This window comes from Microbacterium sp. ACRRU (assembly GCF_022346945.1).
Classification (GTDB): Bacteria; Actinomycetota; Actinomycetes; order Actinomycetales; family Microbacteriaceae; genus Microbacterium; species Microbacterium mcarthurae.
This window is the reverse complement of record NZ_JAKRNI010000007.1, coordinates 1-57,671: the sequence shown is the minus strand read 5'-3', so window position 1 is coordinate 57,671 and position 57,671 is coordinate 1. Positions and strand designations below refer to the sequence as shown.

The window sequence follows — 57,671 nt, the reverse complement described above, 5'->3', positions numbered from 1 at the left end:
CGAGCAGACGCGCGACGCCGAGGCGCGCCGACGTGTGACCGAGGAGCGCCTGCGCATCGCGCGGGATCTCCACGACGCGGTGGCGCACCAGATCTCGGTCATCAGCCTGAACGCCGGGGTCGCCTCTTCGGCGCTCGACACGCGCCCCGAGCGCGCCCGCGAGGCTCTCGCGACCATCCGCACCGCGTCCCGCGAGGTGCTCGGCGAGATCGGCTCGATGCTCACTCTCCTGCGCACACCCGACGAGGCCGACAGCCGCACGCAACCGGGCCTCGCCCGGCTGGCCGACATGGTCGAATCGGTGCGCGTCGCCGGGTGGGAGGCGGTCGTGCGGGACGAGCTCGGCCTCCCGTCCGCGGCGGAGGACCTGCCTCTGAGCGTGGACATCGTGGCCTACCGCGTCGTGCAGGAGGGGATGACCAACGCCCTCAAACACGGAACGGCTCGTCGGGTGCACGTGCTCTTGCGGCGCGACGGCGACGAGCTCGAGGTGGTCGTGACCAACCCGGTCGATCGGGTGGCGCCGGCGTCGGAGCTGCCGCCGTCCGGATTCGGTCTCGTCGGCCTGCGCGAGCGCGTCGATTCGGTCGGCGGTGTCCTGGAGGCCGGCCCCGGGCCGGGCGGGTTCCGTCTCGCCGCGCGACTTCCTCTCGCGCCGGCGGCGGGCGCTATGCGTGTGACTCCGGGAGGTGCCGCGTGACCACGGTGCTCATCGCCGACGATCAGGCGCTCATCCGTGTCGCCGTCCGTGACCTGCTGGACTCCGCCCCGGGGTTGGAAGTCGTGGGCGAGGCCGCCGACGGCGAGGAAGCCGTCGACCTCGCGCGTCGTCTCCACCCGGACGTGGTCGTGTGCGACATCCGGATGCCGCGAATGGACGGGATCGAGGCCACCGAGCGCATCTGCGGCGACCCCGGTCTCGCCGAGACGCGCGTGCTCATCCTCACGACGTTCGAAGAGGACGACTACGTCGTGGCGGCCCTTCGCGCCGGGGCGAGCGGTTTCATCGGCAAGGGCGCCGAACCGGACGACATCGTGCAGGCCGTGCGGACGGTGCACGACGGGGGCGCACTGCTGTCGCCGGTGGCCACCCGGGCGCTGATCGAGCGGTACGTGCACGGCACGGCATCCGAGTCCGCCCGTCCGGCGCCCGCTCTCGACGCCCTGACCGAGCGCGAGCGCGAGGTGCTGCACCTCGTGGGCCGGGGCCGCTCCAATGACGAGATCGCCGCGGCGCTGTTCATCTCGCCGCACACCGCCAAGACCCACGTGAAGAACACGATGCTCAAGCTCGGCGCTCACGACCGCGCGCAGCTGGTGATCGCCGCATACGAGAGCGGAGTCGTGCAGCCGGGTCGCTGAACTGATCGCTCTCAGGGGCGAGGCGGTCAGTCGGCGCTCTTCTCGATCCCGCGGGCGCGGATCTCTTCGATGTCGAGGTCACCGAGGATCCGCCGGGCGACGAGATCGTCGATCGTGCCCTCGCGGCGCAGGCGGAGGAGGACCTCGCGCTCGCGGTCGAGGATGGCCAGCCGCAGGCGCGTGGCCTCGCGGTGGCGGAGCAGCGGCGACCGCTGGGACAGGTCGATGTCGTCGCTCACGGCCAGCATCTCCAGTTGGCCCGCCGCACGCTGCCCGTCGGTGTCGCCGTCCGCGCCCGGGGGGATCGGGCCCATGCGCGAGGCCGCGTCGTCGTCACCGGCAGCGGTGTCGTCGTCGCGTTCCTGTTCTTCGGCGCGCAGCCGCGCGACGACGCGCGCGTTCGCCAGTTCGAGCCGCTCATAGCCCTCCCGCCGCGCGCGGTCCCGCACCACGTCGCTGATGCCGTGCTCGGCGGCGAGGTCGTCGAGCGCGGCGAGGGCGGCACCGGAGATCGCCCGCTGCGCCAGCTCGAACTCCTCGACGGCGGCGTCATCGGTCGGCAGCTTCGCCCATCGTATGACGGCGGGCAGCAGCGGCCCCTGCACGAGCAGGGTCAGGACGATCACCCCGGCCGTGATGAAGACGACGGCGTCGCGGCCGGGCACGGGCGAGCCGTCGGCCAGGGTGAGGGGAACGGAGAGCGCGATGGCGAGGGAGACGGCGCCGCGGAATCCCGCGACGGTACTCACCACGCGTGATCGGTGGCGCACCGACCGGGTCGAACCCCCGGCCGGGCGTGACAGCGGCGAGAACAGCCATTGGAACAGATAACGCACCACCGCCAGCACGATCCACGCGGCCCCGGTGATCAGTAGCAGCGTGCCGATCTCGGACGGCGAGATCTCGTGCAGCACCAGTTGGATCTCCAGCCCGATGAGCACGAAGAGCGCGCCGTTGAGCAGGTAGACGCCGGAGGGCCACGTGGCATCCGCCGACCGCCGCGATAGGGCGGTGGTGATCCGGGGGGGAGATCCACGCGACGATCAGACCCGCGAACACGACCGCCAGCACTCCCGAAGCGTGGGCGATCTCGGCGAGGAGGAAGGACACGAACGGCACCAGCGCGAGCGTGAGGTTGATCGTGAGCGTCGATTCCATGCGACGCAGGGCGAGGTACGCCAGGGCGGCGACGGCGACACCGGCGACAGCGCCGCCGAGATACGACACGAGCACCATGCCGGTGATCTGCCACGCCGTGATCTGGTCGCCGACGAGAAGCGACACCGCGATCGAGTACAGGACCAGGGCGGTTCCGTCGTTGGTGAGGCTCTCGGCTTTCAGCTTCATGAACGTGCGTTCGGGGAGCAGACGTCTGAGGGCCGCAACAGCGGTGGCGTCCGGGGGAGCGACAGCGGCCCCCAGCACGAGCGCCGCCTCCCACGGCACGCCCATCCAGGTCGCAACGCCGGCGACGGCGAACGCGGATGCCACGACCAGCAGGGTGCTCATCGGCACGATGTACCGGAGCGATCGGCGCACCGAGCGCAGCGACGTCGTCCACGCCTCGCGGAAGAGCAGCACGGGAAGGAACAGCAGCAGCACGGTCTCGGGGGGAAGCTCGATCTGCCGGAGCTCGGGCACGAAGCCGAGGGCCAGGCCGATCACGAGGAGAACGAGGGGAGTGGCGATCCGCAGCCGAGGGGCCAGCACCGTCCCCAGAAGGATCGCCAGTCCGAGCAGGACCGTGACTTCGAGTCCTTCCATTCCCCACCGCCTTCCACCGCGCCCTCAGCACACAGCGTAGGCAGGCCGCGCAGAATTCCCGAGGGCGCGTTCGCTCTCCGCGCCGTGCGAACTCCGGGACGGGGTCACCGGCGCGTGGTCGGCCGCATGGCGCGCTCGGCGATGGCGAGGACCGCGCGCTCGGGAAGGCGCGCGGCGAGGCGCGACGAGAGAGCGTTCGCGGTGCCGTCGATGACCGTCGGACGCCCCCGGCGGAGTCCGCGCAGGGCACTGTCGACGACACCCTCGGGTGTGCGGCGCGGCCCCACCGACGCGTCGTCTCCGGCGGTGGTGAAGAACGGCGTCGCGGTCGCGCCGGGGCAGATGGCCAGCACATCGACGCCCGTGCCGCGCGTCTCGCGCCACAGCGCCCGCGAGAACGAGAGCACGTACGCCTTCGTGGCTCCGTACACAGACATGTGAGGCAGGGGCTGGAAGGCGGCGGTGCTGGCGACGTTGATGATCGCGCCGCGTCGGCGCTCGAGCATCCCGGGAAGGAGGAGTGCCGTGAGCTCGGTCAGGCTGGTGACGTTGACCGTGATCTGGGTCGTGAGCGAAGGGAGCGGCTGTGTCGTCAGATCGCCGTGGATGCCGAGACCCGCATTGTTGATCAGCGCGTCGATCTGCAGTCCCTCGGCCCGCAGCCGGTCGGCGAGGGCGGCCGCCGCGCCGGGCGCGTCGAGATCGTGCGCGAGAGGGACGGCGCGGATGCCATGCCGTCCGTGTAGCTCGGTCGCGAGGGCGGCGAGCGCATCCGCGTTCCGTGCGACGAGGACGAGATCGCCCCGGTCGGCGGCGATGCGCTCCGCGAAGGCGCGCCCGATGCCGGTCGATGCCCCGGTGATGAGGGTGGTGGTGCCGCGTCCAAGGATGCGCATGAGATCTCCTTATTAAACAAACCAGTCGGTCTATATATTATGCACCTATAATCGACGTATGTCTCCTGACGCTTCGGCTCCCGCGCGACGGGTCGGGCGGCCCCGGGGCCGCACGTCGCAGGGAGAGGCGTCGCGTGACGGCATCATCGACGCCGCCGCCTCGGTGTTCGCGCGCCTGGGCTACGACCGGGCGCGAATGGCCGACATCGTCGAGGCGAGCGGGCTGTCGAAAGGCTCGGTCTACTTCCACTTCGACAGCAAGGAAGCTCTCGCCGTCGCCGTGCTGGCGGCCCGGCACGAGCGATGGGTCGCCGACGTCCAGCGTGCCCTCGACGCGGTGGAACCGGGAGAGGCGCGGCTGCGCGCGCTGCTGCCGGCGGTGCTCGCTCTCCACGACGGAGATCCCGATGCCTGGGTGATCTCGCGGTTGACCTGGGCGCTGGCCGAGCAGGAGGAGACGCGTGCGTTCGCGGCTTCCCTCACCCGCCGATGGATCGACGTCGTCGCCGAGATCGTCGCCGACGCGGCGCGCGAGCGGAACGTCGACGTCGACGCGGTGACGGTGGCGACCGTCGTGGTCGGGGGATTCGACGGGCTCAAGACCACGGCCGCGGTGCTGCACTCCGACGATTCCGCCGCCGCGCACCGCGCGCTCGTGACGGCAGGGCGCGTGTGGGAGCGCATGGTCTTCGACCTCGTCCGCGGACCCGACCGCGACTGATCGGCCCCTTCCCTCGGCGACGCCTCAGTCTCCCGTCGGCAGCGCCACCTTGGCCTTGGCCCACGAGCGGCCGCGGGTGTCCTTGAGGATGTCGTACTCGACGTCGACGTGCGGCTCGATCGCGCTGTACTTGTCGTTGGGGGCGCCGATGACGAGCTGGAACCCGAGTCCGCGCCACGCGCCGATCGCGCGCTTGGTGAAGTGCGCGTCGGCCTTGATCAGCGCCTCGTCGAGGAACACCGGCGCGTAGCGCGGACGCTCCGCGCCGGCATCCCCGAGCTGATAGCGCAGAGCCGCGCCGACGATGAAGGCGATGAGCTCCTGCGACTCGCCGCCGGACTTCTCGCCGATGTGGTCATACAGCGCGACGTGCCCTCCGGTGTCGGCGCGGAAGCGCTCGGCGCTCACGCGCACGTGGTTGCGCACGTCGATGAGGTCGCCGAAGTCCGGTGCCCCCGGGCGGATACGTCCGATCAGTCGCGCCATCCGGCCGTACACGGCCTCGCGCTCGTCATCGGTGGACGCTGCGTCGATCGCCGCGCGCACGTCGCGCAACTCGCGGCGGAAGCGACGACGCACCTCGGACTGACTCTCGCGCGGCACGATCTGCAGGCGGTGCTCGTCGTCGTAGAACGGCAGGTCGCGCATGATGTCGTTGATCGGGGCGATGCGCTCGCGGATCTCGCGCAGCGCCCGCGTGAGCGACGAGTCGAGGTTGGTCAGATCGTTGCCCGACAGTCGCAGGAGGCTGTCGCGCCATTCCGCTTCCAGCTCGTGCAGCCCGCTGGCCTCGAGGTCGGCGAGGATGCGTTCGAAGTCCCCCACGGACTCGTCGGGGTCGGCGAGCAGGTTCGGGCTCGGCCAGCGGTCGATGAACGCCGTCAGGGTGCGCCGTAGGTTCTCGCGCTGGTCGGCCCACACCTCCTGCGCCTGCCGCTGCTCCTCGAGCAGCCGCTTCGAGGCCGACTCCAACGCCGCGTCGAAGCGCGCCAGACGCTGCGACGGTGACACCTCCCCGCCCTCCGGGGCGACGAACAGCGCGTCGAGGTAGGCGGCCTCGTCGTCGGTCAGGGTGAGGCCCGCGTCTTCGGCATCCTCGAGACGTCCGTGGGCGGCGTCGACCTCGTCGGTCACCTCGGCCCAGCGTGCGGCCAGGCGCTGCTGCTCGGTCTTGGCGCTTCCGATCTCCTCGCGCAGGCGGGCCGCGCGGGACCGTGTGCCCGCGATCTGCTCCTGCAGTTCCGCGATGCGCGGGTTACCCGCGGTGACCTCGGCGACGGTTTCGTTCCAGCGCTCGATCTCGCGATCCACGGATGCCGTGTCGATCTGCTCCCACGTGAGGTCGGCGATCTTCTCGAGGGCACTGCGACGGTCGTCGAACGCGTCCAGGGCGGCCGCGGCCTCGTCGACGGCGCTCTTCGCTTCGGACAGTTCGCGGCGGAGGGCCGCGATCTCGTCGCCCAGCTCGGTGAGTCGCACGCGGCTGGAGAACCCCAGGATGCTGTGTCGCGCCGACCCGCCGTGGGCTCCCCGCGTGCCCTGGCTGCTCTGCCCCGAAATGGTGAGCGCCATGCGGTGCTGCGACAGGTCGTCGGCGGCATCCACGCACACGAAGCCGAACTGCTGCTCGAGCCGGTCCTGCAGCCATCCGGTGAAAGGGGAGGAGCGGTAGTCGAGGCGTCCGGGCAGCGTCGCGGGGTCCAGCCCCGTGCGCTCGGGTGCGCCCGTGGGCACACCCTCGAAACGCAGCCGCTCCGACAGGCGAACGCCGTCGATCGCGGCCCGGAAGGATGCCAGGTGCGCGGCGTCGACGAGGAGGGTCGTCGCAAAACCCCCGAGCGCCAGGGTGAAGGCCCCGCGCCACGGTTCGAACTCGGTCCGCACGTCGACGAGCTCGGCGACGAACGGCAGTTCGGCGGTCGTGAGCCCCGCCGCCTCGGCGAGCGCCTCCCGTGCCTCGTGCAAGCGCGGAGGGATGTTGTCGTCGCGCGTCTGCGTCCGCCGGTGTTCGGCCTCGAGGGTCGCCAGCTGCTGGCGCAGCGCCGTGTGTCGGCTGCTGGCTGCCACGAAGGCGTCGCGCACCGCGGTCTTGGCATCCGCGTCGGCGAGGGTGCGGCGGGCCTCGTCGGCCAGCGTCGCGAATCGCTTGGCGCTGTCGACCTCGGTGCCGAGCGCGGCGAGGGCGCCGTCGAACCGATCGCGGTCCCGTTGCATGCCGACGCGGCGGCGCTCGAGGGCGCGCAGTTCGCGCTGGGCGGTCTCGAGCCGGTCGCCGCCGGCGGCGCGGAGCACGTCGCTCAGCGCGTCGCGATCGGCCTCGGCGCCGTCGGCGAGGGCCTGGCGCTCGCGCACGAGCGCATCGGTGGCGTGGGTGCGCTCACGCAACTCGTCTTCGACGGCGCCCAGGAGGTCGATCCGGCGTTGCGCGCGCCACAACGATGCCCGCGAGGTCGGGTCGGTGAACCGGCCGAGCGCGTCGATGATGCGGACACGGTCGGCGGCCTCGTCGATGCGGGACTTCAGCGTGCGGATCGGTTGCAGCGCCCGGACCTGCTGGCGGGCCTCGACCATGCGCGTGCGGGTGCTCTCGAGGCCGTCGAAGTGCGCGACCACGGCTTCCGCGGTGGCGAGGGTCTCGGGCTCCTCCAACACCATCCGCTTGTACAGATCGTCGACGGTGGTGATCTGCTGACCCGCCTGGATGCGGGCGAGCAGGCTCATCGCCTTCGCTCCCGCCCCGGCGGCTCCGATCCCGAGGACGGCATGCAGCCGTGCCGAGAACTCCCGATCGGTGGCCAGGGTGTCCAGCCCGGTCGTGCGGACCGCGACATCCGACAGGTGCTGCTGCGCGGCCGGCTCAAGTCGCCGCAGATCGAAAGCGCCGTGGACGGTGCCGCGCACCTTCACCGCGTCGTCGAGCACGCGCGCGGCGGCGGGGATGTACCACGCGCGCACGGCCGTGAAGCGGGCGCCGTCGTGGTCGACCCAGGTCATCGCGATCGCGGTCCACGTGTCGGTGCCGTCGCCGCGCAGGACGCGGACCTTCGTGCCCTCGTCGGTGCGCGACTCGTCGAGCTTGCCGCGGCCGTACGACAGGATGTTGCGCTGCTCCTGTCCGCGCGGACGGCCCACGACGGCGCCGTTGGAGGCACCGTTGAACGGCGTCGTGTGCGGCATCATGAGCGCCACGTACGCGTCCATGAGCGTCGACTTGCCCGACCCCGAACCACCGCACAGCAGGGTCGCGGTCGGAGCGAAGCGGACGCGGTGCTCTCCGTCGTACCCGCCCCAGTTGATCAGCTGCAGCTCCTCGGCGACCCACTGCTGACCGCGGGAGGCGGCGGGGATGAGTCCGAACAGCGTCTCGAGCATGGTCATGCGGGCTCTCCCTCATCCGGCGTGTGCGCGTCGAGCCAGTGCTGCAGCTCGCGCAGGACCTCGGCGCTCAGGACGATCTCGATCAGCGGTCCGATGCGGTACCGGCCCTCAGACTCCTCCTCGATGATCCCCTCGCGGTCGAGGCGCGCGATCGCGGTGCGCACCGCGCGTTGCTGGCTCGCGCGAGTGCCGTCGGTTTCGGCGAAGTAGGTCAGCACGGTCTGCTCGACCTCTTCGACGTCGACCCGGGCCGACGGTGAACCCGCGGTCGTCTCGCGCTGGTACACGGTGCGCAGGTACACCAGTACGAGGGTCTCGGCGCGCGAGTACGCCTCGTCCTTGAGCAGGATCGGAACGTCGACTTCGTCGCTGCGCACCTGCTCCTTGTAGGCGACGCCGCGGTCGTGGTCGACGACGAGCCGCACGAACAGGTCGTTCAGGCGCGACTCGATCATCTGCTGGTGCTCGAGGAGGAGTTTCCATTCGGCCGGGGAGCTGTCCGCGAGAAGGAAGCGGCGCTGCAGGATCCGCACCAGCACGCGCCGGACGTCGGCATCCAGGATGCCGCGATCCCCGGCGAACAGCGCGTCGGGGTCGTTCTCCATCGCGACGGGGGCGATGAAGGCCGGGGTGTCGTCGGCGGACGCGGCGGGGGCGGGCGTGTCGACGTCAGTCATCGGCATCCGTTTCTGTCGGGCGCACGGCGGTGACCGCCGTGAAGGCGAAGCGTCGGGTGGTGCCGTCGGGCCGGACTGCCTCGACCACGGACACGTCGTCGCCGTCGACGAGCCCGCCGCGGTGGGCGATCTCGAGCAGCCCCACGAGGTCGACGGGGCGGCGGGTGGCGTCGTCGGCAGCGGCGAAGGCTTCGGCGAGGTCGAAACGGTCGCCCAGGGTCTGGACGTACCGCTCGAGCTCGGCGTAGTGGGGCCCGCCCCAGGCGCGCGTGTCGGCGTCGACGAACTCGACGTCCGTCTCGTCGACGGAGAGCGGGGCGGGGGCACCCGGCGGGCGGACGTCGCTGAGCGAGCGCCGCAAGTGGCCGACGTCGGCGAGGGGCAGCGTCCGTACCGGGTCGACGCGGCCGGGCGACTTCGTCTGGCTCCATCGGTGCAGCCCCGCCATCACCGAGCGCAAGAGGTCGTCGATCTGGCGGTCGCGGATCGGGTCGTGCGTCTTCACCTGCACGGTGATGACGTGCGACGCGCGGCGCTGTGCGGTGAGCACCTCGAGGACGCCCGCCTCGACGCGACGCGCGATGGCGTCGAGGTCTGCGCGTTGCTCACGGGTCATCAGACGGGCGAACGGCTGGGTCAGCACGGCGTTCACCCGCTCGGTGAGGTCGTCGATGTGTTCGGGGTCGCCGATGAGCCGCAGCGCTCCTTGGAACGCGCGGCCCTCGGGGGTGGCCTGCATCACGTGCCGACCACGCTCCAGGTACTCCCGCAGAACATCGCCGGTGGGACGAGCGTCGCGCCGCAGCTCGGCGACGACGTCACGCTGCATCGCCGCGATCGACTCGGCGACCCGTGAGAAGTCGGCGGGGAGCTCGCGGGCGAGGTGGATGACATTCTCCGCCTCTTCGAGCAGATGCTCGTCGTCGAGTGGTTCCATGACGCCGTCGTCGAGCGCCGCGATCTCGGCATCCAGTGCCGCCCGCTCGGCCAGCAGAGCGTCACGGCGTCGCGCGGGGTCGGTCTCGGCGTCGCGGGCGAGGCGCTCGACCGCGTCGAGGAGCGTGCGCACGCGCGATCGGGAGACGCGCGCGCGGCCGCCGCCGGCCCGGCCGGCGATCTCGAGGGCGCCGACGGCGTGCGCCGAGAGGCGGTACACCTCGACGTCGTCCTCGATCTGCAGGCTCAGCCAGCCCACACGGACCCAGGCTCGGCAGATGTCGCGCGCGGATCCCGCCGGGATACGCCGGTCGTCCTCGGTGTCGTAGCCGGCCGCACGCAGTTCGTCGATCGCCTCGGCGACCTCGACGTGTGCGTCGGCGACGGCGACGGCGGGGCGGTCGGGCGAGAAGAGGTTCGAGAGCACCGCCACCACGAACGGGGCGAACCGGCCGTGCAGCAGGTCGAGCATCGGGTTCTTGAACGCGGTCACCGAGCGCAGGTAGGCGGCTTCGGCGCGGGTCGTGCTCACTGGCTGAAGTCTACCGGCGGGTCGCGTCGGGGGTGTTGCGCCCCCGAGCGGCAGCCGACCTCCGCGACGACCGGCCGCCCCGAGCGGCACAACTCCTGCATGCCCTGCGTGGGTGAGCGAGGAGATGCGGGGGGCGCTGATTCCGCCGGAGTTGTGCGTGCCCGGGCCGTCGCGCGGATCCCACGACCAGCCCGCCGGACGGCATCGGCACAACTCCTGCTCTGGTCGCCGCCGGGGCGATCCTCGGTGCCCGGTGACCCGGTTCTGCCGGAGTTGTGCGCACCCGATCGGATCGGGCCCCGCGACGCGAAGGCCGCGGCATCCATCGAGGGACGGATGCCGCGGCCGAGGCGGGGCGTGTCAGATCTCCGAGCGCGGACCCGGAACCGTTTTGTTGACGCCCGTGACCGGCTGGTTCTCGTCGAAGGACGCGATGGGGCGCCGGAACCCGCGGGTGAGGATGACGAGGTACACCACGCCCAGGCCCGTCCAGATGAGACCGCCGACGAGCGCGTGACCGTCGAGGTTCACCCACAGCAGACCCGTGAGGAGCATGCCGATACCGGGCATCACGATGTACCGGAAGATGTCGCCCGGCGTCTTGCGGAGCCCCTGCCGGATCGCGAACCAGGCGATCACCGAGATGTTCACGAACGTGAACGCGATCAGGGCGCCGTAGTTGATGTACGCCGCGATCTGCTCGAGGGTGAACGAGATCGCGAACAGGCTCACCAGGCCCACGATGATGATCGAGAGCGTCGGGGTGTGGGTCTTGGGGTTGATGAATCCGAAGATGCGGCGCGGCAGCACGTTGTTGCGGCCCATCACCATGAGCATGCGCGACACCGAGGCGTGCGAGGCCAGCCACGACGCGAGCGTCGCCGCGAAACCCGCGGCCGTGAGCACGGCCTGCAGCACCGGCCCGCCCACCTGGACGCCGATCTCGGGCAGCGTGCTGTCCTCGATCGCCTCGGGCGGGAACGCCGCCGAGTCCGGGAAGCGCAGCTGGGTCACGTACGAGGCGATGAGGAAGATGACGCCACCGGCGACGAGCGTGAGCACGATCGCGCGCGGCATGATCTTCGGGGTCTTCGCCTCCTCCGAGTACATCGACACCGCGTCGAACCCGATGAACGAGAAGCACACGATCGTGGCTCCCGCGAGCACCGCACCGAACTGCACCTCGCTGTGGACGAAGGGGGTCAGCGACACGGGGGTGCCGGCTCCGGCGCCGCCCACCAGCTGCACCACCACCATGACGACGAAGACTGCCATCACGAGGATCGAGAACACCAGCAGGATCATGTTGACGTTCGAGGTGCCACGCATCGTCATGTAGATGACGCCGGTGACGCCGGCGGTGAAGACGACGACCCAGATCCAACCGGGGATGTCGGGGAAGAGCGCCTCCATGTAGCTGCGGAGGATGAGCGCGTTCACCATCGGCAGAAGCATGTAGTCGATGAGCGCGGTCCAGCCGACGACGAAACCGACGCCCGGGTGGATCGATTCGCGAGCGTATGTGTACGCCGAGCCCGCGCTGGGGATGGCGCGCACCATCTTTCCGTAGCTGACGGCGGTGAAGACCAGCACGATGAGCGCGACCGCGTACGCGGCGGGCACGACGTTGTTGGTCTCCTCGGCGACGAGGCCGAAGGTGTCGAAGACGACGGTCGGGGTCATGTAACCCAGACCCAGACCCACGATGGACCAGAGTCCCAGGGTGCGGGCGAGCTTCGCGCCCGAGGCAGAGGGCGCCGACACGGCGGCACCGATTTTCTCGTTCGTGGCTACTCCTTGAGGGGCGGGTCGGGATCGGGCGGATCCGACCGGGGCGAGTGATGTCGGGTGGTGCGGCGGTGCACCGCTCCGGGTGGGAGCGGGTGAGGAAGAAGCGGATGCCACCGGGGTGGGGCGGCATCCGCTTCCGCGTCAGAGGCGCGTCCAGGCCTCGGTGAGGACGGAGCGCAGAATCTGCTCGATCTCGTCGAACTCGGACGGACCGATGGTCAGGGGCGGAGCGAGCTGGATGACGGGGTCGCCGCGGTCGTCGGCGCGGCAATACAGCCCGGCGTCGTAGAGCGCCTTGGAGAGGAATCCACGCAGGAGCCGCTCGGACTCGTCGTCGTCGAAGGTCTCTTTGGTGACCTTGTCCTTCACCAACTCGATGCCGAAGAAGTACCCGTCGCCGCGCACGTCACCGACGATGGGGAGATCGAGCAGCTTCTCGAGCGTCGAACGGAAGACGGGGGAGTTCGTGCGCACGTTCTGCAACAGCCCCTCCTCTTCGAACACGTCGAGGTTCTCCATCGCGACGGCGGACGAGACCGGGTGCCCGCCGAACGTGTATCCGTGCGGGAAGGAGGAGTCGCCGTGCGCGAACGGCTCGTACACGCGGTCGCTCACGATCGTGCCGCCCAGCGGTGAGTACCCGCTCGTGACGGCCTTGGCGAAGGTGATCATGTCGGGCTGGTAGGAGTAGGCCTCGGCTCCGAAGTAGTAGCCCAGGCGTCCGAACGCGCAGATGACTTCGTCGCTGACGAGTAGCACGTCGTACTTGTCGCAGATCTCCCGCACGCGCTGGAAGTATCCGGCCGGGGCGGGGAAGCAGCCGCCGGCGTTCTGCACCGGTTCCAGGAACACGGCGGCGACCGTCTCGGGGCCCTCGAACTGGATCATCTGCTCGATGCGATCGGCGGCCCACAGGCCGAATTCCTCGGGCGTCCCGCCGCCGAAGCCGGACTCCGCGGCGCGGTAGTAGTTCGTGTTGGGCACGCGGAAACCGCCCGGGGTGACGGGCTCGAACATGTGCTTCATCACGGGCAGGCCCGTGATGGCGAGGGCGCCCTGCGTCGTGCCGTGGTAGGCGATGGCGCGGGAGATGACCTTGTGCTTGGTGGGCTTGCCCTGCGTCTTCCAGTACTGCTTGGCGAGCTTGAACGCGGTCTCGACCGCCTCTCCACCGCCGGTGGAGAAGAAGACGTGATTGAGGTCGCCCGGGGCGAGATGGGCGAGGCGGTCGGCGAGCTCGATCGCGGCCGGGTGGGCGTACGACCACAGCGGGAAGAACGCCAGCTCCTCCGCCTGCTTCGCGGCGGCCCGGGCGATGCGGCGACGACCGTGACCGGCATTGACCACGAACAGGCCCGCGAGGCCGTCGATGTACCGCTTGCCCGCGGCATCCCAAATGTGGTGTCCCTCGCCCTTGACGATGATGGGAACGCCGGGTCCGTCGGTCATCACCGACTGGCGCGCGAAGTGCATCCACAGGTGGTCGCGGGCCTTCGCCTGGAGGTCGGACTGCAGGTCGATTTCGTGAAGCGTCATCGCGTTCCCCAGTTGTAGAGCTGTCGGTGGAGTTTCAAGTACACGAACGTCTCGGTCGCCACCACGTCGGGAAGCGACCGGATGCGATCGTTGAGCAGGTCGATGAGGTCGTCGTCGCTCTCGCAGACGACCTCGACGAGCAGATCGAACGAACCCGCGGTCGAAACGACGTAGGTGACGCCGGGGAGCTCGGCCATCTCCGCCGCCACGACCCGCGTGTCACCGGAGACTCGAACGCCGATCATCGCCTGGCGGGCGAAGCCGAGCTGCAGCGGGTCGGTGACCGCGACGATCTGGAGGATGCCGGCGTCCTGCATCTTCTGCACGCGCTGGCGAGTGGCGGTCTCGCTGAGGCCGACGGCCTTGCCGACCTCGGCGTAGGAGCGGCGGCCGTCCTCCTGCAGCTGCTCGACGATGGCCTTCGACACGCTGTCGAGAACCGGACGCCGTTCCGCGGAGATGCTCATGATGGGGCGACGGTATCAGCGGTCTCGTCGGTTACTCAATGATGAAATCGAGTCTTCTCGAACCGTAACACTGCGGAAACCGTCGTTCGCGGGTCATTCCCTGCCGAACGGCGCCGTTGGCGTCGGCGCGTGTCAAGCTGGGCGGGGCGACGAACGGAGGGCCACGGATGGCCGACGGTGACATCACGGCAGGCCTTCGGGCCGCACTGGAGCGGGACGACGCTTCGCTGCGCCTGCGGGCGGCGATGGATGCCGGTACGCGCCCGGACGACGTGTTCATCGAGGTGCTCGTGGATCGCTGCGCGGTCGAGCCCGACTTCTTCGTGCGCGACATGCTCACGTGGGCGCTGACTCGCCACGACACCGCCAAGGTCATCTCCGCGGTGCTGCCCGAGCTCGCTTCGCCGTTTCCGCAGGCCCGCAGCCAGGGGCTGCACACGCTGTCGAAGATCGGCGACCCGGACACGTGGTCGGCGATCACACCCGCCCTTCTGCACGACGAGGAGCCGTCCGTCGCGCGCGCGGCGTGGCGGACGGCGGCGGGCCTCGTGCCCGATGCCGAGCGGACCGCGCTCGCCGCCGCGCTCGCTCAGCATTTCGGTCGGGGCGAGATCGAGACGCGCCGGAGCCTCAGCCGCGCCTTCGTGATGATCGGCGAGGACGCGCGTCCGACCGTCGACAGGGCGGCGGAGTCCGACGATGAGGACGTCCGCGTGCACGCCCTCGCGACGGGGGCCTTGATGGACGACCCGGATGCCGGGTTCGAGGGCGCGGTGGGACATGCGCGCCGCGTGAACGCACTGCGCACGGCACCGACGGTGCCGGACGCGGCCCGGGGCGGCGACACGCCGGACGCCGCCGAGGAGACGGGGACGCCCGGCGTCTGAGCTCAGGCCAGGCTCGACATCACGTGCTTGATGCGCGTGTAGTCCTCGAAGCCGTACACCGAGAGGTCCTTGCCGTATCCGGAGTGCTTGAACCCCCCGTGCGGCATGTCCGAGACGAAGGGGATGTGGGCGTTGATCCACACGCACCCGAAGTCGAGGTCGCGGCTGAAGCGCATCGCCCGGCCGTGCTCGCGGGTCCAGACGGATGCCGCGAGCGCGTAGGGCACGTCGTTGGCCCGCGCGAGGGCCTCACCGTCGTCGTCGAACGACTGCACCGCGAGGACCGGTCCGAACACCTCCTGCTGCACGAGCTCGTCGTCCTGCCGCAGGCCCGTGACGATCGTGGGCGCGAAGAAGCAGCCGGTGTCCCCGACGCGCGTGCCGCCGGTCACGACGCGCGCGTGCGTGGGCAGTCGATCGATGAATCCCCGCACCCGTGCCAGTTGGTCGGAGTTGTTGACCGGTCCGAAGAAGGCCGCGGGGTCGTCGGGGGCGCCCACGCGCACGTGGTCCGCGACGTAGGCGACGAGCCGCTCGACCAGCTCGTCGTGAAGAGAGGCGTGCACGAGCAGGCGCGTCGCCGCCGTGCAGTCCTGACCGGCGTTGAAGAACGCCGCCTGCGCGATTCCGGCGGTCGCGGCATCCAGGTCGGCGTCCGGGAAGACGATGGCGGGCGCTTTGCCGCCCAACTCGAGGTGGACGCGCTTGACCTGCCGCGCCGCGGACTCGGCGACCTGCATGCCCGCGCGCACCGAGCCGGTGATCGCCACGAGCTGCGGCGTCGGGTGCTCGACGAGGGCGCGACCGGTCTCACGGTCGCCGAGGACGACGTTGAACACCCCCGGCGGAAGGATCTCGGATGCCAGCTCCGCCAGACGCACCGTGGTCTGCGGTGTGGTCTCGCTGGGCTTGAGCACGACGGTGTTCCCGGCGGCGAGTGCGGGGGCGATCTTCCAGATCGCCATGTTGAGCGGGTAATTCCACGGTGTCACCTGCGCCACCACGCCGATCGGTTCGCGCCGCACGTAGGACGTGAAGCCTTCCGCGTACTCGGCGGCCGCGCGTCCGTCGAGGTCGCGTGCGGCTCCGGCGAAGAAGCGCAGCTGGTCGACGGACTGGTCGATCTCGTCGGCGACCAGCGTCGCGCGGGGCTTGCCGGTGTCCTCCGATTCGAGATCGGCGAACTCCTCCGCGTGGTCGGCGAGCGCATCGGCGAGCCGGAAGAGCGCGAGCTGTCGCACCGCGGGCGTCGTCAGTCGCCACGACGCGAAAGCGCGCGACGCCGCGGCGAAAGCGGCATCCACCTCTTCCTCGGTCGAGCACGGCGCCTGGGCGTACACCTCTCCGGTGACGGGGCTGACGAGGTCGAGCAGGCGCCCGGCCGAGGCGGCCGACACACCGTCGACGACGTTTCGCAGAACCCTCATGCCGCAGCCGCCCCGTCGGCGACGGCGAGGGCTTCGTCGATGATGTCGAGCCCGCGCACCAGATCCTCCTCCGAGATGACGAGCGGGGGAGCGACGTGGACCCGGTTGAAGTGCGTGAAGGGCCACAGGCCCGCCTTCTTGCACGCCGCCGCGAAAGCGGCCATCGGCGCCGCGTCGGCCCCCGCGGCGTTGAAGGGGACGAGCGGCTCCCGCGTCTCACGGTTGCGCACGAGTTCGATCGCCCAGAACAGGCCCCGGCCCCGCACCTCGCCGACAGACGGGTGCTTCTCGGCCATCTCGTGCAGACGCGGGCCGACGACGCGCTCGCCGAGGTCGCGCACCCGCTCGAGGATCCCGTCGCGACGGAACACCTCGAACGTGGCGATACCGGGGGCGCACGCGAGGGGGTGCCCCGAGTACGTCAGACCACCCGGGAAGGTCACGGTGTCGAAGTGGCTCGCGATGGCATCCGAGATCACCACTCCGCCCAGCGGCACGTAGCCCGAGTTCACGCCCTTTGCGAAAGTGATGAGGTCGGGCGCGACGTCGAACGCGTCGATCGCGAACCATTCGCCGATACGGCCGAATCCGACCATCACTTCGTCGGCGATGTAGACGATGCCGTACTTGTCGCACAGCGCCCGCACGCCCGGGAGGTAGCCGGGCGGGGGGACCAGCACGCCGTTCGTGCCGACGACGGTCTCGAGGATGATCGCGCCGATCGTCGACGCACCCTCGAGGATGATCGTCTGCTCGAGGTGCTGCAGGGCGCGCGCGGTCTCCTCTTCCTCGGAGGACGCGTGGAACGCCGAACGGTAGGCGTACGGACCGAAGAAGTGGACGACCGACGCATCGGCGGGCTCGTTCGCCCAGCGCCGCGGGTCACCGGTGAGGGTGATCGCGGTGGAGGTGTTGCCGTGGTAGCTGCGGTACATCGCCAGCACCTTGCGTTTGCCGGTCACCAGGCGCGCCATGCGCACGGCGTTCTCGTTGGCATCCGCTCCGCCGTTGGTGAAGAACACCTTGGAGAAGCCCTCCGGCGCGACCTCGGAGATGAGGCGGGCGAGCTCGCCGCGCGTGCCGTTGGCCATCGCGGGCTGGATGGTGGCCAGCTCACCGGCCTGGCGCTGGATCGCCGCGATCAGGTCGGGGTGCTGGTGGCCGAGGTTGAGGTTCACCAGCTGCGACGAGAAGTCGAGGTAGCCGTTACCGGCGTGGTCCCAGAACGTCGCGCCCTCGCCGCCGGCGACGGGGAGCGGGTCGATGAGCGCCTGTGCGCTCCACGAGTGGAAGACGTGGGCGCGGTCGTCGGCGCGGACCTGCGCGTCGGCGGCGAGGTCGGGGGAGGTCAGGGTCATGGTCGTTCCTTTCCGGATGCCGCGGGTCAGTGGTTGCTGGGGAAGCCGAGGCTGATCTGGCTCTCGCTGGGGTCGGGCCAGCGGGTCGTGACGACCTTGCTGCGCGTGTAGAAGTGGATGGACTCGGGGCCGTAGATGTGCGAGTCGCCGAAGAGCGAGTTGCGCCAGCCGCCGAACGAGAAGGCTCCGACCGGAACCGGGATGGGCACGTTGACACCCACCATGCCGACCTCGATGTCGAACTCGAACTGACGGGCCGTGCCGCCGTCGCGCGTGAACACGGCGGTGCCGTTGGCGAAGGGGCTGGAGTTGATCAGCTCCACGGCCTCGTCGTACGTCTTCACGCGGACGACCGAGAGGACGGGTCCGAAGATCTCGTCGTCGTACACCTTCATGCCGGGGGCGACCTGGTCCACGAGCGAGACGCCGATGAAGAAGCCGTCCCCGTCGAACTGCTGCGTCGTGCCGTCGACGACCACCTCGGCGCCTTCCCCCGCCGCGCCGGTGACGTACGAGGCGACCTTGTCGCGGTGTTCGCGCGTGATGAGCGGACCCATCTCGCTCGCGGCATCCGTTCCGGGGCCGATCTTCAGGCCCTGGATGCGGGATGCCACCTTCTCGACGAGCGCGTCGGCGACCTCGTCGCCCACCGCCACGAGCACCGACACCGCCATGCAGCGCTCGCCGGCGGAGCCGTAGGCGGCCGAGACCGCGGCGTCGGCGGCGGAGTCCAGGTCGGCGTCGGGCATGACGACCATGTGGTTCTTGGCCCCGCCGAGGGCCTGCACGCGCTTGCCGTTCTCGGCGGCGCGGGAGTAGATGGACTTGGCGATCGGGGTCGAGCCGACGAAGCTCACGGCGCGGACGTCGGGGGAGTCCAGCAGCGCGTCGACGGCGACCTTGTCGCCGTGCACGACGTTGAGGACACCGGCCGGGAGCCCCGCCTCCTCGTACAGCTTCGCGAGGAAGATCGCGGCCGAGGGGTCTTTCTCGCTGGGCTTGAGCACGACGGTGTTGCCGCACGCGATCGCCGAGGCGGTCATCCACAGCGGAACCATCACGGGGAAGTTGAACGGCGTGATCGCGGCCACCACGCCGACGGGCTGCTTCACCGAGTGCACGTCCACGCCGCGGCTGACCTGCTCGGCGTGCTCCCCCTTGAGCAGGTGCACCAGGCCCGCGGCGAACTCCACGTTCTCGATTCCCCGGCTGATCTCGCCCTTGGCATCCGAGAGGACTTTGCCGTGCTCGGCGGTGATGATCGCGGCGAGCTCGTCGGTGCGTTCGACGAGGAGGTGACGGAGGCGGAAGAACACGTCGGCCCGCTTGATGAGGCTCGTCGCCCGCCACCCGGGGAGTGCGGCCTTCGCGGCCGCGATCGCCTCCTCCACCTCCGCCGTCGAGGCGAAGGCGACCTGCGCCTGCACCCTGCCCGTGGCGGGGTCGAAGACATCGCCCGTGCGTGCCGATTCGCCGCGCGCCGTGCCGGCGATGTGGTGGTGGATGACGGTCATGCGGATCCTCCTCGAGAAATGCGCCGGGCCGGACAGATCGACCGGAAGCGTCGTAGGGTGTTCACTGCCGATTCTGCGGCACGGAAACGGGGGAACGCGCGTGGCTGATCGTCGCGAAGATGGGCGTTCCCGAACAGATCGTCCGGATGCGCCCGATGCTCTCCTCGAGCGGGGGCTCCCACCGCTCGCGGAAGTGCTGGAGTCTTCGGCCCTGTCCGCCGGTGCGCCCGAGGTCCTCGTGGGAGGGGCGGCGCTGTCGGCCCCCGTGCGATGGGTCCACGTCTCGGACAGCCCCGGGGTGGCGCGCCTGCTCGAAGGGGGCGAGCTGCTGCTGACGACCGCGTCGGCGTGGCCGGCGGAACCGGCGGAGCTTCGCGCGCTCGTGGGCGAGTTCGTCCGGGCGGGGCTGGTCGGAGTGGTGATCGAACTCGGCGCGCACTACCGCTACGTCCCGGCCGTCGTGGTCGAAGCCGCCTCCGCCGCCGGGCTCGCCCTGATCGCCCTGCACCGCGAGATCAAGTTCGTGAGCGTGACCGAGGAGGTGCACCGGCGCATCATCGACGACCAGACGGCGGCACTGCGGGCCCGCGACGACGTGCGGACGCTCTTCACCTCGCTGGCGCTGCGCGGCGCGCCCGCCGACTACATCGTCGAGCGTCTGGCGCACACGCTGCGCGCGCCGGTCGTCCTGGAGTCGCTCGCGCACGAGGTGATCGTGGCAGGGCTCGCGGATGCCGACCCTGCCGTGCTGCGCGACTGGCAGGAACGGTCGCGTCGGCTCGGTGACGACGGCGACGACGGCCGCTCCATCGTGCCGGTCGAGGCGCGCGGCATCCGCTGGGCGACGCTCGTCGCGCTGGCAGGCCCCGGACATCCCGCCGGGCGCCGCGCGGTGCTCGAGCAGGGTGCGACGGCGCTGGCGCTGGGGCGTCTCGCCGACCCGGACGGCGACGACTGGGCCCGTCTGGGGCGACGTCGTCTGATGGACGCGCTGCTCGGAGGTCGCTACGGCTCCGCCGACGAGGTCGCCGCGCTGCTCGGGGCCGCGCGCATCGACCTGCCCGGAACAGCGCTTCTCGGCCTGGCGATCGACGGAGCCGCCGCCGAAGACGTCGAGGCCGCCGCGGACGTCGTCGGGGGTCGCGCCCTGTGTGGCTCTCCGCGAGGCGCGGACGAGCGCGCCGCGGGATGGATGCCGGTGCTCGTGGCCGTTCCCTCGGCGACGGCGTTCGCCGGCGCGGCCGCCGACCGTTTCCACGCCCGGCTGCGCGGTGACGGACCGCCCCCGCGGGTATCGGTAGGCCCCCGGGTGGAGGGCGCTGCCGCGGAGGACGCCGTGCCGCGCGTGCTGGACTCGCTCGAGCAGGCCCTGGACCTCGCCGAGGTGGGCGACCTCCGCGAGGGGGCCGTGCACTGGGTGATCCGGCATCCGCTCGTCCGGTTCGTATCGTCGCTGCGCGGCGATCACCGCCTCCTCGAACACGGCGAAAGCCTCCTCGCGCCGGTGCTCGCCGCTGCGCCCGCACGGCGCCGTGATCTGCTCGCGGCGCTGTCGGCGATCGTCGCCCACCCCGGCAACCGCACGGCGGCCGCGGCGGCCGCGCACGTGTCGCGGTCGGTGTTCTACCAGCGCCTCGACCTCGCCGAGCGCCTGCTGGGCGTCGACCTCGATGACGGCGAGGTCGTGGCCGCCCTGCACCTCGCCCTCGTCGTGCACAGGGCGCACCGCTCGCCGGGATTGGCGCTATCGCGCGGGCGTTCCGCGAGCCGCGCGGACCGCTACGATGACCGGGACGAGCGGGGGCGGAGATGACGGAACGGCACACGGCGCTGAGACGCGTGTGGACGCGTTTCGCCGCGGTCGCCGCTGTGACCGGTCTGCTGCTGGCGGGCGTGGTGGCGGCTCCGGCCGCCTCGGCCGCGAGTCTGCCGGGCTGGCTCTCCACCCGCGGTGCGACCATCGTCACCGCCACGGGTGCCCCGTACACGATCAAGGCCGTCGCGTGGTTCGGGATGGAGACGTCGAACTGCGCCCCGCACGGGCTGTGGTCCATCCCGCTCGATGAGGGTCTGGCCAAGATCGCGGCGATGGGCTTCACCACCGTGCGTCTGCCCTTCTCGAACGAATGCCTCGCCGCCGGGCGCACCACATCGATCGACGCCAACGCCAACCCCGGCCTGGTCTCGCTCACCCCGCTGAAGCTCATGGACACCGTGATCGCCCGCGCGAAGGCGCACGGGCTGTCGGTGATCCTCGACCGCCACCGGCCGGATTCGGGAGCGCAGAGCGAGCTCTGGTACACCGCGCAGTACCCCGAGAAGCGGTGGATCGACGACTGGACGATGCTCGCCGCCCGCTACAAGAACGACTCCACGGTCATCGGCGTCGATCTCCACAACGAACCGCACGGCCCCGCGTGCTGGAACTGCGGCGACCCGGCTCGCGACTGGCGCGCCGCCGCGACCCGTGCGGGCAATGCGGTGCTGGCCGTCAACCCTCGGCTCCTCGTCATCGTCGAGGGTGTCGAAAGGCAGAACGACGGCACGAGCACGTGGTGGGGCGGCGGGCTGAAGGACGTCCGGTCCGCTCCCGTGAACCTGTCGGTGAAGAACCGCGTCGTCTACTCGCCCCATGATTACCCGGCATCGGTGTACGCGCAGCAGTGGTTCTCGGACCCGCGGTACCCGGCGAACCTCCCCGCCGTCTGGGATGCCAACTGGGGGTACCTCGCGAAGGAGAACATCGCACCGGTGCTGCTGGGCGAGTTCGGAACGAAGCTCGAGACAGCGAGCGACAGAGCGTGGCTGGCGACGCTCGTCGACTACCTGGCGCAGCGCAGGATCAGCTACGCCTATTGGTCGTTCAACCCCAACAGCGGAGACACGGGCGGCCTCGTCGCCGACGACTGGCGCACTCTCCAGATCGCGAAACTCGCCGCCCTCCGTCCGATCCTCACGCCCGCGCCGCAGCCTTCACCGACCGCGACCCCGAAGCCCACGGCCTCTCCGAAGCCCACGGTGACCCCCACCGCGTCTCCGAAACCGACGATCAGTCCCTCGGTCTCCCCGAAACCCACGGTCACGCCCGTTCCCACGCCCCGACCCACCGCCGGTTCCTCTCCCGCGGTCGCCGTCACGTGGATCCCGCAGAGCGCGTGGGGGGACGGCTACGTCAGCGAACTCACGGTGCGCGCCACCGGACCGGTCGCGTCATGGTCGGTGTCGTGGGAATCGCCCGGGGCGACGGCGGTGACCAACGCGTGGGGCATGACATGTGGCATCCGGTCGTCGACGATCACCTGTCGCGGCGACGGGTGGGCGGGATCGCTCGCCCCCGATCAGACGGTCCGCGTGGGTCTGCAGGTGGTGGCGCCGTCCGCTCCGAGCGCGCCGCGTCTGAGCGTCACCGCGAACTGAGCGCGGCACCCGCGCGGGTCGCCGGTGAGTCAGAGGGTGCGGGAGAGGAACGCGATCCCCGCCTCGCGGAAGGTGCGCGCGCCGGGGGCGTTGACGTGGTGCCGCCCGGGGATGTCGACGAACTCGCCGCGCGGCAGCAGGCTCGCCAGATGCGCGGACTGGTCGTAGATGGGGTCCTCCGTGCCCGTCGCGATGAGGACGGGCTGCATCGGAGGCGCCGCGGGATCGGGATCCGTCTCGCCCAGGCGCATCCCCTCGGCGATCGCGACGAGCGCGCGCAGGTCGTTGCCGGGCACGCGTTCGGCCAGCGACACGTACCGCTGAGTGGTGGCATCCCGGACGGGTTCGCCGCGATCCAGGAACGCGCGCGCCTGATCGACCCGGAGTCGCGCGAGCGGTCGGCCATCGGGGATGCCGCCCAGCACCGCGCGTTCCACGTGCTCGGGGGCGTCCACCGCGAGCTGCCAGCCGACCCTTCCGCCGAGGGAGTACCCGAGGTAGCGCACCTGGTCGACGAGGTAGGTGTCGAGCACCGCGACCAGGTCGGAGACCAGCGCGCTCATGCGGTACGCGTCCGCCTCGTGCGGCTTGTCGCTCAGACCGTGACCACGCTGGTCGACCGCCAGCACGCGGAAACCCGCGCGCAGCAGATCACGCACCCACCCCGTGTTCACCCAGTTGTCGCGCGTGCTCGAACCGAATCCGTGGACGCAGAGCACGGTCGCGGCATCCGGATCGCCCCAGGAGTAGGTGGCGAGGCGGACGTTGTCGCCCACGATGACGAACTGCGGAGAGGGGACCTCGGTGAGCGCGGGGACGGCATCCATTCCGCCGATCCTCGCACAGGGAGAGGTCAACGTCCGGAAAGTGGTCGTTGTGGTCTCGACGGCTCCTCCCCGGGGAAGCGAGAGCGGATCCGCCGCCCCCGCGCCGGTAGGGTGACGGCGTCGGAAGGAGACGTCGTGATCGTGGAGTTCGAGGGAGAGGTCTTCCGCTGGGAGGCCCGGCTCGACAGCGCGTGGTACTTCGTCGCGCTGCCTCTCGAGCTCAGCGAGGCCGTGAGCGAGACCCAGACGTACCGTCGGGGCTTCGGCGGCGTGCGCGTCGAGGCCACGATCGGGACGTCGACATGGCGGACGTCCGTGTTCCCCCAGTCCGACGGCAGGTACGTTCTGCCACTCAAGCGCGCGGTGCGCGATCGCGAGGGGATTCCGCCGGACGGGATCGTGCGGGTCCACCTGTCGGTCATCGACGCGTAGCGCGATGCTCGGCGTCGCCCTGGTCGTCTTCGGGGCGCTCTCACTCGTCCTCGCCGTCTTCGACCTCCGCCACCACAGGCTGCCGCACATCCTCGTCCTCCCCGGGCTCGCGTGCGCCCTCGCGCTGCTGACATCCGCTGCGCTCACCGGCGCGGTGCCCGAGCGACTGACGGGGGTGTGGGCAGCGGCGGCCTTCGCGTTCGTCGTCCTCCTCGCCCTCCATCGGGCACGACCGTCCGACATCGGCGGGGGAGACGTGACACTCGCCGCTCTCGCGGGAGCGCACCTGGGCTGGTTCGGGTGGGATGCCGTGGTGACGGGCCTCGGTGCCGGAGTGATCTGCGGCGGCACCGCGGCCGTGGGCACGGTGCTCGCGGGAGCGCGAGGCATCCCGATCGCACTCGGTCCACCCCTTCTGATGGGCACGTGGTGGGCGCTGCTGGGCGTGATGTGGTGACGCGCTGCCGCCGGTCAAGCCTCCGCGGTGAATCGGCGGAGCCCGCCTAGCCTGGGGGAATGGCTGACTTGATCCGTCGCGTCACCGCGTGGGCGCTGCGCCGACGTCTTGTGCGCGCATACCTCGTCTACTCCGGCCGACGCGGACCCATGCTCGCCGACAGCGTGACCTATCGCACACTGTTCAGCGTCTTCGCCGGCGTGCTCATCGGATTCTCGTTCGCGGCGCTGTGGTTGTCGGGGAACCCCGACGGCCTCGCGGCTCTGGTGCGCGCGGTCGACAGCGTCGTGCCCGGACTCGTCGGGCCGGACGGGCTCATCGACGTCACCGCGATCCAGGCGCCGACCGGCTTCACGGTCGCGGGCGTCCTCGGCTCCATCGGCCTCGTCGGCGCGGCCATCGGGGCGATCGGATCTCTGCGCTCGGCGCTGCGCCAGATCGCCGACATCACCACCGAGGACACGTTCATCGTGTGGGTGCTCCTGCGCAACCTTCTGGTCGCGGTCGGCATCGGCGTCGCTCTCGCGGCCGCCGCGGGCGTCACGTTCCTGGCGACGGCAGGACTGACCGTGGTCCGCGACCTGCTCGGTATCTCGGCGGATTCGTGGGTCACCGGCGCCCTGACGTGGTTGGTCTCGACGCTCGTCGTGCTCGCGCTCGATACCGCGGCGATCGCCGCGGCGTTCGCGCTCCTGTCGGGACTACGCGTGCGGCGCGGCACACTCCTGCGGGGAGCGCTCCTCGGCGGCATCGGGCTCGTCGCCCTCCAGCAGCTCTCGGGACTGTTCGTCGGGGGAGCGAGCAGCAATCCTCTCCTGGCGACGTTCGCCGCCCTCATTGCTCTGCTCCTCTGGCTGAACCTCTCCAGCCAGGTGATCCTCATCGCCGGCGCCTACATCACGGTGGGACACGAGGAGGACGAGGACCGCGTGCGGACCAAGTACGGCGCTGAGACTCTCGTGCAGTTCCGCGTGCAGCGCGCCGAACGGGGAGTGCAGGCGGCCGTGGGCGAACTGAACGCCGCGCGCGAGGCGGAGGCACGCGAGCGCGAGACGACGTCGGCCAAGGACGCCGCGAAGACCGCGTAGCGTACCCCAGGCAGCGGACGCCGGGAGGGCGCGTCTAGGGTGGCTCCATGACCCAGGGAACCGTCGCGTACACCGCCGACGCGATCCGGGCGGCTGAGGCGCCGCTCATCGCGGAGGGACGCCCGCTCATGCGCGAGGCCGCGCGGGCCCTGGCGGACGTTGTCGAGGAGGAGCTCGCTCAGACGCCGGGCCCGGTCCTGGTGCTCGCCGGTTCGGGCGACAACGGCGGTGACGCGCTGTTCGCCGCGGCCGAGTTCGTCCGACGGGCGACGCGCGTGGACATCGTCCTCACCCGTGACCGCGTGCATCGAGAGGCGCTCGACGCGGCCGTCGCCGCGGGCGCTCGGATCCGTGATGCCTCCAACGTGTGCGCCGCCGACTCCGATCACACCCTGGTCGTCGACGGCATCCTCGGAATCGGGGCGTCCGCCGACCCGCGGTTGCGCGGTACGGCTCGCGCTGTCGTCGAGGTGCTGCGTCCCGCGGCCGACGACGGGCGTACCCGCGTCATCGCCGTGGACGTCCCGAGCGGCCTGCATCCCGACACCGGAGAGGCGGATGCCGCGGTGCTCCCCGCCACGATCACCGTGACGTTCGGCGCCGTGAAGGCGGGTCTGCTGCGCGGTCACGGCCCTGAGCTGGCCGGTCGCATCGTACTCGTCGACCTCGGCCTCGAGCCCCAGCTGCGGCGGGTGCGACCCGCGATCACGGCCTCGGTGCCGGTGGTTCGGCGCACCCCGATTCAGCGGGCGTAGCGTTCGGCGAATGCGCGCAGGATGCCACCGGTCGCCGTGACGGGCGCGCGCCGTACGGCGGCGAGGGTGAGGTCGAGCTCGTCCGCGGCGAAATAGCCGAACGACGCGTACGCGTGGATGCGCGTGATGATGCCATCGAGATCGAGCTCGGGGTGGAACTGCGTGGCGTACACGTTCTCGCCCACGCGGAACATCTGCACGGGGCAGGTCGAGGAAGAGGCGAGCAGCGTCGCGGTCCCGGGCAGGGAGGAGATCGCCTCCTTGTGTCCCACGAACGCGGCGAAGGTGTCGGGCATGCCCCGCAGGAGCGGGTCGGCGCGGCCGGCGGCGGAGAGGGTGACGTCCACCACGCTGATCGGCTCGGCGAACGTGCCGTCGATGGGCGCGCGCAGGTGGGTGCCGAGGGTCCCGACGCCGTAGCAGGCGCCGAGGAAGGGAGCGTCTCGCGCGACGACCTCGTCTACGAGTGCGGCCATCTCCGCCTCGACCCGTCGCTGGACGGCGGACTTCCTCTCCGACGGATCCGAGGCGTTGAAGGGGCTCCCGCCCACCAGGATGCCGGACACCTCGTCGAGGTCGATCTCGGGCATCGGTTCGCGTTCGAGGCGGACACGCCGGAGACGCTCGGGCGGCAGGCCGGTGAAGCGCAGGAACAGCGCGTACTCCTCGTCCGCGGGTCCGTCCTGCGCACGGGTCGCGAGAAGAACGAAGGGCCTGTCACCGGGGAGGTCCGCGCTCGTCACCCGAGCGAGTCTAGGTCAGGGGTGTCAAGGCACGGGTCCGCTCCCGGGGCCCGGTCTACGCTGGGGCCATGGCTATTGCACGACTGACCGGAGGCCCGCTCGACGGGCAGGTGATCCCGCTCGAGAACGAGTCGGACGACACGCTGATCATGCCCTACAGCGAGGGGCAGCTCGTCTACCGTCGCGACGGCGGACTCGAGAACACCGGCGACGCCGACGGTCCCACGCAGGCGGTCTTCACCTACTTCGAGGAGACCGAGGAGATCAATCGCGAAGCGAACGAGCGCGACGATTGAGCGCTCCCTCCCCGGGGTCGTCGTCGGTCGAGGTCGAGTCCAAGTACGACGTCGACACCGACACCCCTCTTCCCGACTGGTCGCGTCTTCCCGGCGTCGCGCGCGTCGGCGCCCCTGAGCCGCGCGATCTCGATGCGCGGTATCTCGACACCGCTGACGCCGACCTGGCGCGCAACGGTGTCGCGGTGCGCCGCCGACTGGGCGGCCCCGACCAGGGCTGGCACGTCAAGGCTCCCGCGGCGGGGGGCCGTTCCGAGACGCACTGGCCCCTCGGAGACATCAGCGATCCGGATGCCGACCCCGTGATGCCGGAAGTGATCCAGGATGCCGTGGCCGCCTGGGCGCGCGCACCGTTCCTGCCGCTCGCGCGCGTGCGCAATCAGCGCACCGCCTACGCTCTGCAGGACGCCGACGGGGGCGTGGTCGCCGAGTTCGTCGACGACCGTGTTCGCGCGCGCGACGAGCGCCGCGGCGTGGAGTCCGAGTGGCGCGAGTGGGAGGTCGAGCTCGGCCCCGCCGGCCCCGCGGATGAGGCCGGACGGGCGGCACTGTTCGCCGCGGTCGACGCCGCGGTGTTCGCCGCGGGCGGTCGTCCGGCGGCATCCGGGTCCAAGCTGGCCCGCGCGCTCGGCCACTGACGCCGAGGACACCAGACAGCAGACGGCCCCCGTCCCGCTCCGGAGAGCGGACGGGGGCCGTCTGTTCGTGCAGCCGGGTGGGCTCAGAGGTTGATCATGTGACCGACGAGACCGTGGAAGGCCTCCTGAAGGCCCTCGGAAAGCGTCGGGTGCGTGTGCACGTTCCGCGCCGCCTCGAGAGCGGTGAGGTCCCATTTCTGGGCGAGGGTGAGTTCGGGGAGGAGTTCGGAGACGTCGGGGCCGATGAGGTGTCCGCCGATGAGTTCGAGGGTTTCGGCGTCGGCGACGAGCTTGACGAAGCCGACGGGCTCGCCCAGGCCGTTGGCTTTGCCGTTGGCGGAGAAGGGGAACTTGGCGACCTTGATGTCGTGGCCGGCGTCGCGGGCCTGCTGCTCGGTGAGGCCGAAGGAGGCGACCTGGGGGTTGCAGAAGGTAGCGCGGGGCATGTTGCGGTAATCGCCGAGCGTCTGGGTCTCGGCATTCCCGATGGTCTCGGCCGCCACGACGCCCTGGGCTTCGGCGACGTGCGCGAGCTGGAGTTTCGCGGTGACGTCGCCGATGGCGTAGATGTGGGGGACGTTGGTGCGCATGTGGTCATCGATGTCGATCGCGCCGCGCTCGGTGAGCTTCACGCCGGTGTTCTCCAGGCCGAACCCGTCGACCTTGGGCGCGAACCCGATCGACATCAGCACCCGGTCGGCGTCGATCGAGCCGTTCGAGCCGTCTTTGGCGGTGTAGGCGACGGTGACCTTGTCGCCGTGGTCGGTGATCGTGTCGACCTTGGTGGAGGTGAGGATGTCCACGCCGTAGCTCTTGTACTGCTTCTGGATCTCCTTGGAGACCTCGGCGTCTTCGTTGGGCAGGGCCCGGTCGAGGAACTCGATGATGGTGACCTTCACGCCGTAGTTGGTCATCACGTACGCGAACTCCATCCCGATCGCGCCGGCGCCGACGATGACGATGGATTCGGGCAGCTCGCGGGTGAGGATCTGCTCTTCGTAGGTGACGACGTTCTCGGACAGCTCGACCCCGGGCAGCAACCGCACGGTGGAGCCGGTGGCGATGATGACGTTGTCGAAGGTGACCTGCTCGGTCGACCCGTCGGTCTTGGTCACGGTCAGGGAGTGGTCGTCGGTGAAGTGACCACGGCCTTCGTACTCGGTGACCTTGTTCTTCTTCATCAGGTAGTGGATGCCCTTGACGTGACCGGCCGCGACCGAACGGGACCGGTCGAACGCCTTGCCGAAGTCGAAGTGCACATCCCCGGAGATACCGAACAGGTCGGCCTTGGCGTGGAAGGTGTGCGCGAGGTCGGCGTTACGCAGCAGCGCCTTGGAGGGGATGCAGCCCACGTTCAAGCACACCCCACCCCAATACTTCTCTTCGACGATCGCGACCGACAGCCCCAGCTGCGCGCCGCGCACGGCCGCGACGTACCCGCCGGGACCCGCACCAAGAATGACCAGATCGTAATGAGGCATGGAGAAAGCCTATCGTCCGGCGGTACCCGAGGAACCGCTTCCGGGGGAGCCGTTACGGCCGCGCGCGACGACGAGCCAGGCGAGAGCACCGACGACCAGAAGCAACGCGACGGCGAGCAGGATCCAGGGCAGGGGAGAGGCATCCGACGTGTTCTCGGTCGGGGCCGGTGTGGCGGTGACCGTGACGGTGGGCTCCGCCGACGGGGCCGTCGAGGGGGTCGCCGTCGGGCTCGGGCTCGCCGTGGGGGTGGGGGCCGGTGCGGCCGGCACGGTGAACGAGAACGTGCCATCGATGGGGTGACCGTCGCTGGAGACCACGCGCCACGCCACCGTGACGGTGCCGGATGCCGTGCCCGCCAGCGCCTGGGTCACCGTGGTGCCCTCGACGACGGGCGTGCCGTCGGTCAGAGACGTTCCGGCGGCGTCGGTCACCTCGACGACCGTGGCGCCCTCGGCATCCAGGACATCCGCGCTGTACGTCAGGGTGATCTGAGGGGGCAGGGCGTCGAGCACCGCGTCGGTGGACGGGTCCGACGACACCAGCTCGTCATGGGCCGACGCGGGGCCGGCGGAGACGAGAAGAGCCGCGAGGGCGAGGGCGCCGGCGGCCAGGGCGGTGGGGAGGAAGCGCCGACGCGGCGCGGAGGAGACGGTCACCCCATCGACCCTATCGACCGCGGCGGAGACACCGCCGGGAATACAGCGGATGATCGGGATGACACGGCAGGTGACCCGGACTCGACAGGGTGGACCCCGGATGGATAGGTTCGAGTGTCCCCCCGTCACATGCGCCGCCACCCGAAGGCGGTGCGTGTCGCCGTCGGATACAGACGAACATCCCATGACCTTCGCGAGGGTCGATCGACCGCTCCGCAACGGAGTCGGTCGGCTATGGTGGAAAAGAAGGAGAAGCCGTGGACGAGACCCGCAGATTCGAGCGCGACGACATTCGACGCGCCGCGGACGCCGCCGCGTCCGACCGTTCGCACGACACGACTCAGACGTTCGGGCACGATGCCGATCTCTCCTTCGTCCCCTTCGGCGCCGACCTCACCGAGGCCGAGCTCGAGGCGATCGACGCCCTGCCCTCCGGTGCGGCCCTTCTCATCGTCCGCTCCGGTCCCACCACCGGGGCGCGGTACCTGCTCGACACCGACGTCACGACCGTCGGGCGCCACCCCGAGGCCGACATCTTCTTCGACGACGTCACCGTCTCGCGTCGTCACGCGGAGATCACGCGTGCGGGTAGCGCTTTCGAGATCGTCGACCAGCGCTCGCTGAACGGCAGCTACGTCAACGGTGAGCGTGTCGATCGTTCGGCGCTCGTGAACGGAGCCGAGGTGCGCATCGGAAAGTTCCGGCTCAACTTCTTCGGCTCGCCGGTCGATCTCCCGTCGGCAGAGCGCTGATGGCGGCAGCCCCCGCCCGGGGTCGTCCAGCGGCCTCGGGGTTGCTGAGCATCGGACAGGTGCTGGCCAGGCTCACCCCGGAGTTCCCCGCGCTGTCGTCCAGCAAGTTGCGCTTCCTCGAGGTGCAGGGGATCGTGACGCCCACGCGCACCGACTCCGGCTATCGCAAGTTCTCGCCCGCCGACCTCGAACGCCTGCGGTTGGCCCTGACGCTCCAGCGCGATCACTACCTCCCGCTCGCCGTCATCCGCGATTACCTCGCCGACGTCGATGCCGGACGAAACCCCGCCCCGCCGACGGCCATCGCGTCGATGACCAGCGCACCGCGCCGCTACCGCCGCGAAGAGCTGCTCGCCGCGGCCGGAGCCGCGCCGCAGCTACTCAATGACGCGATCAGCACCGGGGTGATCGCCGGGGCCGAGACGTACTCCGAGCAGACGGTGACTCTGCTGCGCACTCTCGTGGCCCTCGACCGGCACGGTATCGAGCCGCGCCACGTCAGGTCGTTGCGCCAGAGCGCCGAGCGCGAGGCATCCCTGGTCGAATCGGCCCTGGCCGCGCTTCTGCGCCGTCCGGACGCCGCGTCTCGCGCGCGGGCGAGCGAGCTCGCGCCCGAACTCGCGGCGCGCCTTGACGAGGTCCGGACGCTGTTCGTGCGCGAGGCCATCGACCGGATGCTGTCCTGATCGCGACACGCCGACCCCCTCGGCCCGGATGTCGTTGCCGGGGGCCCCTCGCTGATCTAGCGTGGGAGGAACGAGCCGATGAGGAGGGACGCGAGCATGAACGCTGGCGACGCACTCGGTGAACCCCGGTTCGCCACCGAACTCCTCTTCACCGACGGCCTGCCCGAGATGGACGACGACACCGGTTATCGCGGTGCCGTCGCGGCCCGAGCCGCGGGCATCACGTACCGCCAGCTCGACTACTGGGCCCGCACCGAACTCGTCGTCCCCACCGTGCGCGGTGCGAGCGGATCGGGGTCGCAGCGCCTCTACGGATTCCGCGACATCCTCGTCCTGAAGCTCGTCAAGCGTCTGCTCGATACCGGGATCTCGCTGCAGCAGATCCGCACCGCGGTCGATCAGCTTCGCGCCGCCGGCATCCGCGATCTCGCGGGCACGACGCTCATGAGCGACGGAGCCTCGGTCTACCTGTGCACGTCGAACGACGAGGTCATCGACCTCGTGAGCCGCGGTCAGGGTGTCTTCGGCATCGCCGTCGGCAAGGTTCTGCGCGAAGTGGAGTCCACGCTCGTCGACTTCGAGTCCGCGACCGAGGCCGTCGACGAACTCGCCGCGCGTCGCGCCGCTCGCACCGCCTGACCCGTCACGCCGCGCCGCGTCGCGTGGTGCGCGAGTCGCCAGGATTTGTCGCCTGGCCATCGCTCGAAGCGACAAATGTTGGCGACTCGCGCGCGTGCGCGTGCGAAGGGCTAGGACTGCGGGGCGTCGCTCGCGACGGGGATGCGGCCCGTGCGCACGATGCGGTCGAGGAGCGCGTCGAAATCGGCGGCCAGCTCCTGCGCGGAGTCGCCGGGCCAGACGTGCAGCGGCTTCGCAGCGCCCTGGGCCTGCTGCAACGACGTGCGCTCGGGGAGCTGGGGGTTCAGCACGAGCGGACCGAACATGTCGCGCAGTTCCTTGATGCGGAACTGGTGCTCGATGGACTGCGGGCGGACGCGGTTCACGACGACACCCAGCGGCTGAAGACGGGGGGAGAGACCGCGACGGATCTCCTCGATCGCGCGGAGCGCCCGGTCGGCGGCGGCGACGGAGAACAATCCGGGCTCGGTCACGACGATGACGCGGTCGCTCGCCGCCCACGCGGTGCGGGTCAGCGCGTTCAGCGACGGGGCGCAGTCGATCAGGACGAGGTCGTAGTCGGCCTCGATCGTGGCGAGGGCCTCTTCGAGCTTCCACACGTCGCGGACGCTCGGGTGCGGACCGTCGAAGTTGATCGCCGACGGGCTGCCGATGAGCACGTCGATCGTGCCGGGGTGCACCTTGGCCCAGCCGCTGGAGGTGATCGCCTGACGGACGACCTTCTCTTTCGGATTGGCCAGGACGTCGGCGATGTTCAGCCGGCCGGCGACCTGGATGTCCATGCCGGTGGACACATCGGACTGCGGGTCGAGGTCGACGACGAGAGTGCGAACGCCACGTGCGAAGGCGGCGGATGCCAGCCCGAGCGTCACGGTCGTCTTGCCGACCCCGCCTTTCAAAGAGCTGACGGAGAGTACGTGCACGAGCGTCTACGTTACCTTCCCCTAGGCTGTGAGCACATTCAGCTCCGCCAGCTTGACGTGAGGTGTGCATGTTCTCGAAGATCCTGGTCGCCAATCGCGGAGAAATCGCCATCCGTGCGTTCCGCGCCGCCTATGAAGTGGGAGCCCGCACTGTCGCGGTCTACCCCTACGAGGACCGCGCGTCTCTCCACCGTCTGAAGGCCGACGAGGCGTATCAGATCGGCGAGCGCGGCCACCCCGTGCGCGCCTACCTCGACGTCGACGAGATCATTCGCGTCGCGCGCGAGTGCGGGGCGGATGCCATCTACCCGGGGTACGGCTTCCTGTCCGAGAATCCCGAGCTCGCCGAGAAGGCCGCGGCGCATGGCATCACCTTCATCGGCCCGCCGGCGGAGGTGCTGTCGATGGCGGGCAACAAGGTGACCGCCAAGGAGCACGCGATCGCCGCCGGGGTCCCCGTCCTGCGGTCGACCGCCGCCTCGGACGACGTCGATGCTCTCGTCGCGCAGGCCGAGGAGATCGGCTTCCCGCTGTTCGCCAAGGCGGTGGCCGGCGGCGGCGGCCGTGGGATGCGGCGCGTGGAGTCGCTGGGCGAGCTGGCACCAGCTCTGGCCGAGGCCATGCGCGAGGCGCAGAGCGCGTTCGGCGACCCGCGCATGTTCCTCGAGCAGGCCGTCCAGCGGCCGCGGCACGTCGAGGTGCAGATCCTCGCGGATGCCACGGGCGAGACGGTCCATCTCTTCGAGCGCGACTGCTCGGTGCAGCGCCGTCACCAGAAGGTGATCGAGATCGCTCCCGCGCCCAACCTCGACGACGCGGTCCGGGAAGACCTGCACCGGTACGCCGTCGCGTTCGCCCGGTCGATCGGGTATCAGAACGCCGGGACGGTGGAGTTCCTGCTCGAGACGGCGGGACCGCGCGCGGGGGAGGTCGTCTTCATCGAGATGAACCCGCGCATTCAGGTCGAGCACACGGTCACCGAGGAGGTCACCGACGTCGACCTCGTGCAGTCGCAGATGCGCATCGCGGCGGGCAGCACCCTCGCCGACCTCGGCCTCACGCAGGACCGGATCCGTCTGCGGGGTGCGGCCCTGCAATGCCGCATCACCACGGAGGATCCGACACAGGGATTCCGTCCCGACACCGGCAAGATCACCACGTACCGCTCGCCCGGCGGTGCCGGCGTCCGTCTCGACGGTGGCACGACCGCGGCCGGCTCCCAGATCAGCCCGCACTTCGACTCGATGCTGTCCAAGCTCACGTGCCGCGGACGGGACTTCGGTGCCGCGGTCGCCCGCGCGCGGCGCGCGCTGGCGGAGTTCCGCATCCGCGGCGTGTCCACCAACATCCCGTTCCTCCAGGCGGTGCTCGACGATCCCGCCTTCGTGGCGGGCAACCTGAGCACTTCGTTCATCGACGAGCGCCCCGAGCTCCTGCGCGGCCGCGAATCCAAGGACCGCGGCACGAAGGTGCTGTCGTGGCTCGTCGACACCACCGTCAACCGCCCCCACGGCGAGAACCCCCTGACGGTCGACCCGGCCAGCAAGCTCCCCGCCATCGACCTGGCGGCGCCCGCCCCCTCGGGCTCCCGACAGCGCCTGCAGGAGCTGGGCCCCGCGGGGTTCGCGCGTGCTCTGCGCGAGCAGACCGCTCTCGCCGTCACCGACACGACCTTCCGCGACGCGCACCAGTCGCTGCTCGCCACGCGTGTGCGTACGCGCGATCTCGTGCGTGTCGCACCGTACGTCGCGCGTCTGACGCCGGAGTTGCTGTCCGTGGAGGCCTGGGGCGGTGCGACGTACGACGTCGCATTGCGCTTCCTCGGCGAAGACCCGTGGGAACGTCTCGACGCGCTCCGGCAGGCTCTTCCCAACGTCGCGATCCAGATGCTTCTGCGCGGGCGCAACACCGTCGGCTACACCCCGTACCCGACGGAGGTGACGGATGCCTTCGTCGCCGAGGCCGCGGCATCCGGCATCGATATCTTCCGCATCTTCGACGCGCTCAACGACGTCTCGCAGATGCGCCCGGCGATCGACGCCGTCCTGGCGACGGGGACCGCCGTCGCCGAGGTCGCCGTCTGCTACACCGGAGACCTGCTCGACCCGCGCGAGGATCTCTACACGCTCGACTACTACCTCCGGCTCGCCGAGCAGATCGTCGCGGCCGGAGCCCACGTGCTGGCCGTGAAGGACATGGCCGGGCTCCTCCGCCCGGCCGCGGCCACGCGTCTGGTCACGGCGCTGCGTGAGCGGTTCGACGTCCCCGTCCACGTGCACACCCACGACACCGCCGGTGGTCAGCTCGCGACCCTGCTGGCCGCCTCGGCGGCGGGTGCGGATGCCGTGGACGCGGCCGCCGCGCCCATGTCGGGCACGACGAGCCAGCCGTCGCTGTCGGGTCTCGTCGCCGCGCTCGCCCACACCGACCGCGACACCGGCATCGACCTCGCAGCCGTTTCGGATCTCGAGCCCTACTGGGAGGCGGTGCGTCACCTGTACCGTCCGTTCGAGTCCGGCTTGCCCGGTCCCACCGGCCGCGTCTACCGTCACGAGATCCCCGGCGGACAGCTCTCGAACCTGCGACAGCAGGCGATCGCGCTGGGCCTGGCCGACGACTTCGAGCTCATCGAGGACATGTATGCCGCGGCCGACCGCATCCTCGGTCGCGTCCCGAAGGTGACGCCGTCCTCCAAGGTGGTGGGCGACCTCGCGCTGCACCTCGCGGCGGTCAAGGCCGACCCCGACGATTTCGAGCGCAATCCCGACAAGTACGACGTGCCCGACTCGGTGATCTCCTTCATGGCGGGCGAGCTCGGCGACCTCCCGGGCGGGTGGCCCGAACCGTTCCGCTCCAAGGTGCTCGCCGGTCGCGACATCAAGGGCGGGGTCACCCCCCTCACCGACGACGATGCCGCCGCCTTGGCGGCCGACTCTCCCACGCGCCGCGCGCGATTGAACGCCCTGCTGTTCCCGGCGCCGACCCGTGCGTTCCTCGAGACGCGCGCGGCATTCGGTGATCTGAGCGTCCTCGACACCGCGGACTACCTGTACGGCCTGCGCGCCGGCGAAGAGCACACCGTCGAGATCGAACGGGGGGTGCAGCTGTTCGTGGGGCTCGAGGCGATCGGCGACGCCGACGACAAGGGCATGCGCACCGTCATGACCACGCTCAACGGCCAGCTGCGTCCCGTCTTCGTGCGGGACCGCTCGATCGACGTCGAGGCGCGCCAGGCCGAGAAGGCCGACACGTCGAAACCCGGCCAGGTCGCGGCACCCTTCTCGGGAGTGGTGACGCTGAAGGCGGGCGTCGGCGATCGTGTCATGGCCGGTCAGGCGGTGGCCTCGATCGAGGCCATGAAGATGGAGGCCGCGATCACGAGTCCCGTCAACGGTGTCGTCGACAGGCTGGCCGTCGCGGCCACGCAGCAGGTGGAGGCGGGCGACCTTTTGCTCGTCGTCCGTCCCGAGCAGTAGCCTGAAAGGGGGCGCTCTTCGCGCCCCCTTTCCCTTTTGGAGACTGCAGTGACCCCCGACCGCACCGACGAGACCCCCGATGAGGGCACCGAACACGGCGTCCTCGACGACACCGGAACGCTCGACACGGCCAGCATCACCGTCCTCGGCGGACACATCTCGCAGGTCAGCGTCGACCTCCCCGCCACCGACGACGACGAGGTGGACGACGACGTCGTCGAAGACGAGATGCCCGTCATCGACGCCGAATCCCGCGCTTTCGAGGTCGTGGGCATCGTGCACCTCCCCGATGCCGACGTGCCCCCGCTGCTCACCCACGTGCCCGACCCGGAGGTCGCTGCGGCGGCCTCGGATCCCGGCCTCGAGGAGCTGCCGACCGGCGACATCATCCTCGAACCGCACCCCGAGACTCTCGATGGTGACGGCGAACCCGAGATCCACGACGCCGAGATCGTTCCGGACGATGGCGAGATCATCGATGACGCGGCTGACGACAGCGTCGGCGACCCCGTCACCGGGTCGGAGGAGTCCGCCGTCGCGGTGCCCGACGACGGCGACGGCGGCGAGACCGATCCGGATCCCGCGCCGGAGGAGGACGAGACCCCGCCGGAGGCCGGGACGTTCGCGGACGCCGAGTCCGCCCCGGAAGCCCCTGCGGCGGATGCCGACGCGACCGACGTCCCCGCGGACGACGCCGACGCTTCCCGCCCGGAGGAGGCAGCCCAGCCCGCCGCCTCGGAGGAGACGACGGACGCCGAGGACACGATCGACGAGGTCTCCGGACATGAGCCGGCCGCGGATGCCGAGCAGATGGACGAGATCCTCCCGTCGGAGGGCACGGGCCACGAGGCGGAGGACGTCGTTCCGACCGAACCTGAGCGGGAGATCGACGCTCCTGCCGGTGACAGCGCCGACGCGGTCGCGGCGCCCGCTACGCCACTCGCGGCACGGGCTCCGACACCCGCGCAGGAGGCGCCCGTCGCGCGGGAGGTGTCGGCGGCATCCGAGGCGCCCGCTGTCCCGGATGCCACGACCGCGCCCGAAACCGGACCCGTGCCGCGCACGCGGGCCGAACGAGCCGCCACGGGCACCATCGGCACCATCCCCCTGACGCGCCGCGAGATCCACCAGGCGGACGAGGCGGCACGTGCCGGGCGGATGCACGCGAACGAGCGCGTCCGCACCCCGGGGGGTGAGGTGGCCCTGACGTCCAAGCGCTTGGGCGAGATCGACGACACCCGCGAGAGCCCTGATCTGCTCACCGCCGATCGTCTGCTCGATCCGCGTCAGGTCGCCCGCCCCGAGCCGGAGGGACTGTGGCAGCAGCTCGTCTACTCGGTGTCGCGACACCGCATCAACCTCGGCGACGGCCGCCGTGCGCGGGCGCGCAAAGATCTGGACCGGCGCATCGCCACGCCCCTCTCGGGCGAGGCGCGCTTCGTGCCGGTGCTGTCGCGCAAGGGTGGCGTCGGCAAGACCACGGTCACGTCGCTGCTGGGCATGGCGCTCGCGGACGCGCGTGACGACCGGGTCATCGCCGTCGACGCGAACCCCGACCGGGGCACGCTCGCCGACCGGGTGGGGGGTGCGAACGGTCGGACCGTTCGTGACCTCGTACGCGCGCACGACCAGGTGGAGGGGTACGGCGACGTGTCATCGATCGTGGCCCGAGACACCACGCGGCTCGACGTGCTGGCATCCGATTCCGACCCGAAGGTCTCGGAGGCCTTCAGCGACGAGGACTACCGCCGCGTGGCGGACATCGCCGCGCACTACTACTCGATCGTCCTCACCGACACGGGAACGGGGATCGTCCACTCCGTCATGGAGGCCACGCTCGAACTCGCCGACTCCCTCGTCGTGGTCGCGGGCCTGTCCGTCGACGAGGCGAGACTGGCGTCCGAGACGCTGACGTGGCTCGAGACGAACGGCTACGCCGATCGTGTCCGCAACGCCGTCGTCGTCTTGAACAACGCCCGCCCGGGCGCGCCCCTCGTCCGCGAGAGCGAGCTGGAGGCGCACTTCCGCACGCGCGTCCGCGCCGTGATCCGGATGCCGTACGACGCCCACGTCGCGTCCGGCAGCGCGATCACGTTCCGCGACCTGCAGCCGGGCACCCGGCAGGCGGCGCGCGAACTCGCCGCGGCGGTCGTCGAGGGCCTGCGCACCCCGGTGGCGGCGGCATGACCGTCCGTCCCATCCGCCTCTTCGGGGATCCCGTTCTGCGTGCGCCCAGCGCGCCGATCGAGATCGTCGACGACGGCATCCGGGCCCTCGTCCGCGACCTCATCGACACCGTGGAGCCCCCCGGGCGTGCGGGGGTCGCGGCGCCGCAGATCGGCGTGGGGCTGCGCGCCTTCAGCTACAACATCGACGGCGACATCGGCTACGTCCTGAATCCCGTGCTCGTCGAGACGCGGGGCGAGCCCGAACTCGTCGGGGAGGGATGCCTCTCCGTCCCCGGTCTTTGGCACGAAGCGTTGCGGTACCCCTGGGCGAAGGTCATCGGCACCGACCTCGACGGGAACGAGGTCGTCCTCGAAGGGGACGGTCTGCTCGCCCAGGCGCTGCAGCACGAGACCGACCACCTCGACGGGAAGCTCTACCTCTCGCGCCTCCCCGCGGAGGCCCGCCGCGAGGCGATGCGCCAGATCCGCGAGAGCGACTGGTTCTGACCCCGGCAGCAGGAGCTGACAGCAGAACAGGCCGATCCGTCGCGGATCGGCCTGTTCTCGTGGCATCCCCCCGTCGCCGTCACGGGGGATGACGCTCGCTCAGGGGAGCGAGACGTTGGTGGTGTTGACGGGGACCGCGTAGATGTCCTCGATGTCACCAGCGAAGTCGCTGACGATGACGTTGCGCTTGATGCTCATCTTGGGCGTGAGGTGACCGCTCGCCTCGGTCCACTCGGTCGGCAGGATCGTGAACTTGCGGATCGATTCGGCCCGCGACACGCGCGTGTTGGCCCGGTCGATCGCGCCCTGCACCTCGGCGCGGACCTTCTCGTTCTTCGCCGCCTCTTCGAGCGACATGTCGGCGGGCAGCCCGTTGTTGGACAGCCACGTGGGCAGCATCTCGGGGTCGAGAGTGACCAGCGCCGAGATGAACGGCTTGTGGTCGCCGACGACGACGACCTGACCGACGATCGGGTTGGCCCGGATCGGATCCTCCAGGGCGGCGGGGGCGACGTTCTTCCCGCCGGCGGTGACGATGATCTCCTTCTTGCGGCCCGTGATCGACAGGAATCCGTCGGCGTCGAACGCACCGATGTCGCCCGTCTTGAACCAGTCGCCGTCGAAGGCCTCCGCGGTGGCCTCGGGGTTGCGCCAGTACTCGGCGAAGACGTTGATGCCGCGCACCTGGATCTCGCCGTCATCGGCCAGACGAACGCTCACCCCCGGGAGCACGGGGCCGACGGTGCCGATCTTCGACTTCGTCGCGAGGTTCACGGTCGCGGGCGCGGTCGTCTCGGTCAGCCCGTAGCCCTCGAGGATGACGACGCCGAGGCTGCGGAAGAAGTGCCCGAGGCGCGGCCCCAGGGGAGCAGACCCCGACACGGCGTAGACGACGCGTCCGCCCATGGCCTCGCGGAGCTTGGAGTAGACGAGTCGGTCGAACAGCGCGAACTTGATCTTCAGCAGCAGCGGGATGGACTTGCCCTGCTGCTCCCGCTCGGAGTGCTCGACGGCCGTGGCCGCTGCGGCGCGGAAGATCTTGCCCTTGCCGCCCGCCTCGGCCTTCTGCTCGGCCGAGTTGTACACCTTCTCGAACACCCGCGGCACGGCCAGGAGGAACGTGGGCTTGAACGTGCCGAGAGCCGGGAGCAGCTGCTTGGTGTCGGGCTGATGACCGGTCTTGACGCCGGCGTGCACGTTCAGCAGGGAGATGAACCGGGCGAACACGTGCGCGGTCGTGATGAACAGCAGCGTCGACGCCCCCGGCGTCTCAACGACCTCGTGAAGCGCCTTGGCGGAGTTGCGTGCCAGCTCGACGAAGTTGCCGTGCGTGAGGACACAGCCCTTGGGGCGCCCGGTCGAACCCGACGTGTAGATGAGGGTGGCGATGTCGCCGCTGTTGGCGATCGAGCGTCGCCGCTGCACCTCGGCATCGTCGATCGATGCGCCGCGCGCAACGAGCGTGTCGAGATCGCCCGCGTGCATCGCCCACACCTCGCGGACGAGGGGGAGGTCGCTGCGCACCTCGTCGAGGCGGTGGGCGTGGTCGGCGGACTCGACGATCGCGGCGATCGCCCCCGAGTCCGACAGGATCCACGAGATCTGCGAGGGGGAGCTGGTCTCGTACACCGGCACCATGACCGCGCCGGCGTAGAAGAGCGCGAAGTCCACGAGCGTCCAGTCGTAGGTGGTGCGCGCGATGAACGCGACCTTCTCGCCGGGCTGGACGCCCGCGGCGATGAAACCCTTCGCGAGCGCGATGACCTGCTGCTCGAAGTCGCGGGCGGACACGTCGCGCCATCCTGCGCCGTCGGGAACGGCGAAGAGGGCGCGGTCGGGTGTGGCCGCGACCCGGTCGGCGAGCAGGTCCGAGACGTTCGCGGACGGATCAGCGGGAACGACGGGAGGAAGGTCGAACTGGATCACGGCAACTCCTTTGTGTACCGGAAAGAAGGTCGATCGGTCCATCGAGTCTAGTCGTACGCGGTCGGGGATTCTTCGGCCCGGTCGGAGTCGGCGCGCCCTCGCACGGATGACTAGACTGCTGCGGGCCGAGCCGACGGGCGGGCCGGAGGGGAGCGCGGTGCGCAACGTCGGTATCGACATCGGAGGCACGAAGATCGCCGGCGGCGTCGTCGAAGAGGACGGCTCGATCGTCGAGAAGCTCAGGGTCGACACCCCGATCGATCCGGCGGCCCTCGTGGACGCGGTCGTCGACATGGCCGACCACCTGCGGCGCGCGCACGAGGTGCACGCGATCGGCGTCGCCGCCGCGGGCTTCATCAGCTCCGACCGCAGCACCGTCATCTACGCCCCGAATATCGATTGGCGCAACGAACCGCTGCGCGCGCGTCTGGAGGATCGCCTCGACGCACCCGTGACGATCGAGAACGACGCGAACGCGGCCGGGTGGGGCGAGTACCGCTTCGGTGCCGGCCGGGGCGTACGCGACATGGTGATGCTCACCATGGGCACCGGCGTCGGCGGGGCCGTCGTGACCAACGGCGAACTGTTCCGCGGCGGCCACGGCATCGGCGGGGAGCTCGGTCACATGCGATTCGTCCGCGGGGGGCTGCCGTGCGGGTGCGGGCAGAACGGATGCCTCGAGCAGTACGCCTCGGGGCGCGCCCTGCAGCGCGAGGCCAATGCCATCGCCGACGGCGGGGGGATCGGCGCCGCCCTGGCCGCCGTCCGGGACCAGAAGGGCGCGATTCCCGGGCCCGCTGTCTCACGGCTCGTGTTGGCGGGCGACCCCGGAGCGGTCGAGGCCCTGCGCCGCGTGGCGACGGCCCTGGGCGAGGCCTGTGGCGGGTTCCAGGCGGTGCTCGACCCCGAGCTCTTCGTCATCGGCGGGGGAGTGGCCCAGCTCGGCGCCGACCTCCTCGTTCCCGTTCAGCTGGCTTACGAGACGTCGCTCCCGGGGTACGGTGAACGTCCGGTGGCGGAGTTCACGATCGCACGATTGGGCAACGACGCCGGTCTCATCGGGGTCGCCGACCTCGCCGGGAAGGAGCGCTGACGATGTTCTACTGGCTCATGAAGTACGTGGTCATCGGACCGGTCATCAAGGCCGTGTTCCGCCCGTGGATCGTGGGCCGGCGCAACGTCCCGCGGGAGGGGGCGGCGATCCTCGCCAGCAACCACCTGTCGTTCTCGGACTCGATCTTCCTGCCGCTGATGATCGACCGCCGCATGGCGTTCCTGGCCAAGAGCGATTACTTCACGGGCAAGGGCATCAAGGGCTGGGCGACGCGGCTCTTCTTCACGGCGACCGGGCAGCTGCCCATCGACCGGTCGGGCGGCAAGGCCTCCGAGGCCTCGCTCAACACGGGTCTCGGTGTCCTCGGCCGCGGCGAGCTCCTCGGGATCTACCCGGAGGGCACCCGCAGCCCCGACGGGACGCTGTACCGCGGCCGCACGGGCATCGCCCGGATGGCGCTCGAGGCGCGCGTGCCGGTCATCCCCGTGGTGATGGTCGACACCGGCGCGATCATGCCGATCGGCCAGCGCGTTCCGCGCGTCGGACGTGTCGGCATCGTGATCGGCGAGCCGCTCGATTTCTCCCGCTTCGAGGGCATGGAGAGCGACCGTTACATTCTCCGGTCGGTCACCGACGAGATCATGGTGGCGCTCCAGAGGCTCGGGGAGCAGCGTTACGAAGACGTGTACGCCTCCACCGTGAAGGACCGTCTGGCCACGGCGCAGGCGGCGAAGGCGCCGTCGGCTCGCCACTAGACTTCAGGGGTGAATCAGCAGCTCCACGACCTCGACCACTGGCGGACCCTGCCCATCAAGCAGCAGCCCCAGTGGTATGACGAGGCCGCTGTGGCCGCGGCATCCGCCGAACTGGCCACACTCCCGCCGCTCGTCTTCGCCGGCGAGGTCGATATCCTCCGTGACCGACTCGCCCGTGCCGCCGCCGGGCAGGCGTTCCTGCTGCAGGGCGGCGATTGCGCCGAGACCTTCGCCGGGGCGACCGCCGAGCAGATCCGCAACCGCATCAAGACGGTGCTGCAGATGGCCGTCGTGCTGACGTACGGCGCCTCGATGCCGGTGGTGAAGATGGGCCGCATGGCGGGTCAATTCGCCAAGCCGCGCTCGAGCGACACCGAGACCCGCGGCGAGGTCACCCTTCCCGCCTACCGCGGCGACATCGTCAACGGCTACGACTTCACCGAGGAGTCGCGCAAGGCCGACCCCGCCCGGCTGTTGAAGGGGTACCACACCGCGGCGTCGACGCTGAACCTGATCCGCGCGTTCACGCAGGGTGGGTTCGCCGACCTCCGCGAGGTGCACAGCTGGAACAAGGGTTTCGCGAGCAACCCCGCCAACCAGGCCTACGAAAGCATGGCGGCCGAGATCGACCGGGCGATCAAGTTCATGGAGGCCGCCGGCGCCAACTTCGACGAGCTCACCCGCGTCGAGTTCTACACCGGCCACGAGGGCCTGCTCATGGACTACGAGCGACCCATGACGCGCATCGACTCGCGCACCGGGCTGCCGTACAACACCTCGTCGCACTTCCAGTGGATCGGGGAGCGCACCCGTGAGCTCGACGGCGCGCACGTCGACTACTTCTCGCGGATCCGCAACCCGATCGGGGTCAAGCTGGGCCCGACCACGACGCCCGAGACGGCGCTCGCGCTGATCGACAAGCTCGACCCCGACCGCGAACCCGGCCGCCTGACGTTCATCACGCGCATGGGAGCGGGCAAGATTCGCGACGCTCTCCCGCCGCTGCTCGAGGCCGTTCGCGACGCGGGGGCGACCCCGCTGTGGGTCACCGACCCGATGCACGGGAACGGCATCACCACCCCCACGGGCTACAAGACGCGACGCTTCGACGACGTCGTCGACGAGGTGCGTGGGTTCTTCGAGGCGCACCGTCAGGTGGGCACGCACCCCGGCGGCATCCATGTCGAGCTGACGGGCGACGACGTGACCGAGTGCCTCGGCGGCTCCGAGATGATCGACGAGGCCACACTCGCGACGCGTTACGAGAGCCTGTGCGACCCGCGACTGAACCACCGCCAGAGTCTCGAGCTGGCCTTCCTCGTGGCCGAGGAGCTCGAGAACCGCTGAGTCCGCGCGATGCCCCCGATCCGTGAGGTCGGGGGCATCGTCGTGTGCGTCGAGGGCTAGAGCGTCGGGGTGATCGTGATGGTGCTGCCCTGCGGGGCCGTCGTACCGGCCTGGGGGTTCGTCGCGCGCACCTTGTAGATGTCCCAGTAGCGGAACCCGAGGGGGAGGGTGCCGTCGTCGATCCCGGCATTCACCTGGAAGCCGAGCTCCTCGAGCGTGCCGACGGCATCCCGAATGGACATGCCCACCACGTTCTCGGGAATCTGCACGGGCCGGGGGCCGATGGACACACGGAGCGTCACGGTGTCGCCCGGGCGCCAGTTCCCGCCTCCGTCGCGCTCTCCGATGCCGATGACCGTTCCGGACGGCACGGAGTTGCTGTACTCCTCCGACGTCTCGGTCTGGAGCTGCACCTCGGTCATGGCGCGTTCCGCCTGCGCCGTCGTGAGTCCGGCCACGTCGGGAATCGGGCCGAGCGAGGTGACGAGCGAGGCGGCGTCGCCCTCGAGCACCGTGCACCCGTTGGTGCAGTCGACCGCGTCACCGCCCGCGCGCGGCGTGATGCTCGCGCTCAGCACCGTCCCGGCGCCCGCGTCGGTGAACTCCTGCGTCGTTCCTGCGACGCCGACATAGGCGGCCTCGAGGATGCCGGCGACCTCGTCGCTGCTCTTGCCCGCGAGCCCGGGAAGATCGTGGGACGCCGGTCCGATGGAGACGAACACGGTGACGACGCTGCCCTTGTCCAACCGTGTGTTCACCGCGGGATCCGAGCCCACCGTCGTGCCCGCGGGAAGCTCGCGGTCGTTGACCTCCTGGAGCTGCGCGGCGAGTTGCTCGCGCGTCAGCAGTGCTTCAGCGTCGGCGTAGCTCATGCGCGACACGTCCGGCACCGCCACGAGCGAGCCCGGGCCGGAGCCGAACCACCATCCCGCGGTCGCCGCGCCGGCCGCCAGCATCAGCACGAGCGTGACCAGCCAGATCCCGCGGGTGGTTGCTCGGCGGGTGCGTTGACGCAAGCGCGTGGCGTTGTCGACGTCCTGAGCGGGTGTGCTGGGGGAGACCGCGGTCTGCGGAAGAACCTTGGTCAGCTCGCGAGACTCGGCATCGCTCGCGGCCACGGTTCCCACCGCCACCGCGCGGGCGACCTGCGGGGCGAGCCCGAGCTCCTTCTCGATTTCGCGCAGGCGTTCCAGCATCGCCCCGGCGTCGACGGGACGCTCGTCGGGTTCGCGTTCGGTGGCCCACAGCACCAGTTCGTCGAGCTGTTCGGGCACTCCCGGGTTCTTCGCGCTGGGGCGCGGTACGGAGTCGGTCGCGTGCTGATACGCGATCTGCATCGGCTGCTCGCCCTTGTAGGGCTGCTCGCCCACGAGCATCTCGTACAGCATGATGCCCAGCGAGTAGATGTCGCTGCGCGCGTCCGCGGTGCCGCGCGTCACGAGCTCGGGCGCGAGGTAAGCGATCGTCCCCATGAGCTGCGCGCCGCTCGCGGTGTTCGCGGTCGTCGCCCGCGCCAGACCGAAGTCGCCGATCTTGATGCGGCCGTCCTCGGCCAGCAGGACGTTCTCGGGCTTCACGTCGCGGTGCACGATGCCGGCACGGTGGGCCGCCGAGAGGCCCGAGAGAATGGCATCCATGATCGTCAGGGTCTGATCGACCGTGAGGCGGCGGTGTTCGCGCAGCAGCTCGCGCAACGTGATGCCCGGGAGGTACTCCATGACCAGGTAGGCCATGTCGCCGTCCTGGCCCTGGTCGAAGACATTGACGACGTGCGGATCGGCCAGGCGAGCGGCCGAGCGCGCCTCCTGGATGAACCGGCTCTGGAACACGGTGTCGTCGCTGAGGTGGCCGTGCATGACCTTCAGCGCGACCCGCCGCTCGAGCCGCAGGTCGGTCGCCACGTACACGGTCGCCATGCCGCCGCGCGCGATCCGCGCGCGCACCCGGTACCGGCCGTCGACGAGACGGCCGATCAGCGGGTCGGCCTGCTGACTCGTGCTCACGGGTCGAGTCTACGGAGCGCCCCCTGGGAGCCCGGGGAACGGCTCACCTTCGCATCAGCCGAGAACGGAAAGCCATACCGTCGCGGGGGACTCCCACTGGGCGTACCGGTCCGGGTAGGCCGAGATCTGCACGGCCTGCGCGGCGTCGGCGAACGGCATCGCCTCCCACCCGGGGATGTCGAGCAGGCCGCGGGTGGCCGAGCCGTTCGGATCGGCAGCCCCGCCGTAGAACACGCGGGTGGAGCGTTCCCGATCGAGGATCTGCTCGGGGCTGCCCCAGCCGCTGCTGGGCCGCTGCTGGAACAGGCCGAGGGAGTCGCGATCGCCCCAGTCGAGGTTGCGCAACCACGATTCCTGCATCGCCGTTCCCAGCGCGATGGCGATGCCGCGGTCGGAGACCCCGAGCTCGCGACCGACCCGGATGATCAGCCGCGCGTTCTCGGACTGCTCCGCGTCCAGGCCGGGCGCGGCCGCGGGAGGGGCGGATGCCGCGACCGCGGGAGCCGCGGCCGCGTCGGTCGCCGGGATCTGCAGCGTCTCGCCCGGGTAGATGATCGACGCACGCGTGAGGCCGTTCGCAGCGAGCACGGTGTCGATGGAGACGCCGTTCGCCGCCGCGATGGCCGAGACGGTGTCGCCGGGACGGACCTCGTGCGTCCGCACGCTCGGCGCGGGTTCCGCGACCTCGGGGGCGGCCGCCGGAGCGGCCGGCACCAGGGCCAGCACCTGACCGGGCCGGATGATGCTGGCGGAATCGAGGCCGTTGGCGGCCAGCACCGCGGCCGTATCGAGTCCGTGCGCGCGGGCGATGGCCCACACGGTGTCGCCGGGCTGGACGGTGTAGGACACCGGTGTCGGCGCGGCCGTGAGCACGGGAACGCCCAGGTGGCGCGGGGCCGGTGGCACGGCGGCCAGGGAGGGCGCGGGCGGCGCGGCGTGCGCGGCGTTCTCGCCGGCGAGCGCGAGGGCGATCGTGCCGGCCACGGCCGCGGGCCAGGCGGTTCGGCCGCGCGGGCGCGCGGACAGAGGGGTGAGTCGTCGCATGGTGGGGGATCCGTTCTTCCGACTGCCCGCCACGGTCGCACGCCCTGCGACGGATGTCAACGTGTGAGGCGCATGTGACGAATGTGAAACGCCGCCCCCAGGTCTGAGGCCCGGTCGCGGGATGAGATAGTGGCAAGGTGACCGAGACGCCCCGCTACGCGACCGATTGGCTGACGCTTCCCGACCTCGTCGAGATCCTCGGTGAGCCGCTCGGGCGCGTCCGCCGCCTGCTCGACGACAGCTACCTCATCGGGTCGCGGCGCGACGGCGTGCTGCGCGTCCCCTCGGTGTTCATCGTCGACGGGCGGCCGCTGCCGTCGCTGCGCGGGACGATCATCGTGCTGCACGATGCGGGTTTCGACGCGGACGAGACCATCGACTGGCTGCTGACGCCGGAGGAGACGATCGGTGTCGCGCCCATCGAGGCGTTGCGGGCGGGACGCAAGAGCGAAGTGCGCCGCGTCGCGGCCACCCTCGCCTGAGCGGGGCCGCTCAGGACGTCCGCTGGGTCGCCGCGCGCGCGAGCGCCCGCAGCTCGGCGACGGCACCGGCGGAGAGGGCAGCGCCCTCGAGCGCCCGATCGGCCTGCCGTTCGTACGCGGCGATCAGTTCCTCCGTGCGGGCCAGCGCGCCCGTGTCGACGATCGTTCGCTGCAGATCGCGGATGTGTTCGGCATCCAGCGTGCGATCACCCAGCATCGCGTCCAGGGCCGACCGCCGGTCGGCGGACAGGGCCTCGCGAGCGTAGGCCACCAGGACCGTGCGCTTGCCCTCGCGCAGATCGTCGCCCGAGGGCTTGCCGGTCACCGCGGCGTCGCCGAACACGCCGAGAACGTCGTCGCGCAGCTGGAACGCCATCCCGATGTCGTGGCCGAACCGGCCGAGCGCGTCGAGCTGGGCGGCGTCGGCTCCCGCGAGAGCGGCGCCGATCTGCAGCGGCTTCTGGATGCTGTAGCGCGCGGACTTGTACGAGGCCACGCGCAGCGCGCGCTCGGCGTGCGTGCCGTCGTCGTGGACGGCGAACGCGGACTCCTCGGCGACGTCGAGGAACTGGCCGATCGTGACGTCCCGACGCATGAGCGCGTACTGACGCCGGGTCGCGGCCGCGGTGGGAATCTCCTCGAGAGACTCCTCGAGGAGGTCGTCGCTCCACGCCACGAGGAGGTCTCCGAGCAGTACCGCTCCCGAACGTCCGAACGCCTCGGCGTCGCCGACCCAGCCCGACGCCCTGTGGGCGGACTCGAGTGCGCGATGCGCGGCGGGGTGGCCGCGCCGGGTGTCGGAGTTGTCGATAAGGTCGTCGTGGACGAGGGCGGCCGCCTGGAAGACCTCGAGGGCTGCGGCCACGCCGATCGCGGCGGCCTCGATCGCCGGTGGCACCGGCCCGGAACCGCGCTCGACGGCACGGCATCCGGTCAGCAGGAAGCGCGCGCGGAGACGTTTGCCGCCGCGCAGCGAGGCGGCGCCGGCCTGCGCCATCCTTTCTGCCTCTGCCCCCAGTGTGGAGGCGTACGATATCTGTTCAGACACGAAGGTGTCGAGTCGCTGAGAAACAGCCTCGATCGGTTCCGGGGAGCTCGGCACGGGCCTAGCCTAGTGATCCACGCCCCGCGTAGAATCGACCGTACTGAGCAATAGAGGGGGATGCATGCCACTCTCCGAACAGGAGCAGCGTCTGCTGGACGAGATGGAACGCCATCTCATGAGTAACGACGCCGACGTCGTCACGGCTCCCCACCGCGCGCTCAGCTACCGCAACATCGTCCTCGGCTCGATCCTTGTGCTCGCGGGTCTCGGGGCTCTCATCGTCGGCGTCTCCATCGGCTTCAACACCGGCTTCCTCGGCATCGCCGTCGGCGTGGTCGGGTTCGTCGTGATGGTCGGCGGAGTCGTCTTCGCCGTGACGCCCACGCGCAACTCCTCTCGTGTCCCGTCGGCCGGCTCACCGTCACCGCGCGCTCCCCGCAGGACCGGCGGCTCCTTCATGGATCGCATGAACGAGCGGTGGGACCGCCGCAACGAGGGGCGCTGACACCCAGCCCTTCCACCTAGCACCGGCTCTTCGGAGCCGGTGCTTTTTTGTGCGCGCGACACTCGCTCCGCGGTGATCCTCCCTTTTCCTCCACACCCGTGCGTCGGAGGTCGATCGGGCGGGTCGGTTGAGCGCAAAATCGCGGCTCCCGTCGTGCGGCTCGGACGTGTGCGCAGACCATACACAACGCCGCGGGGGAGGAGAACCCCCGGATTTTGATGGCAAAGTGGAGGGCGGTGGAGTAAAGTGGGGGAAACTTCGCAGGCCGGACGAAGGGGGTGGACGCCCGAATGCTGCTCGGCACGCACACCCCCAAGCTCGACGACAAAGGGCGCGTCATCCTGCCCGCGAAGTTCCGTGACGATCTCGGCGCCGGAGTGGTGATCACCCGGGGGCAGGACCGCTGCCTCTACGTGTTCAGCACCGAGGAGTTCGAGCGCGTTCACGAGCGGATCCGTGAGGCTCCGCTCAGCAACAAGCAGGCCCGCGACTTCCTGCGCATGTTCCTCTCGGGAGCCAGCGCCGAGAAGCCCGACGGGCAGAACCGCATCACGGTGCCCCCGGCACTGCGGGCCTACGCGGGGCTCGATCGCGAGCTCGTGGTGACCGGAGTGGGAGCCCACGCCGAGATCTGGGACGCCGCGGCCTGGAACGCCTACGCCGAGAGCAACGAAGAGACCTACGCCGAGATGGAGCAGGAGGTGATCCCGGGCCTGTTCTGATCGCCGGCTGTGATTCCCAGCCGCACGCCCTGACGCACTTCCCCGGCGCCAGGTCGAGCGGATGGGGATCAGAGTCGGCGAACGATCCCCGTCATCATGGACATCCGCGACATCCACACCCCCGTGCTCCTCGAACGGTGCGCCGAACTGCTGGCTCCGGCCCTCGACCGCGACGGAGCCGTCTTCGTCGACGCCACCCTGGGAATGGGCGGGCACTCCGAAGCCTTCCTCGAGCGCTTCCCGACGGCGCGGCTGATCGGACTGGATCGCGACACCGACGCCCTCCGGATCGCGGGAGAGCGTCTTGCGCGCTTCGCGGACCGCACCACGTTCGTCCACACCGTCTACGACGGCATCGCCGCCGCCGTGGCCTCCGCGGGTGTCGAGACGGTCGACGGCATCCTGTTCGACCTCGGAGTGTCGTCTCTGCAGCTCGACGAGGCCTCTCGGGGATTCGCGTACGCACAGGACGCCCCGCTGGACATGCGCATGGACCAGACGTCGGGCGTCACCGCGGCCGAGGTGCTCGCGACGTACGGCGAAGGCGACCTCCGCCGCATCTTCGAGCGGTACGGCGAAGAGAAGCTCGCCGCGCGCTACGCCCGCGCGATCATCGCGGCGCGCCAGCAGGCGCCGCTCGAGCGCTCCGGTCAGCTCGTCGAGGTGCTGCAGGCGGCGACCCCCGCCGCAGTCCTGCGGGAGCGGCATCCCGCCAAGCGGGTCTTCCAGGCGCTGCGCATCGAGGTCAACGCCGAGTTGTCGGTGCTCGAGCGCGCCATCCCGGCCGCGCTGAGCGTTCTCGGTGTCGGGGGGCGCATCGTCGTCCTGTCATACCAGTCGCTCGAGGATCGCCTGGTCAAGCGCGTGTTCGCCGAGGCTTCGGCATCCACCGCCCCCCGGGGTCTGCCGGTCGAGCTTCCCGAACACGCCCCGAAGTTCCGCCTCCTCGTGCGCGGAGCCGAGCTCGCGAGCGAAGAAGAACGTGCGGCCAACCCGCGCGCCACCCCCGTGCGTCTGCGCGCGGCCGAGAGGATCCAGGAGGACGCATGAGCGCTCCCCAGACCATCGACGCGACGTTCCTGCCGGAGTTCCCGGTTCCGGTCCGCGAGCCCCGCCGCCTGCACCTCGTCGACGCCCCCGCCCGTCGGCGTGTTCCCCGGCGTGCGTTCGGCGTCATCGCCGTCCTGGGAGCGGTGACGATCGCGCTCGTGCAGATGGGCCTGTCGATCCTCACGACGCAGAGCTCGTTCGAGATCGCGGAGCTCACGCAGCAGCAGCGCGACCTGACCTACCAGAAGCAGATCCTCTACGACGAGGTCGCGGGCCTGAACTCGCCCCAGTACCTCGCCGCCAACGCCGCGGCTCTGGGAATGGTCATCGACGAGACGCCCACCTACCTGCGACTCAGCGACGGGGCGGTCATCGGAGCCGGCAAGCCCTCCGAGGGCGCATCGTCGGTGGATGCCATCGGGCGGGGCTCCGTGCGCAACGCGCTCATCTCGGGCGTTCCTCTCGTGACCGACCCTCGGGCGGCGGTCGACGCGGCGCCCGGGACCGACGCCGCCGCCGCGTCCGACGGCCCGGCCGACGCACCCGTTTCGAGCACCGGATCGGCGACACCCCCGCCGATCAGCGACGGCCTGCCCACACCCGCGACACGATAAGCCCATGACGACGACAGTCTCCCGATCCCCGCGTCAGCGTACCGTGGCGGCTCTCGCCGTCGTGCTCGTCGTGCTCATCGCCTTCGTCGTCCGTCTCATCGACATCCAGGTCGTCAACGCCCGCGAGCACGTGGACGACTCGCTCGCGATGGGACTGCAGAGCTCGCGCGTCGAGTACGGGTCGCGCGGTGCGATCGTCGACGAACACGGCGTGACGCTGGCCTCAAGCGTGCACCGCTACGACGTCCAGGTCGATCCGATGCTCGCCGCGCAGGGCGTCACCGTCCGCGGCGACGACGCGGCCCCGGTCACGCGCACCTGGGCCGAGATCGCCGCGCAGATCGCCGCGGTCACCGGGCAGGACCCGGCGACCGTCGAGAGCGTCGTCAACGACGCGATCGCCGCCGACCCGGGCTCGCGCTACGCGATCATCGCGACGGACGTCTCCACCGAGCAGTATCGGGCGCTCGCTGAGCTGGGTCTACCGTTCCTGACGTTCCCGCCCCGGGCCGGACGGGTCTACCCCGACGGCGCCGTGGCCGGCAACCTCCTCGGCTTCGTGGGCAGCGACGGGCAGGCGCTGGGAGGGCTCGAGCTCGCCGACAACGACTGTCTCGCTTCCCGCGACGGCGAGGTGGTCTTCCAGCAGGGACGCGACGGGGTCGTGCTGCCGGGCACCGAGGTCCAGACCGCACCGGCCGTCGACGGCGGCACCCTGACGCTGACGATCGACCGCGACCTCCAGTGGTACATGGGGCAGCTGATCGCCGAGCAGGTCCAGAACACCGGGTCGGTGCGCGGCGCGATCACCGTCGTCGAAGCGAAGACCGGCAAAGTGCGCGCCCTCGCCGAATACCCCACGGTCGACCCGAACGATCCCACCGCGACCCCGTCCGAAGAGCGCGGCAGCTGGTCGTTCACCGACCCCAACGAACCCGGGTCGACGTTCAAGGCGCTCACCGCCGCGATCGGCTTGGACAGCGGCTCGTTCACCAGCGACACGACCGTCACCGCAGCCTCGCGGGAAACGTTGCGCGGCGGCGCGCGCGTCTCGGATGCGTTCGCACACGGCGCGAACACCTACACCCTCACCGGTGTCCTCATCGACTCCTCGAACGTCGGCATCTCGAAGTTCGGCGAGATGATCCCGGCGCAGACCCGGTACGACTACATGAAGAAGTTCGGGCTGGGCACCCCCACGGCGATCGACTTCCCCGGCGAGTCGGGCGGCATCCTCCACCCCGTCGAGCAATGGGGCGATCAGACGTTCTACAACACCACGTTCGGTCAGGGTCTGGCCGTCACGATCCCGCAGCTCGTCGGCGTCTATCAGACGATCGCGAACGGGGGTGTGCGCATGCCGCTCTCGCTCGTGGAAGGGTGCACGGCCGCCGACGGCACCGTCACGGACGCCCCGACCGCCGAGGGGGAGCGGGTCATCTCCGCCGACACCGCCTCGAAGGTGTCGCAGATGCTCGAGAACGTCGCCACCCAGGGGACTCTCGCTTCGCAGGTCGCCATCCCGGGCTATCGCGTGGCGATCAAGACCGGCACCGGCGAGAAGACCGACCCCGACACCGGCGCGTACAAGCCCGACGCGTACTTCACCACCATGATCGGTTTCGCGCCCGCCGACGACCCGCAGTACATCGTCTCGGTCAACCTCGACGAACCGCGAACGGTAAAGTCGTCTGCGGCCAACGCCCCCGCCTTCCAGAAGGCGCTCACCCAGGTCCTCAAGAACTACCGGGTGATCCCGTCCGGCTCCACCACCCCCGAACTGCCCAAGTTCGGCTGATACGCCGGATGCCGGCCTCTCCTCCGAAACGGAAAGGGCGTCCGTACACCGCAATGATCTCCACCAGCCTCTCCCACATCGCCTCCGTGCTCGGAGGTCGTCTCGTGCTGCGCGGCGACGACACCCCCGACAGCACCGTCTCGGGTCTCGTCGACACCGATTCGCGCTTGATCGAGCCGGGCGGGATCTTCGTCGCCAAGCCCGGCGAGACCACCGACGGTCATCTGTTCGTCCCGGCCGCCGTCGAACGCGGCGCAGCGCTCGCGCTGGTCGAGCGAGAGCTCGACGAGCCGGTCACGCAGATCGTGGTCCCCGACGTCGTCGCGGCCCTCGCCGCGCTCGCGAGCGACGTCGTCGCCCGCGTGCGGGCCGCGGGTGACCTGCGCATCGTGGGGATCACCGGCTCGAACGGCAAGACGACCACCAAGAACCTCCTCGCGCGCATCCTCGAGGACGAAGGTCCCACGGTCGCACCCCGCGCGTCGTTCAACAACGAGGTCGGCGCCCCGCTGACCATGCTGCGCGTGAGCGAGGACACGCGGTTCCTCGTGAGCGAATTCGGTGCCAGCGCCCCCGGCGCCATCGCTCACCTCGCCGGTCTGGTCACCCCCGACATCGGGGTCGTCCTGATGGTGGGGATGGCGCACGCCGGCGGGTTCGGCGGCATCGAGTCCACCTTCCACGCCAAGAGCGAGCTCGTGCGGGCCACGCGCGAGGGTGGGCTCGCCGTGCTGAACGCCGACGACCCGCGTGTCGCGGCGATGGAGCCGATCGCCCGTGAACGGGGCCAGGAGGTCCGCTGGTTCGGGCGCGGAGAGCGGGCGCACGTCCGCGCCACGGACGTCGAGGTCTCGGCATCCGGGACCCGGGCCGCCCTTGTGGTCGACGGCGAGGAGCACACGCTCGAGCTGCGCGTCCTCGGCGAGCACCACGTGATGAACGCTCTCGCCGCGGTCGCCGCCGCGACCGCCCTGGGGGTGCGGGCCGAGGATGCCATCGCGCGCCTGTCGACCGTGGAACTCGCCGAACGGTGGCGCATGCAGCCGCTCGGATCCGAGCGGGTGCGCATCATCAACGACGCCTACAACGCCAGCCCCGACTCGATGGCCGCGGCGTTGCGCACGCTGGCGCAGATCACCGGTCCCCACGAGCGCACCGTCGCGGTGCTCGGGGCGATGAGCGAGCTCGGCGAGTACGCCGACGAGGAGCACGACCGCGTGGGTCTGCTCGCGGTGCGCCTGCGCATCCAGCGCATCGTCGTCATCGGGCAGGACGCCCGCCGCATGTATCTCGAGGCGATCGCCCAGGGGTCGTGGGACGGCGAGGCCGTGTTCTTCCCGGATGCCGATGCCGCCTACGACTACCTCATGGGGGAGTTGCGCGACGGCGACCGTGTGCTGGTGAAGTCGTCCAACTCCGCCGGGCTGCGGTTCCTCGGCGACCGTCTGGGAGAATCGTTCGCGTGAGATCACTTCTGACATCCGCGGGGATCTCTCTGGCCTTCACGCTGTTCCTCACTCCGGTGTTCCTGCGGGGCTTCCGGAAGTGGGGCTGGGGACAGGTCATCCGCACGCCCGAGAACGTGCACAACCCCTCGCACGGCGCCAAGCGCGGAACGCCCACCATGGGCGGCACGATCTTCATCCTCGGCACCATCGTCGGGTACTTCATCGGCGCCTACGCCGGCAACAACCCGCCGACGCTCTCGGGGCTGCTCGTGCTGTGGCTCATGCTGGGCTTCGGCGTCGTCGGCTTCATCGACGACTACATGAAGGTCCGGTTCCAGAACAGCCTCGGCCTCTCCGGATGGCGCAAGATCGCCGGCCAGGTCATCGTGGCCGTGCCGTTCGCGATCGTGGCGCTGAACTTCCCCAACGCGTACGGTCAGACGCCGGCGTCGGGATACATCTCGATTTTCCGCGATATCCAGGTCCTGTGGCTGTTCGCTCTCGGGCCCGTCCTGGGCTGGCTGCTGTACCTGGCCTGGATCTCGCTGATCGGCACGGCGACGTCGAACTCCGTCAACGTCGCCGACGGGCTCGACGGACTCGCGGCGGGCTCGGGCATCTTCGTGGTCGGTGCGTACAGTCTCATGGCGTTCTGGCAGAACCAGCAGATGTGCGCCGACGTGCTCGACCCCTCCGTGCAAGCCGGATGCTACGCGGTGCGCGACCCCTTCGATCTCGCGATCGTGTCCGCCGCGTTCGTGGGAGCGCTGGTGGGCTTCCTGTGGTGGAACGCCCCCAAGGCCAAGGTCTTCATGGGCGACTGCGGGTCGATGGCGATCGGCGGCGTCATCGCCGCACTGGCGATCCTTACGCGCACCGAGCTGCTGCTCGTCCTCATCGCCGGCGTCTACGTCATCGCCTCGGGCTCGGTAATCCTGCAGCGCATCTACTTCAAGATCACGCGGGGCAAGCGGCTGTTCCTGATGAGCCCCCTGCACCATCACCTGGAGATGCGCGGCTGGCCGGAGGTGACGATCGTCGTGCGGATGTGGATCATCGCGGGCCTTCTCGCCGTCTCGGGCGTCGGGTTCTTCTACGTGGAATGGCTGGCGCGGGTATGAGCACGCGGAACGTGGCGTCCCTCACCAGCTGGTACGCCGAGTGGAAAGGTCTGCGCGTCGCCGTGCTGGGCCTGTCCATGACCGGCTTCTCGGCCGCCGACACCCTCGCCGAGCTGGGGGCCGAGGTGCTCGTGGTCACCGAGAAGGCCGACCCCGAGTACGCGCGCCTGCTCCCCGTGATCGGGGTCGAGGCCCATGTCGGTCCGCTCGACACCGTGCCCTCCGTCCTGGCGGATTTCGCTCCGGATGTCGTCATCGCCTCTCCGGGATTCCCGCCGTCGCATCCCCTCATCGTGTGGGCGCTGGACGCGGGCATCCCGTTGTGGGGCGACGTCGAGCTGGCCTGGCGCGTGCGCGACAAGGTCGTGCGCCCGGACGGGCGACCCGCCGACTGGGTGCTCATCACGGGCACCAACGGCAAGACGACGACCACCCGGCTCACCGCCGAGATGCTCGTCGCGGGCGGTCTGCGCGCGGTGCCGGTGGGCAACATCGGCACGCCGGTCCTGGATGCCGTGCGCGACCCGAGCGGCTTCGACGTGCTCGTGGTCGAGCTCTCCAGCCACCAGCTGTGGTACCTCAACCGGCAGACGGGGGACGACGCCCTCTCGCCGCACGCTGCCGTGTGCCTGAACCTCGCCGACGACCACCTCGAGTGGCACGGCAGTGTCGACGCCTACCGCGACGCCAAGGCCGGCGTCTACGCCCGCACGCGTGTCGCGTGCGTGTACAACAAGGCCGATGCCGTGACGCGGGAGATGGTCGAAGAGGCCGAGGTCATCGAGGGTGCCCGCGCCATCGGGTTCGATCTCGGCGTCCCCGGCCCGAGCGATCTCGGCGTCGTCGACGGCATCCTGGTCGATCGGGCCTTCCTCGAGGAGCGCGCGACGTCGGCGCTGGAGCTCACCACCGTCGCCGACCTCGCCGAACAGGGTCTGGCCGCGCCCCACGTGGTGTCGAACATCCTGGCCGCGAGCGCCCTCGCCCGGTCTCTCGGTGTGACGCCGGCCGACATCCATGACGCGCTCGAGCGTTTCCGTCTCGACCCGCACCGCATCCAGGTCATCGCGGCGCACCGGGGGGTCACCTGGATCGACGACTCCAAAGCCACGAACCCGCACGCCGCGGGCTCCTCGCTCGCCGCCTACCCGGGAGCGGTGTGGGTGGTGGGCGGACTGCTGAAGGGCGTCGACGTCACCGACCTCGTGCGCACCCGCGGGGCCGCCGCGCGTGCGGCCATCGTCATCGGCGTCGAGAGGGGCGACATCGTCGCGGCGTTCGAGCGACACGCCCCGACGGTTCCGCTCTTCGAGGTCGACCACACCGAGACTGAAGACGTCATGGCACGGGTCGTCGAACTGGCGGCCGACGTGGCCCGGGAGGGAGACACCGTTCTCCTCGCCCCCGCGGCGGCGTCGTTCGATCAGTTCGCCTCCTACTCCGACCGCGGTGAACGCTTCGCCGATGCGGTGCGGGCATGGATCGCCGACCAGGACGACGGAACGGCCCGACCGCACGATTAGGGGGAACACCGCGTGACCACCACCGCACCCCCGCCCCGCCCCCACC

General features: G+C 70.5%; 49 protein-coding genes and 1 pseudogene (1 of these 50 running past the window's edge). 30 read left to right on the top strand and 20 right to left on the bottom strand.

The genetic code is table 11. The features are described from left to right. Together MHY30_RS05950 and MHY30_RS05945 are read left to right on the top strand one after the other, a co-directional pair. On the top strand, positions 1–700 hold the 3' portion of the coding sequence (locus MHY30_RS05950) for a sensor histidine kinase (RefSeq protein ID WP_239275957.1). The gene continues 521 nt to the left of window position 1, outside the view; the window shows 700 of its 1,221 coding nt (coding positions 522–1,221); its start codon lies beyond the left edge, outside the window; the stop codon is at positions 698–700. Then, the gene (locus MHY30_RS05945; protein ID WP_239275956.1) at positions 697–1,362 is read left to right on the top strand and encodes a response regulator transcription factor; all 666 of its coding nucleotides are present in this window, start codon (positions 697–699) and stop codon (positions 1,360–1,362) included. Before MHY30_RS05950 ends, MHY30_RS05945 begins: the two co-directional genes overlap by 4 nt. Before the next feature lie 26 nt (positions 1,363–1,388). Here MHY30_RS05945 and MHY30_RS15420 read toward each other — a convergent pair. Together MHY30_RS15420 and MHY30_RS05930 are read right to left on the bottom strand one after the other, a co-directional pair. Continuing rightward, positions 1,389–3,126 (bottom strand): annotated as a pseudogene (locus MHY30_RS15420) (Na+/H+ antiporter). 104 nt (positions 3,127–3,230) lie between these two features. Then, positions 3,231–4,022, bottom strand: a complete 792-nt coding sequence (locus tag MHY30_RS05930; RefSeq protein WP_239275955.1) for an SDR family oxidoreductase — start codon at positions 4,020–4,022, stop codon at positions 3,231–3,233. Positions 4,023–4,080: 58 nt separating this feature from the next. Here MHY30_RS05930 and MHY30_RS05925 point away from each other — a divergent pair, with 58 nt between their 5' ends. Beyond that, positions 4,081–4,743, top strand: a complete 663-nt coding sequence (locus MHY30_RS05925; RefSeq protein WP_239275954.1) for a TetR/AcrR family transcriptional regulator — start codon at positions 4,081–4,083, stop codon at positions 4,741–4,743. Positions 4,744–4,767: 24 nt separating this feature from the next. Here MHY30_RS05925 and MHY30_RS05920 read toward each other — a convergent pair whose 3' ends face one another. From MHY30_RS05920 to MHY30_RS05895, 6 genes are all read right to left on the bottom strand, one after another. Beyond that, entirely contained in the window at positions 4,768–8,121 is a 3,354-nt protein-coding gene (locus tag MHY30_RS05920; protein ID WP_239275953.1) for an ATP-binding protein, read from the bottom strand. Next, positions 8,118–8,798 (bottom strand): DUF4194 domain-containing protein, encoded by a 681-nt coding sequence (locus tag MHY30_RS05915; protein WP_239275952.1) that lies wholly within the window; start codon positions 8,796–8,798, stop codon positions 8,118–8,120. The genes MHY30_RS05920 and MHY30_RS05915 overlap by 4 nt, the downstream gene beginning before the upstream one ends. Beyond that, entirely contained in the window at positions 8,791–10,266 is a 1,476-nt protein-coding gene (locus MHY30_RS05910; RefSeq protein WP_239275951.1) for a DUF3375 domain-containing protein, read from the bottom strand. The genes MHY30_RS05915 and MHY30_RS05910 overlap by 8 nt, the downstream gene beginning before the upstream one ends. A 360-nt stretch (positions 10,267–10,626) precedes the next feature. Next, on the bottom strand, positions 10,627–12,030 hold the full coding sequence (locus tag MHY30_RS05905; RefSeq protein WP_308192649.1) for an APC family permease: 1,404 nt from the start codon (positions 12,028–12,030) through the stop codon (positions 10,627–10,629). 168 nt (positions 12,031–12,198) lie between these two features. Beyond that, a complete protein-coding gene (locus tag MHY30_RS05900; protein WP_239275950.1) occupies positions 12,199–13,593 on the bottom strand; it encodes an aspartate aminotransferase family protein in 1,395 nt (464 codons plus the stop codon). Then, positions 13,590–14,060, bottom strand: coding sequence for an Lrp/AsnC family transcriptional regulator (locus MHY30_RS05895; protein WP_239275949.1), 471 nt, complete (start codon positions 14,058–14,060; stop codon positions 13,590–13,592). Before MHY30_RS05895 ends, MHY30_RS05900 begins: the two co-directional genes overlap by 4 nt. 167 nt (positions 14,061–14,227) lie before the next feature. On the opposite strand from MHY30_RS05895, the gene MHY30_RS05890 reads away from it, so the two are divergent. Continuing rightward, complete coding sequence (locus MHY30_RS05890) at positions 14,228–14,947, top strand: HEAT repeat domain-containing protein (protein ID WP_239275948.1); 720 nt, start codon at positions 14,228–14,230, stop codon at positions 14,945–14,947. A 2-nt stretch (positions 14,948–14,949) separates the two neighbouring features. On the opposite strand, the gene MHY30_RS05885 is transcribed toward MHY30_RS05890, so the two are convergent. Genes MHY30_RS05885 through MHY30_RS05875 form a run of 3 tightly spaced genes read right to left on the bottom strand, consistent with a single transcriptional unit; the run spans position 14,950 to position 19,246 of the window. Then, positions 14,950–16,374 (bottom strand): aminobutyraldehyde dehydrogenase, encoded by a 1,425-nt coding sequence (locus MHY30_RS05885; RefSeq protein ID WP_239275947.1) that lies wholly within the window; start codon positions 16,372–16,374, stop codon positions 14,950–14,952. Next, a complete protein-coding gene (locus MHY30_RS05880; protein WP_239275946.1) occupies positions 16,371–17,732 on the bottom strand; it encodes an aspartate aminotransferase family protein in 1,362 nt (453 codons plus the stop codon). The genes MHY30_RS05885 and MHY30_RS05880 overlap by 4 nt, the downstream gene beginning before the upstream one ends. 26 nt (positions 17,733–17,758) lie before the next feature. Further along, entirely contained in the window at positions 17,759–19,246 is a 1,488-nt protein-coding gene (locus MHY30_RS05875) for a CoA-acylating methylmalonate-semialdehyde dehydrogenase (protein WP_239275945.1), read from the bottom strand. A 193-nt stretch (positions 19,247–19,439) separates the two neighbouring features. On the opposite strand from MHY30_RS05875, the gene MHY30_RS05870 reads away from it, so the two are divergent. After that, positions 19,440–21,059, top strand: a complete 1,620-nt coding sequence (locus tag MHY30_RS05870; protein WP_239275944.1) for a PucR family transcriptional regulator — start codon at positions 19,440–19,442, stop codon at positions 21,057–21,059. After that, complete coding sequence (locus MHY30_RS05865; protein ID WP_239275943.1) at positions 21,056–22,663, top strand: cellulase family glycosylhydrolase; 1,608 nt, start codon at positions 21,056–21,058, stop codon at positions 22,661–22,663. The genes MHY30_RS05870 and MHY30_RS05865 overlap by 4 nt, the downstream gene beginning before the upstream one ends. Positions 22,664–22,692: 29 nt before the next feature. Here the strand turns inward: MHY30_RS05865 and MHY30_RS05860 are convergent, their stop codons facing one another. Beyond that, on the bottom strand, positions 22,693–23,490 hold the full coding sequence (locus MHY30_RS05860) for an alpha/beta fold hydrolase (protein WP_239275942.1): 798 nt from the start codon (positions 23,488–23,490) through the stop codon (positions 22,693–22,695). A 135-nt stretch (positions 23,491–23,625) separates the two neighbouring features. On the opposite strand from MHY30_RS05860, the gene MHY30_RS05855 reads away from it, so the two are divergent. The 4 genes from MHY30_RS05855 to MHY30_RS05840 are packed head-to-tail and all read left to right on the top strand — an operon-like array spanning position 23,626 to position 26,222. After that, the gene (locus tag MHY30_RS05855; RefSeq protein ID WP_239275941.1) at positions 23,626–23,922 is read left to right on the top strand and encodes a DUF1905 domain-containing protein; all 297 of its coding nucleotides are present in this window, start codon (positions 23,626–23,628) and stop codon (positions 23,920–23,922) included. Positions 23,923–23,926: 4 nt separating this feature from the next. Next, entirely contained in the window at positions 23,927–24,379 is a 453-nt protein-coding gene (locus MHY30_RS05850; RefSeq protein ID WP_239275940.1) for a prepilin peptidase, read from the top strand. A 59-nt stretch (positions 24,380–24,438) separates the two neighbouring features. Further along, the gene (locus tag MHY30_RS05845) at positions 24,439–25,467 is read left to right on the top strand and encodes a YihY/virulence factor BrkB family protein (protein ID WP_239275939.1); all 1,029 of its coding nucleotides are present in this window, start codon (positions 24,439–24,441) and stop codon (positions 25,465–25,467) included. A gap of 47 nt (positions 25,468–25,514) precedes the next feature. Then, positions 25,515–26,222 (top strand): NAD(P)H-hydrate epimerase, encoded by a 708-nt coding sequence (locus MHY30_RS05840; RefSeq protein WP_239275938.1) that lies wholly within the window; start codon positions 25,515–25,517, stop codon positions 26,220–26,222. On the opposite strand, the gene MHY30_RS05835 is transcribed toward MHY30_RS05840, so the two are convergent. Further along, positions 26,210–26,965, bottom strand: coding sequence for a glutamine amidotransferase (locus MHY30_RS05835; protein ID WP_239275937.1), 756 nt, complete (start codon positions 26,963–26,965; stop codon positions 26,210–26,212). The genes MHY30_RS05840 and MHY30_RS05835 overlap by 13 nt on opposite strands. Positions 26,966–27,033: 68 nt before the next feature. Here MHY30_RS05835 and MHY30_RS05830 point away from each other — a divergent pair, with 68 nt between their 5' ends. After that, positions 27,034–27,261: a response regulator gene (locus MHY30_RS05830; RefSeq protein WP_239275936.1), complete on the top strand. Its 228-nt coding sequence runs from the start codon at positions 27,034–27,036 to the stop codon at positions 27,259–27,261. Further along, positions 27,258–27,899, top strand: a complete 642-nt coding sequence (locus MHY30_RS05825) for a CYTH domain-containing protein (protein WP_239275935.1) — start codon at positions 27,258–27,260, stop codon at positions 27,897–27,899. Before MHY30_RS05830 ends, MHY30_RS05825 begins: the two co-directional genes overlap by 4 nt. Positions 27,900–27,982: 83 nt before the next feature. On the opposite strand, the gene lpdA is transcribed toward MHY30_RS05825, so the two are convergent. Next, entirely contained in the window at positions 27,983–29,380 is a 1,398-nt protein-coding gene (lpdA, locus tag MHY30_RS05820) for a dihydrolipoyl dehydrogenase (protein WP_239275934.1), read from the bottom strand. A 9-nt stretch (positions 29,381–29,389) separates the two neighbouring features. Next, complete coding sequence (locus MHY30_RS05815; RefSeq protein WP_239275933.1) at positions 29,390–30,037, bottom strand: copper resistance CopC family protein; 648 nt, start codon at positions 30,035–30,037, stop codon at positions 29,390–29,392. Positions 30,038–30,294: 257 nt separating this feature from the next. Here MHY30_RS05815 and MHY30_RS05810 point away from each other — a divergent pair, with 257 nt between their 5' ends. The 3 genes from MHY30_RS05810 (at position 30,295) to MHY30_RS05800 (ending at position 32,114) form a co-directional block, all read left to right on the top strand. Continuing rightward, positions 30,295–30,789, top strand: coding sequence for an FHA domain-containing protein (locus MHY30_RS05810; RefSeq protein WP_239275932.1), 495 nt, complete (start codon positions 30,295–30,297; stop codon positions 30,787–30,789). Further along, the gene (locus MHY30_RS05805) at positions 30,789–31,475 is read left to right on the top strand and encodes a MerR family transcriptional regulator (protein WP_239275931.1); all 687 of its coding nucleotides are present in this window, start codon (positions 30,789–30,791) and stop codon (positions 31,473–31,475) included. Before MHY30_RS05810 ends, MHY30_RS05805 begins: the two co-directional genes overlap by 1 nt. A gap of 96 nt (positions 31,476–31,571) precedes the next feature. After that, the gene (locus MHY30_RS05800; protein WP_076490726.1) at positions 31,572–32,114 is read left to right on the top strand and encodes a MerR family transcriptional regulator; all 543 of its coding nucleotides are present in this window, start codon (positions 31,572–31,574) and stop codon (positions 32,112–32,114) included. Between the two features lie 110 nt (positions 32,115–32,224). Here the strand turns inward: MHY30_RS05800 and MHY30_RS05795 are convergent, their stop codons facing one another. Next, on the bottom strand, positions 32,225–33,037 hold the full coding sequence (locus tag MHY30_RS05795) for a ParA family protein (protein WP_239275930.1): 813 nt from the start codon (positions 33,035–33,037) through the stop codon (positions 32,225–32,227). 68 nt (positions 33,038–33,105) lie between these two features. Here MHY30_RS05795 and MHY30_RS05790 point away from each other — a divergent pair, with 68 nt between their 5' ends. From MHY30_RS05790 to MHY30_RS05780, 3 genes are read left to right on the top strand one after another with little or no spacing between them, the layout of a single operon-like run. After that, positions 33,106–36,513 (top strand): pyruvate carboxylase, encoded by a 3,408-nt coding sequence (locus tag MHY30_RS05790; protein WP_239275929.1) that lies wholly within the window; start codon positions 33,106–33,108, stop codon positions 36,511–36,513. 48 nt (positions 36,514–36,561) lie between these two features. After that, positions 36,562–38,700 (top strand): MinD/ParA family protein, encoded by a 2,139-nt coding sequence (locus tag MHY30_RS05785; protein WP_239275928.1) that lies wholly within the window; start codon positions 36,562–36,564, stop codon positions 38,698–38,700. Next, positions 38,697–39,188 carry a peptide deformylase gene (locus tag MHY30_RS05780; protein ID WP_239275927.1) on the top strand — a complete coding sequence of 164 codons (492 nt, stop codon included), beginning with the start codon at positions 38,697–38,699 and terminating at the stop codon, positions 39,186–39,188. Before MHY30_RS05785 ends, MHY30_RS05780 begins: the two co-directional genes overlap by 4 nt. A 99-nt stretch (positions 39,189–39,287) precedes the next feature. Here the strand turns inward: MHY30_RS05780 and MHY30_RS05775 are convergent, their stop codons facing one another. Next, a complete protein-coding gene (locus tag MHY30_RS05775; protein WP_239275926.1) occupies positions 39,288–41,114 on the bottom strand; it encodes a long-chain fatty acid--CoA ligase in 1,827 nt (608 codons plus the stop codon). 157 nt (positions 41,115–41,271) lie between these two features. Here MHY30_RS05775 and MHY30_RS05770 point away from each other — a divergent pair, with 157 nt between their 5' ends. From MHY30_RS05770 to MHY30_RS05760, 3 genes are read left to right on the top strand one after another with little or no spacing between them, the layout of a single operon-like run. Further along, positions 41,272–42,207, top strand: coding sequence for an ROK family glucokinase (locus tag MHY30_RS05770; RefSeq protein WP_239275996.1), 936 nt, complete (start codon positions 41,272–41,274; stop codon positions 42,205–42,207). Positions 42,208–42,209: 2 nt separating this feature from the next. Then, entirely contained in the window at positions 42,210–42,923 is a 714-nt protein-coding gene (locus MHY30_RS05765; protein WP_239275925.1) for a 1-acyl-sn-glycerol-3-phosphate acyltransferase, read from the top strand. 9 nt (positions 42,924–42,932) lie between these two features. Then, complete coding sequence (locus MHY30_RS05760; protein ID WP_239275924.1) at positions 42,933–44,270, top strand: class II 3-deoxy-7-phosphoheptulonate synthase; 1,338 nt, start codon at positions 42,933–42,935, stop codon at positions 44,268–44,270. A gap of 56 nt (positions 44,271–44,326) precedes the next feature. Here MHY30_RS05760 and pknB read toward each other — a convergent pair whose 3' ends face one another. Together pknB and MHY30_RS05750 are read right to left on the bottom strand one after the other, a co-directional pair. Next, positions 44,327–46,273: a Stk1 family PASTA domain-containing Ser/Thr kinase gene (gene pknB, locus MHY30_RS05755; protein ID WP_239275923.1), complete on the bottom strand. Its 1,947-nt coding sequence runs from the start codon at positions 46,271–46,273 to the stop codon at positions 44,327–44,329. Between the two features lie 54 nt (positions 46,274–46,327). After that, entirely contained in the window at positions 46,328–47,317 is a 990-nt protein-coding gene (locus MHY30_RS05750; protein WP_239275922.1) for a LysM domain-containing protein, read from the bottom strand. Between the two features lie 137 nt (positions 47,318–47,454). Here MHY30_RS05750 and MHY30_RS05745 point away from each other — a divergent pair, with 137 nt between their 5' ends. After that, positions 47,455–47,799, top strand: coding sequence for an Rv2175c family DNA-binding protein (locus MHY30_RS05745; RefSeq protein ID WP_239275921.1), 345 nt, complete (start codon positions 47,455–47,457; stop codon positions 47,797–47,799). Positions 47,800–47,809: 10 nt separating this feature from the next. On the opposite strand, the gene MHY30_RS05740 is transcribed toward MHY30_RS05745, so the two are convergent. Beyond that, positions 47,810–48,901 (bottom strand): polyprenyl synthetase family protein, encoded by a 1,092-nt coding sequence (locus MHY30_RS05740; protein WP_239275920.1) that lies wholly within the window; start codon positions 48,899–48,901, stop codon positions 47,810–47,812. 64 nt (positions 48,902–48,965) lie between these two features. Between MHY30_RS05740 and MHY30_RS05735 the strand changes: the two genes are divergently transcribed. The 8 genes from MHY30_RS05735 to murD all read left to right on the top strand — a co-directional run bounded on the left by MHY30_RS05735 (position 48,966) and on the right by murD (position 57,625). Next, positions 48,966–49,349 carry a DUF3040 domain-containing protein gene (locus tag MHY30_RS05735; RefSeq protein ID WP_239275919.1) on the top strand — a complete coding sequence of 128 codons (384 nt, stop codon included), beginning with the start codon at positions 48,966–48,968 and terminating at the stop codon, positions 49,347–49,349. Positions 49,350–49,639: 290 nt separating this feature from the next. Beyond that, positions 49,640–50,071, top strand: a complete 432-nt coding sequence (gene mraZ, locus MHY30_RS05730) for a division/cell wall cluster transcriptional repressor MraZ (protein ID WP_022878852.1) — start codon at positions 49,640–49,642, stop codon at positions 50,069–50,071. Positions 50,072–50,167: 96 nt separating this feature from the next. Beyond that, positions 50,168–51,121, top strand: coding sequence for a 16S rRNA (cytosine(1402)-N(4))-methyltransferase RsmH (gene rsmH, locus MHY30_RS05725; protein WP_239275918.1), 954 nt, complete (start codon positions 50,168–50,170; stop codon positions 51,119–51,121). Then, the gene (locus MHY30_RS05720; RefSeq protein WP_239275917.1) at positions 51,118–51,735 is read left to right on the top strand and encodes a hypothetical protein; all 618 of its coding nucleotides are present in this window, start codon (positions 51,118–51,120) and stop codon (positions 51,733–51,735) included. Before rsmH ends, MHY30_RS05720 begins: the two co-directional genes overlap by 4 nt. Before the next feature lie 4 nt (positions 51,736–51,739). Then, positions 51,740–53,533 carry a penicillin-binding protein 2 gene (locus tag MHY30_RS05715; RefSeq protein WP_239275916.1) on the top strand — a complete coding sequence of 598 codons (1,794 nt, stop codon included), beginning with the start codon at positions 51,740–51,742 and terminating at the stop codon, positions 53,531–53,533. A gap of 53 nt (positions 53,534–53,586) precedes the next feature. Continuing rightward, positions 53,587–54,999, top strand: coding sequence for a UDP-N-acetylmuramoyl-tripeptide--D-alanyl-D-alanine ligase (gene murF / locus MHY30_RS05710; protein WP_239275915.1), 1,413 nt, complete (start codon positions 53,587–53,589; stop codon positions 54,997–54,999). Beyond that, positions 54,996–56,102 carry a phospho-N-acetylmuramoyl-pentapeptide-transferase gene (gene mraY / locus MHY30_RS05705; RefSeq protein ID WP_239275914.1) on the top strand — a complete coding sequence of 369 codons (1,107 nt, stop codon included), beginning with the start codon at positions 54,996–54,998 and terminating at the stop codon, positions 56,100–56,102. Before murF ends, mraY begins: the two co-directional genes overlap by 4 nt. Then, positions 56,099–57,625, top strand: a complete 1,527-nt coding sequence (gene murD, locus MHY30_RS05700; RefSeq protein WP_239275913.1) for a UDP-N-acetylmuramoyl-L-alanine--D-glutamate ligase — start codon at positions 56,099–56,101, stop codon at positions 57,623–57,625. The genes mraY and murD overlap by 4 nt, the downstream gene beginning before the upstream one ends. Positions 57,626–57,671 lie beyond the last annotated feature (46 nt).

Bases quoted from the DNA above. Each gene is read 5' to 3' on its own strand.
- MHY30_RS05900 (WP_239275950.1), bottom strand. From the start codon at position 13,593: ATGACGCTTCACGAAATCGACCTGCAGTCCGACCTCCAGGCGAAGGCC.
- MHY30_RS05765 (WP_239275925.1), top strand. From the start codon at position 42,210: ATGTTCTACTGGCTCATGAAGTACGTGGTCATCGGACCGGTCATCAAG.
- MHY30_RS05800 (WP_076490726.1), top strand. From the start codon at position 31,572: ATGAACGCTGGCGACGCACTCGGTGAACCCCGGTTCGCCACCGAACTC.
- MHY30_RS05830 (WP_239275936.1), top strand. From the start codon at position 27,034: ATGGCTATTGCACGACTGACCGGAGGCCCGCTCGACGGGCAGGTGATC.
- mraZ (WP_022878852.1), top strand. From the start codon at position 49,640: ATGCTGCTCGGCACGCACACCCCCAAGCTCGACGACAAAGGGCGCGTC.
- MHY30_RS05895 (WP_239275949.1), bottom strand. From the start codon at position 14,060: ATGAGCATCTCCGCGGAACGGCGTCCGGTTCTCGACAGCGTGTCGAAG.
- MHY30_RS05750 (WP_239275922.1), bottom strand. From the start codon at position 47,317: ATGCGACGACTCACCCCTCTGTCCGCGCGCCCGCGCGGCCGAACCGCC.
- MHY30_RS05885 (WP_239275947.1), bottom strand. From the start codon at position 16,374: ATGAGGGTTCTGCGAAACGTCGTCGACGGTGTGTCGGCCGCCTCGGCC.
- MHY30_RS05890 (WP_239275948.1), top strand. From the start codon at position 14,228: ATGGCCGACGGTGACATCACGGCAGGCCTTCGGGCCGCACTGGAGCGG.
- MHY30_RS05735 (WP_239275919.1), top strand. From the start codon at position 48,966: ATGCCACTCTCCGAACAGGAGCAGCGTCTGCTGGACGAGATGGAACGC.
- lpdA (WP_239275934.1), bottom strand. From the start codon at position 29,380: ATGCCTCATTACGATCTGGTCATTCTTGGTGCGGGTCCCGGCGGGTAC.
- MHY30_RS05715 (WP_239275916.1), top strand. From the start codon at position 51,740: ATGACGACGACAGTCTCCCGATCCCCGCGTCAGCGTACCGTGGCGGCT.
- rsmH (WP_239275918.1), top strand. From the start codon at position 50,168: ATGGACATCCGCGACATCCACACCCCCGTGCTCCTCGAACGGTGCGCC.
- MHY30_RS05790 (WP_239275929.1), top strand. From the start codon at position 33,106: ATGTTCTCGAAGATCCTGGTCGCCAATCGCGGAGAAATCGCCATCCGT.
- MHY30_RS05720 (WP_239275917.1), top strand. From the start codon at position 51,118: ATGAGCGCTCCCCAGACCATCGACGCGACGTTCCTGCCGGAGTTCCCG.
- MHY30_RS05920 (WP_239275953.1), bottom strand. From the start codon at position 8,121: ATGACCATGCTCGAGACGCTGTTCGGACTCATCCCCGCCGCCTCCCGC.
- MHY30_RS05880 (WP_239275946.1), bottom strand. From the start codon at position 17,732: ATGACCCTGACCTCCCCCGACCTCGCCGCCGACGCGCAGGTCCGCGCC.
- MHY30_RS05875 (WP_239275945.1), bottom strand. From the start codon at position 19,246: ATGACCGTCATCCACCACCACATCGCCGGCACGGCGCGCGGCGAATCG.
- MHY30_RS05780 (WP_239275927.1), top strand. From the start codon at position 38,697: ATGACCGTCCGTCCCATCCGCCTCTTCGGGGATCCCGTTCTGCGTGCG.
- MHY30_RS05915 (WP_239275952.1), bottom strand. From the start codon at position 8,798: ATGACTGACGTCGACACGCCCGCCCCCGCCGCGTCCGCCGACGACACC.
- murD (WP_239275913.1), top strand. From the start codon at position 56,099: ATGAGCACGCGGAACGTGGCGTCCCTCACCAGCTGGTACGCCGAGTGG.
- MHY30_RS05805 (WP_239275931.1), top strand. From the start codon at position 30,789: ATGGCGGCAGCCCCCGCCCGGGGTCGTCCAGCGGCCTCGGGGTTGCTG.
- MHY30_RS05865 (WP_239275943.1), top strand. From the start codon at position 21,056: ATGACGGAACGGCACACGGCGCTGAGACGCGTGTGGACGCGTTTCGCC.
- MHY30_RS05930 (WP_239275955.1), bottom strand. From the start codon at position 4,022: ATGCGCATCCTTGGACGCGGCACCACCACCCTCATCACCGGGGCATCG.
- MHY30_RS05840 (WP_239275938.1), top strand. From the start codon at position 25,515: ATGACCCAGGGAACCGTCGCGTACACCGCCGACGCGATCCGGGCGGCT.
- MHY30_RS05845 (WP_239275939.1), top strand. From the start codon at position 24,439: ATGGCTGACTTGATCCGTCGCGTCACCGCGTGGGCGCTGCGCCGACGT.
- MHY30_RS05850 (WP_239275940.1), top strand. From the start codon at position 23,927: ATGCTCGGCGTCGCCCTGGTCGTCTTCGGGGCGCTCTCACTCGTCCTC.
- MHY30_RS05925 (WP_239275954.1), top strand. From the start codon at position 4,081: ATGTCTCCTGACGCTTCGGCTCCCGCGCGACGGGTCGGGCGGCCCCGG.
- MHY30_RS05860 (WP_239275942.1), bottom strand. From the start codon at position 23,490: ATGGATGCCGTCCCCGCGCTCACCGAGGTCCCCTCTCCGCAGTTCGTC.
- murF (WP_239275915.1), top strand. From the start codon at position 53,587: ATGATCTCCACCAGCCTCTCCCACATCGCCTCCGTGCTCGGAGGTCGT.